This window comes from Intestinirhabdus alba, from assembly GCF_009711095.1.
Classification (GTDB): Bacteria; Pseudomonadota; Gammaproteobacteria; order Enterobacterales; family Enterobacteriaceae; genus Intestinirhabdus; species Intestinirhabdus alba.
The window spans coordinates 1-56,803 of sequence record NZ_WMJZ01000027.1 but is presented as its reverse complement, the minus strand read 5'-3'; the positions used below and the strand labels follow the sequence as shown (position 1 = coordinate 56,803).

Below are 56,803 nucleotides of genomic sequence, written 5' to 3'. Positions count from 1 at the left end.
CTGGTCCTGCGAGTTCCGGCGGGGGCAGGATGCCCCTCATCTCTTTTCGCCAATACGGCCAGGATAGTGAACAATTTCGACCTGGCTGCAATTCAGGCTGGCATAATCAGTACCATTTGCATGGCCTCCAGCGCAACCCTTTCAGAACAAGGCCGTTGGCTGAATTCAGGCATAATAACCCGTTTTTATTGCGATCATCGCTAATAAATAACTGTTATAAAAGAAAAATTACAATAATGAAATTGAATAATGGCAGCGATAAATTATTTTCTCCCTGACGTCCGCCTGCACGTTTTTTGACCAGAAAAATCACCGTAAAACATAAAAAAATATAAATTTATTCCCGCCGATTCTGCAGCAGCTTTGCCATATTGATGGCCTCAATCAGCTGAGGGCGATTAACCCGCGCCACGTTCAAATCGAGCACCCTCTGCCACAGCGCGATGGCCCTGGCGTACTCCGCCTGCATAAACGCCCCGGAGGCCAGCAGCATCAGCGCGGTGACCTCGTTCGGGTCCAGCGCCAGCGCCTTATCGACGGTCTCACGCACCGCTGGCGTCATGTGCTGCCCGGCCTGGTAATAGAGCACCGTCGCCAGCGCCGAGTAGAGTTCGGCATTTTCGCCGCGTAAACGCAGCGCCTGACGATAGGCCAGCAGCGCGTTGTCATAGGCATTACGCCACAGGTAATATTCGCCCAGCAGCGCCCACTGCTCGCTCTCCTGGGGCCTGGCGCGGATTTTCTCCTGCAGCGCCAGCAGCTGCGCCTCCGGCGTCGTCTGCGCGGCAAAATCATGCAGCGGGTCCGCCAGACGCTGCTGCTCAAGGCGCGCGGCCTGCCACCCCGGCGTCAGCAGATAGCCCCCCACGCAGACGAGGACAACCGCCGCCACCGCCGCCGCCAGCCCTTTTACCGGCAGCGGACGCTGTGGCCCCGGAGAGGCCGCCAGCGGTGCCATATCACGCTCCAGCTCCCCCAGCAGGGGCGCGGGATCGGCCAGCGCCCGCCCGGCCTGACGCTGGCTGTGACGCAGCAGCTGTACGCTCATCTGATGCAGGCTCATTACTCTTCTTCTCCTCTGCGCTGGCGCGCTACGACGCGCCACAGGACGATGGTCACCAGCAGCAGCAGCACGCACGGCAGCGCCCAGAGCAGCAGCGTCTGCCCATTCAGCGGCGGATTGTAGCGGACAAAATCCCCGTAGCGCTCGCTCATCCAGCCGACGATCTCCGCTTCATCTTTCCCCTCCGCCACCATGGTATAAACCTGATGACGCATACTGACCGCAACCGGCGCGTTCGATTCCAGCAGGTTCTGATTCTGGCACTGGGGGCAGCGCAGCTGGCTGGCGATAAGCAGGGCTTTTTCCTGCTGCTGCGGGCTGTCGAAGCGCCAGGTATCAACGACCTGGGCATCAGCGACGCCAGCGATAAAAAACAGCAGCAGCGCAAGCCCCATCGCCATACCGGCTCGCCTCGCGCCCTCCGGCTCATAAAATAATATCTTACGCATGGCGTCTCCTTCCTCGCCAGCCGCTGAGCAGCGCGCCGATAACCATCAGCAGCCCGCCGCCCCAGATCCAGCGTACGCCGGTCTGCACGTACAGGCGCACGGCATAGCGCTCCGGCCCGGTTTTTTCCCCCATTACCGCATACCAGTCGTGGAGTAAGTTCCAGCGGATGCCCGGCTCCATCATCTGCTGGCGGCGCGCGGCGTAAAAGCGCCGTTCGGGCCGCAGGGTACCGATGCGCTTCTCGCCGTCAAAAAGGGCGATCTGCGCCGTCTCGGTGGTGTAGTTCTCCCTGGCGGCCAGATCGAGGCGCTCAAAGCGGAAGCTATAACCCGCCAGGGCGACCTGCTGCCCCGGACGCATATTCAGGCTGATCTCCTGACGGCTGCCGCCGGAGAAGATAATGCCGAACGCCACGATCAGCACGCCGGTATGCGCCAGCAGCGCCGGGAGCTGGCGACGCAGAGCGGCGGGCGGCTGGAGCCACAGGCGCAGCAGCACCGCCGCCGTCAGCCCACAGGCCAGCGCCTCCATCGCGCCGAGCCGCCAGCCCGCCGCCGTCGTCAGCAGCCCGGCGATAAGCGCACCTCCTCCCTGACGCAGGGAAAGGCGCGGCGAGCGTTTCCAGAATCCGCCCGCCGCCAGCCCCATCGTCACCAGCATCAGCAGGGCGAAGGGCAGCGTGGCACGGTTAAACCAGGGCGCGCCAACGGAAATCCGTCCCCAACCCAGCAGGCCGTAGAGCATCGGATAGAGGGTGCCGACCAGCACGATCAGCAGCACCGCGCAGAACAGCAGCAGCGCCGCCAGAATCAGCGTTTCACGCGACCAGCCGTCGAAGCGCGCCGCCTGGCGTTCCATCTTCGCCCGCCAGCCGTACAGGCCCAGCGACCCCAGGCTTAACAGAGAAAACAGGATAAACAGCGGCACGGCGCGGACGTTATCCAGCGCAAAGGCGTGCACCGATACCAGAATGCCGGAGCGCACAATCAGCGTGCCGAGCAGGGAAAGAATCAGGGTGACGATCGCCAGCAGCTGGGACCAGTGGCGGAAGATCCCGCGCTGGCGGGAGACGTACAGGCTGTGCAGCAGCGCGCTGGCGGACAGCCAGGGCAGCAGCGAGGCGTTCTCCACCGGGTCCCAGAACCACCAGCCGCCCCAGCCCAGCTCGCAGTATGCCCACCAGGAGCCGAGGATAATGCCGAGCGTCAGGGCACACCAGCCGGGCAGCGCCCAGCGCCAGCAGACCCAGGCGGTCGCCGCGCAAAATCCGCCGCGCAGCAGCGAGGCCAGCGCCACGCAGGCGGCCACCGTCAGGCCGCCGTACCCCAGGTAGAGCAACGGCGGATGGAGGATCAACCCAAGGTGCTGCAGCATCGGATTCAGATCGCGCCCTTCGACGGCGGGCGGGAAGAGGCGAACAAACGGATCGGACCACGCGGTTACAAACAGCAGCAGCAGCGCGACGATCAGAGCCAGCGCGGCAAGGGTCAGCGGAAACAGGTCGTCGGATTCCCGGCGATATCGCCAGGCAAACAGCGCGCTCCAGCCGGAGAGCAGCAGCACCCACAGCAGCAGCGATCCCTCGTGACCGCCCCATACCGCCGCCAGCTTCAGCCCCCACGGCAGCAGGCTGTAGCTGTGCTGGGCCACGTAGATCACCGAAAAGTCGCTGACGAGGAAACATCGTACCAGAATGGCGAAGGCCAGCAGCAGCAGGATAAACTGCGCCTGCGCGCCGAAGTGCGCCAGCCGCATCACCCTCTGCCAGCGCAGGCGGATGCCGACCAGCACGGCAAACGGGGTCAACAGGTTGACCCCGATACTTAACAACAGCGCCAGAAATCCGGCTTCAGGAAGGAAAACGTCCAGAACTCACCCTGCTCTGCAAGCCTGGCCCACCAGGCGATTACTTGCCGCGTTGAAACCGGCGGTGCCGGGGCAAGCGCAGCGCTCGCCCTCAGATATGACATCTCTGGCTCAGGCTACCGTCAGCTGCCCGGCATAAAGGATAAAGAAACGCAGCAGCAGCACGCCGATCAGGCTGGCACCACAGGCCGCCAGTACGCCGTAAGCGGAGGCGCTGCGGTTGACCAGCGGCTTCAGCAGCATCGGCACAACCAGCCCCAGCCCTACAACGCCAAGCCAGAACCATAAGGTCCAGAAGCCGCCGCCCAGCGCCGCCGCCAGGGCGCGCATTTTACCATCGTCCCCCAGCGCCAGCCCGACGAAGAACGCCGCCAGCAGGAAGATCTCCAGCCATACCACCGGGGTTTCCATCCGGTGAATAAAGTGCGCCTCAACGCCGTGCGGGTTGCCGCGCGACCGCAGCGCCATAGCGATCAGCGCCACCGCCGCCCCTGACGAAACGCCGGAGAAGAGGAACAGCGCCGGCAGGATCGGGTTATTCAGGAACGGGTAGGACTTCAGCGCCGACAGCAGGAAGCCGGTATAGGCCCCAAGCAGCACCGCCAGCACCAGCATCAGCGTTTCCAGCCCGCGATGGACTGGCGTCAGCCAGCCCAGCGCCTTCGGCACAATCCCCAACCCCGGCAGCCAGCGCCGCTGCAGGACGACGATCTCTTTTTCAAAGATCTTCGCCAGCCACAGCACCAGCACCACCATATAGAGCTGGAACAGCATAACCCCCATCGACATCACCGAGGTAAAGCTGTAGTGGAACATCAGCTTCCAGAAGGTCCACGGTCGGGTCAGGTGGAAGACCAGGATCAGCAGCCCGAGGATCACTGCCCCCGGTCCGACCACCAGGGTGGTGCGCAGCAGGGTACTCTCCGCGCCGCCCGCCTCCGGATGGAAGCGCCGCAGCAGAACGGCCAGCGCCACCAGCCCGGCGGAAATGCCGATCAGGAACAGATAGATGGCGATGGGCCAGTCCCACACCAGCGAGTCAAAATGGAAAGCAGAAGCGTGCGTCATTGGCTCACCTCGCCATATTTAAAGGGAACGCGCCACATCTTCGGCCGGGTGCCGAGCGCCAGCTTGTAGCGATAGGTGGTTTTCTGCAGCAGCAAACGCGAAATATCGCTGTTGGGATCGTCCAGGTTACCAAAGGTCAGCGCCTTCGTCGGGCAGGAGGCAACGCAGGCGGGCTGTTTGCCCTCTTTGAGGTTCGTTTTCCGGCAGAAGTCGCACTTATCCGCCGTCTTCGTGACCGGGTGGATAAAGCGTACGCGGTACGGACAGGCGGCGATGCAGTACTGACAGCCGACGCAGAGGTCCGGATTAACGTCCACAATGCCGCTGGCGGCGTCGCGGAACGAGGCACCGGTCGGGCAGACGTCCACGCACGGCGCGCGATCGCAGTGCTGGCACGAATGGCGGAAAAAACGATACTTCACATCGGGAAATTCACCCTGCGGTTCGCCGCGGATAATGGTCAGACGCGCGACCCCTTCCGGCACCTTATTGACTTCCCGGCAGGCGTCCATACAGGCGGTACAGCCGATGCATAACGACTCGTCATGCACCATGCCATAACGGACTCCGTTGATATTCAACGTTTTCGCCACCACACGTCCTGCCGTGCCGCTGACCGCTGCCAGCGCGCCGATGCGGGTGATAAACTGGCGACGAGAGAAGCTCATGGATGCTCCTTAAGCAAGGGAACGGCCGCCGGGTTAAAGTTCGGATTAGTGCGGCGATCGCTGTGGCAATCCACGCAAATCTTGATCCGTCCTTTTTCGCTTAGCGTTTCCATGGTGTCCTGCTTCGGATGCAGCGAGTGGCAGCTGGCGCAGGCCACTTTGGTCACGTGGACATCGTGCGGCCAGAAGGCTTTCTGCAGCTTTTCAGGCAGGTGGCACGACATACAGACGCTGTTCTGCTGCTCCACGCCGTACATCGGCTCATTGAAGCGCATCACATCCTTCACCCCTTCGCGGTGCAGAGGCGACGGCTGGCCGTGACAGTTGGTGCAGGTCACCGGCAGCTTGTTGTTGGGGTTTACGGCGGATGCATGCTTGCCGTGCATACCTTCGGTGTCGGGCTTATGACAGTCCTGACAGGCGGCATCCGGGTTACGCTGCTGGGTTACCGTCCAGCGTTCAGACTCCTGCGGCGTTGGCATGGCGGCGATCCCGCTCAGGCTCCACAACAGACCTGACGCCAGCACCCCAGCGGTTAATAACGAACGTAGTACGCTCATATTCACTCCGTTGAGTTATCCGCCCCCGAAGGGGCGGAAGGGGTTATTGGCTTAACAGACCGTTTTTACGCGCCTGATCTTCCCACTGCGGAACGACCTTCTTGAGGAAATCCTGCTTCTCAGCGTTGATCTGCTGCATATTCAGACCAATCGCCTGCTGGGCTTTTTCTTTGGTGGAGATATCCGGCAGCGGGATCTCATGGGTAATACCTTTGGTGGCCAGCAGACGCGCCAGCTTAGTGCGGGCGTCGGCGGCTTTATCCATCGCACCGCCCAGCATCCGCAGCCCTTCTTCCGGGGCGTGCATATGAATGCCGTGGGAGGCGATCGACAGATCCCAGCGCCACTGGGCGTGGCGGATATCCTGCAGAATCGGCTTCATTTCCGCTTCGGTCGCGCCTGCGTCCCAGGCGGCCTTCGCTTCAAAGTGGGCGTGAACCAGCTGGTCCTCTACCTTGATCTTCAGATCCTGAATCGCCTGCTTGCGCTCGGCAACAACCTTCTGCAGCGACGCTTTGTCCTGGGTATGGCAGCTGGCGCAGGCCTGGGCGAAGTTATCGAACGGGTTGCCGATTTTGTGATCGGTGTAAAGCTTGCCTTCGGCGTTCTGAACTTTCGGCATGTGGCAGTCGATACAGGTCACGTTGTTTTTACCGTGAATGCCCGCGCTCCAGGTTTCATATTCCGGATGCTGCGCCTTCAGCATAGGCGCTTTCGACAGGGAGTTGGTCCAATCGGAGAAACCGATCTTGTCGTAATACTCCTCCATGTTCTCGACCTTCGTACCGCCGTCCCACGGGAACTTAACGGCTTTGTCCTTACCTTCGAAGTAGTACTCCACGTGGCACTGGCCGCAGACCATCGACTGCTGGCCTAAACGACCGGCTTTCTCAAACGGCTTGCCGATGGTTTCCATCGCACGCGCCGCGTACGGGCGAGTCATCGTCAGCTCCGGCTTGCCTTTGGCAAACTCCGGCGAGGCGGTGTTGTGGCAGTCTGCGCAGCCGAGGACGTTAACCACCTCCGGGCCGCCGCGCGCCCATTTACCGTGGAAGTAGCCGTCTTCGCCCTCTTTCTGAATCAGGCGCGCCACGTCCGGGCTTTTGCAGCTCCAGCAGGCCATCGGCATCGGGCCATCTTCGGCGTTTTTCGGCGCGCCGGTGCGCAGGGTTTCACGCATATCGGTAATGGCGTACGCATGGCCGCGCGGCTTGTTGTAATCGCGGGAGAAGGCATAGCCTGCCCACAGGATCACCAGACGCGGATCCTCCTCCAGCGCATCTTCGCGGGCGGACTGCTCTGAGGTTGCTTTCCAGGAGAGGTATTGATCGGGGTGCTGAGGCGCGAAAACTTCATTTTTCGCCTCAATGGTAACAGCTTTTGCGGGGGCGGTCGTTTGATCAGCGTAAACAGAAGAAATGAAAAACAGAGGTAATACGAGGCTGATAAAACGGCGCGCGCGTATTGTAATCCTTGCCATAGAGGTCTCATCCAGATTGCGCCATTGCTCTCAATGACGGTTCTTTTTATTTTTTCCAGGACGGTAGCCGCACGGCTAACGTCATGACATTACTCCCGTTAATGTGTAACAAAAAACCACAAATAAAATATTGTCTTTAATCAATTGTAAGTGCATGTAAAATACCACTTTCGAGCTAAACGCCCCCTTCATCCCTTCATTTTTAGATCCCGATCGCTTTTTGCCACCCATTTATAACCGCCTGTTGCACAACGCATTACGAAAGTTTCTCCGCTGTTCTGCAAAAAATACGTTGCCTGTTATTTGTACCGCCCCGCTATTGCGTGATCTGCCGCGCAAATACTAAACAATTCTGCCGCCATCGCTGTATTTAACTTTTTATCGACATATTCTTAACATTCTGCGAGGAGAACAATAACCATGAGCCAATTACACAAACACACTATTCCCGCTGACATTGCGGACCGCTGCCTGATAAATCCGAAGCAGTATTCAGAGATGTACCAACAATCTATTAACGATCCGGATACCTTCTGGGCGGAGCAGGGGAAAATCCTCGAGTGGATAAAACCGTATCACCGGGTAAAAAATACCTCCTTTGCGCCGGGCAATATCTCTATTAAGTGGTACGAAGACGGCACTCTGAACCTGGCGGCCAACTGTCTGGACCGCCACCTGGCGGAGCACGGCGATCGCACCGCCATCATCTGGGAAGGCGATGACGCCGCGCAGAGTAAACATATCAGCTATCGCGAGCTGCATCGCGACGTCTGCCGCTTTGCCAACGTCCTGCTGGAGCTGGGGGTGCAAAAGGGCGATGTGGTGGCGATCTACATACCGATGGTGCCGGAAGCGGCGGTGGCGATGCTGGCCTGCGCGCGCATCGGCGCGGTGCACTCGGTCATCTTCGGCGGCTTCTCACCGGAGGCCGTCGCCGGACGCATTATCGACTCCAGCGCCCGGCTGGCGATCACCGCCGACGAAGGGGTGCGCGCCGGGCGCAGCATCCCGCTGAAGAAAAACGTCGATGATGCGTTAAAAAACCCGAACGTAAAGAGCATTGAGCACGTGGTGGTGCTGAAGCGGACCGGCGGCGAAATTGACTGGCAGGAGGGGCGCGACCTGTGGTGGGACGCGCTGATGGACAAGGCCGACGATCGCCACCAGCCCGCGGAAATGAACGCCGAAGATCCGCTTTTCATCCTCTATACCTCCGGCTCAACCGGTAAACCGAAGGGCGTACTGCACACCACCGGTGGCTACCTGGTCTATGCCGCGATCACTTTTAAGTATGTCTTCGACTACCATCCGGGCGACATCTACTGGTGCACCGCCGACGTCGGCTGGGTCACCGGGCATAGCTACCTGCTGTACGGCCCGCTGGCCTGCGGTGCCACGACGCTGATGTTCGAAGGCGTGCCCAACTGGCCGACGCCTGCACGGATGGCGCAGGTGGTGGACAAGCATCAGGTCAACATTCTGTATACCGCACCGACCGCGATCCGCGCCCTGATGGCCGAAGGCGATAAAGCGATTGCCGGCACCGACCGCTCCTCGCTGCGCATCCTCGGATCGGTGGGCGAACCGATTAACCCGGAGGCGTGGGAGTGGTACTGGAAGAAGATCGGCAACGGAAAGTGCCCGGTGATGGACACATGGTGGCAGACCGAAACCGGCGGCTTTATGATTGCGCCGCTGCCGGGGGCCACCGAGCTGAAGGCCGGCTCGGCGACGCTGCCGTTCTTTGGCGTGCGTCCGGCGCTGGTGGATAACGAAGGCACGCCGCTGGAGGGGGCCACCGAGGGCAACCTGGCGATTATTGACTCCTGGCCGGGCCAGGCGCGCACGCTGTTCGGCGACCACGCGCGCTTTGAGCAGACCTACTTTTCCACCTTTAAAAACATGTACTTCAGCGGCGACGGCGCGCGTCGTGACGAAGACGGCTACTACTGGATCACCGGCCGCGTGGACGACGTGCTGAACGTCTCCGGCCACCGGCTGGGCACGGCGGAGATCGAGTCGGCGCTGGTGGCGCATCCGAAGGTCGCCGAAGCCGCGGTGGTCGGCATTCCGCATAGCATCAAGGGCCAGGCGATTTACGCCTACGTCACGCTGAACCACGGCGAAGAGCCGTCGCCGGAGCTGTACGCCGAGGTGCGCAACTGGGTGCGCAAAGAGATTGGCCCTCTGGCAACGCCGGACGTGCTGCACTGGACCGACTCGCTGCCCAAAACCCGCTCCGGCAAGATTATGCGCCGCATTCTGCGCAAGATCGCGGCGGGCGACACCAGCAATCTGGGCGATACCTCAACCCTTGCCGATCCCGGCGTGGTGGAGAAACTGCTCGAAGAGAAGCAGGCCATCGTCATGCCGTCCTGAATCCTGTCCGCCCTCTCCCGGACCGGGTGAGGGCAATGATAATAAACCTTCCCGTAGCATTTTGCGCCGCAGATCAACAGGAGCTGCGCCGGTGTACAGCGCGAAAAACGACGGGGTTACCTCTGGAGAGCTTCTGTGATGAATGACCCAATTTATCGCCGGATAGATGAGAGCGCGCATTTCAGGGAACTGGTCAAAAAACGGCAACGGTTCGCTTTTACGCTTTCCCTGATCGTGCTGATCGTTTACGTCGGCTTTATTTTACTGATCGCCTTCGCGCCGCAGTGGCTGGGGACGCCGCTGCACGCGGGCACCAGCGTCACGCGCGGCATTCCAATTGGCATCGGCGTGATTGTGATCTCATTTATTCTGACCGGCGTCTACGTCTGGCGGGCGAACGGCGAGTTCGATCGCCTTAACAATGCGGTTCTGCATGAGGTAAAAGCATGATGAAGCGAGTTCTGACGGCGCTGGTCGCCGCACTCCCCTTCGCCGCCGGCGCGGCGGAGGCTATCAGCGGAGCGGTTGAACGTCAGCCGACCAACTGGCAGGCGATTATTATGTTCCTGATCTTCGTCGGCTTTACGCTCTATATCACCTGGTGGGCCTCCCGGCGCGTGCGCTCGCGCAGCGACTATTATACCGCGGGCGGCAACATTACCGGCTTTCAGAACGGGCTGGCGATCTCCGGTGACTTTATGTCGGCGGCCTCGTTCCTGGGCATTTCCGCACTGGTCTACACCTCCGGCTACGACGGGCTGATCTACTCGCTGGGCTTCCTCGTCGGCTGGCCGATCATTCTGTTCCTGATCGCGGAGCGCCTGCGCAATCTCGGCCGCTATACCTTTGCCGACGTAGCCTCCTACCGCCTGAAGCAAGGCCCGATCCGCATTCTCTCCGCCTGCGGCTCGCTGGTGGTGGTGGCGCTCTATCTCATCGCGCAGATGGTCGGTGCCGGTAAACTTATTGAGCTGCTGTTCGGCCTGAACTACCACGTGGCGGTGGTGCTGGTCGGCGCGCTGATGGTGCTGTACGTCCTGTTCGGCGGAATGCTGGCCACCACCTGGGTGCAGATCATCAAGGCGGTGCTGCTGCTGTTTGGTGCCAGCTTTATGGCCTTTATGGTAATGAAGCACGTCGGCTTCAGCTTCGACAGACTATTTACGCAAGCGATGGCGGTTCACCCGAAGGGAGCGGCCATTATGAGCCCCGGCGGGCTGGTGAAAGACCCGATCTCCGCGCTCTCACTCGGCCTCGGCCTGATGTTCGGCACCGCCGGACTACCGCATATTCTGATGCGCTTCTTTACGGTCAGCGACGCCCGCGAGGCGCGCAAGAGCGTCTTCTACGCCACCGGCTTTATGGGCTATTTCTATATCCTGACCTTTATTATTGGCTTCGGCGCGATCGTGCTGGTCGGTGCCAATCCGGCGTTTAAAGATGCGGCGGGCGCGCTGATTGGCGGCAATAATATGGCGGCAGTCCATCTGGCAGACGCGGTGGGCGGTAACCTGTTCCTCGGCTTTATTTCGGCGGTCGCCTTTGCCACCATCCTCGCGGTGGTGGCCGGGCTGACGCTGGCGGGTGCCTCGGCGGTTTCCCATGACCTGTACGCCAACGTTTTCCGCAAAGGCGCGACGGAACGCCAGGAGCTGAGGGTCTCAAAAATCACCGTGCTGGTGCTGGGGCTGGTGGCGATCCTGCTGGGCATCCTGTTTGAGAATCAGAACATCGCCTTTATGGTCGGGCTGGCCTTCTCCATTGCCGCCAGCTGTAACTTCCCGATTATTTTGCTCTCTATGTACTGGTCAAAGCTGACCACCCGTGGCGCGATGATTGGCGGCTGGCTGGGGCTGCTGACCGCGGTGGTGCTGATGATTCTGGGGCCTACCGTCTGGGTGCAGGTGCTCGGCCACCCTACCGCGATCTTCCCGTATGAATATCCGGCGCTGTTCTCTATTGCGGTGGCCTTTATTGGCATCTGGCTCTTCTCCGCCACCGATAATTCGGCGGAAGGTAACCGCGAGCGCGAACAGTTCCGCGCCCAGTTTATCCGATCGCAAACCGGTATCGGCATCGAACAGGGCCGCGCTCACTAGCCTCCCTGCTACTCCCCGGCCGCAGCGGCCGGGAATTTCTTCATCCCCCGTCCTTTTGCGTCGCGCCCCGCTCCCTCCGCGATCGCACTGCATGATGCGGCTGCCGGGCACGTCGAAAATTCTCTTTCCCACCCGGAATGGGATATAGTAAAAAACCCTCTTTTTATAACAGGCAGCATCGGCAATGGCTCTGATCCCCAAAAACTACCGGCAGCTGGAAAGCGGCTATCGTGAAAAAGCGCTAAAAATCTATCCCTGGGTTTGCGGGCGTTGCTCGCGGGAGTTTGTTTACTCAAACCTTCGCGAATTAACGGTCCATCATATCGATCACGATCATACCAACAACCCGGAAGACGGCAGCAACTGGGAGCTGCTGTGCCTGTACTGTCACGATCATGAACACTCAAAGTACACCGAGGCCGACCAGTACGGCACCACCGTTGTGGCAGGAGAGGATGCGCAAAAAGATGTCGGGGCGGCAACCTATAATCCCTTTGCCGACTTAAAGTCGCTGATGGGTAAGAAAAAATAAGCGTATAAACGCCCCCTTCCGGCACCTGATGGCATCCGCCTGTCGGCGTACCCTTCAGGTGCAGCCACGGCCCGCCCGCAGAAGCCCGGACGGGAAGCCTTTGGCGCAGGAGCTAGCTTCCGCTCCTTTTAGAAAGTGAGACGGGAACCCGGCGCACCTCCCCGACGATAATCTCTGCCCCACCGAAAGCGCATGGCCGCTGAAACGGCGGTGTCATGACCGCCCCCACAAAAGGCCACTCCCAAAGCGCCATCATAAGATGCTCCCCCTGACGCCGGGACCGCGCGGCCAAACGGCACGCTGAATTGGCCCTTTTTACCTGAGCCTGCCGCAGCCTGAAAATTTATAGAAATTACCCGCACGGCTTTCCCCTTCCGCAACTGAAATGAATTAAAATCATCGAAGTTATAGATTCGAGGAATAATTATGGACATCAGAACGCTGCGTTATTTCGTTGAGGTGGTACGCCAGCAGAGCTTCACCCGCGCAGCGGAGAAGCTGTTTGTCACCCAGCCGACCATCAGCAAAATGCTGAAAAATCTTGAGGATGAGCTTAACTGTACGCTGCTGATCCGCGACGGACGGCGGCTTCTGTTGACCGATACCGGACAGGTGGTATTTGAGCGCGGCCTGGCGATCCTCGCGGAATTTCGCCAGCTGGAGGCGGAGCTGGGTGATATAAACCATCTCAACAAGGGCCTGCTGCGCCTGGGCATTCCGCCGATGGTCGGTATGCTGATGGCCGGCCCGATCGGCCTGTTTCGCCAGCGCTATCCCGGCGTGGAGCTGAAAATCGCCGAATTTGGCGGCCTGACCGTACAGCAGGCGGTAATGAACGGCGAGCTGGACGTGGCGATGACCGCGCTGCCGGTAGAAGAAGAGAGCAGGCTGGCGACGCTGCCGCTGTTCAGCCACCCGCTGTGCGTGCTGGTACCGCGTTCAGGTAAGTGGGCAACGTGCAAATCCGTCTCGCCGGAAGCGCTAACGGAACATCCGCTGCTGATCTATAACGAAGACTTCGCGCTGAGCCGCCAGCTGATGCGGCTGTTCAACGAGCATAACGTCAAGCCGCGCATCGCGGTGCGCAGCGGCCAGTGGGACTTTCTCGCGGCGATGGTACAGGCGGGCGTTGGCATCGCCATTCTGCCGGAGCCTATCTGCCAGCGGCTGGACAAAAACACGCTGCGCTGGATCCCGCTGGAGAGCGAGCTGCGCTGGCAGCTGGGTATGATCTGGCGCGATGGCGTCTATTTGTCGCACAGCGCCAGGGCGTGGTTGAAATGCTGCGAAGGGTTCTGGCTAACGCAGGAGCAGTAAAACGGCGTGACCCGCCGCGCGCCGGACAGGCCTCGAACAGCCTGCCCGTTGCACCACGCCGATGCCCGGTAAGCGCGACGCTTCCGGACTACGGGTCTACTTATTTTCGATCAGCAGCGCTTCCATCAGATCCAGATCGTGGAGCAGCTTCTGCAGCGTCTCGTTACTGATTTCGCGCGTGGCGCGCAGGTGGTACAGCTCGGCACGCTCCGAACGCAGCGCCGCCAGGCGGAATCGCCGCTCCAGGTTCTCCTCCTGGATGGTGCTCTCCACGTCGTTCCGGCCATCGGCGCGGCGGCGCAAATTGCCGATAACGCGCGAACTCACCTCGGTCAGCAGCTGATTATCAATGTTTTCTTCAGTATCCGCCGCCAGCCGTTCTTCCATTTTCTGGATAGCGACAATCGCCACCTCCGCCGTCGCCGCACGGGCAACGCGCTCCTCTTTCATCTGCTGAGAGTGGTCGGCTACCACCACGCTCTGCAACAGGAGCGGCAGCATCACCACGCCGACGATCAGCGAGAACAGAATCACGCCGGTGGCGAGGAAAACCAGCTCATAGCGCGCCGGGAAGGCGTTGCCGTCCGGCAACAGCAGCGGAATTGAGAGCACGCCGGCAAGCGTAATAGCGCCGCGCACCCCCGCAAAGGAGGCGATCAGAATTTCGCGCGTGGACCAGGAGCCAAACTCCATTGGCTTCCTCTTCAGGAAGCGGACGCTGAAATTTTTCATCGTCCACAGCCAGCCGAAGCGTACCAGCATCAGCGCCCCGTAGATCAGCGCAATGTCGGTGAACAGCATCCAGATCTCCACGTTCGGATCGGCCTCCGCCGACATCAGCGAGGACTCAAGGATTCCCGGCAGTTGCAGGCCCAGCAGCAGGAATACCATGCCGTTAAAGACAAACTCCAGCATCGCCCAGGTGCTGTTGGCGCGCAGGCGCATCGCCAGCGGTGCCCGACGCATCACGCCGGAGCGGGTGATGGTCATCCCGGCGGCCACCGCGGCCAGAATGCCGGAGAAACCGATATGTTCGGCAATCAGGTAGGAGGCGAACGGCAGCAGGAACAGCAGCACGATTTGCGTCGCCGGCTCATCCCCACCCCAGCGGCTGAGAAAGCGCAGGGAGCGACCATAGAGCCAGCTGACCACAAACCCGGCGAGGATACCGCCAATCGCCACCTTGAAGAACTCAACGGTGGCCCCGCCGACGGTAAACACCATCGTGCCCATCGCCACGGCGACGGCAAACTTCAGCGACACCAGGCCGGAGGCGTCGTTCATTAGCGCCTCGCCCTGCAGGATGCCCATAATTTTCTTCGGAATGCGCCCTTCACCGACGATGCCGGAGAGCGCTACCGCATCGGTTGGCGACAGCACCGCCGCCAGCGCGAAGGCCGGAATCAGCGGAATGCCCGGCACCGTCCAGTAAATAAGGAAGCCGATCCCGACCACGGTGACCACCACCAGCGCCAGCGCAAGGCCAAAAATCTCTCGCCCGTGTTCAATAAATTCCCGGGTCGGCGTTTTCCAGCCGTCGGCAAACAGCAGCGGCGGGATAAACAAAAGCAGGAACAGCTCAGGATCGAATTCGACGTGCAGGCCAAACGTCGGCCAGGCCAGCGCAGCGCCAATAAGGATCTGCATAAGGGGTAAAGGAACCTGAAAAGGTAATACGCGGGTAACAACCCCCGACAGCGAGACCAGAAGGGTCATAATCAGTATTGTAAAAAATATTTCCATGCGTTCCCTGTTTGCAATGTTTTTGATCGACAACAAGAGGCGTCGTGCCTCAATACTCTCTCCCCCAGAGTATCGCAAAAGTCGGTGAAATGGGTCTTTAAAATACAAACGAACGGCAAAAGCCGTCCGTTTTCAGACTCAGCCCCCAGATCAGATAGCCCAACCGCCCGCGTAGAAGGCAACCAGCGCGATAGCGATAACCACCGTACCGATATTCAGCTTACGCCACTCGCCGGAAATCACCCGGCCAACCACCAGGGTGGCAAAGCCGATCATAATGCCGGTCACAATGTTGCAGGTCAGCACGATAAATACCGCCGTCACCAGCCCCGCCATTGCGTCCACAAAATCCGCAAAGTCAATTCTCGCCACGTTGCTCAGCATCAGCAGGCCCACGTACATCAGCGCCGGGGCCGTGGCATAGGCGGGCACCAGATAAGAGAGCGGAGAGAGAAACAGGATCAGCAGGAACAGCACGCCGACGACAATTGCCGTCAGGCCGGTTTTACCGCCCGCCGCGGTTCCCGCCGCCGACTCGATGTACACCGCCGCCGGCGCTGCGCCGACCAGGCCGGAAAAGACGCTGCTCAGGGAGTCAGTGGTCAGGGCCTTCCCGCCGTCGATAATCTGGCCGTCTTTATCCAGCAGATTCGCCTGCCCGGCCACCGCGCGAATGGTGCCGGTGGCGTCAAACACGGCGGTCATCACCAGCGCCAGCACGCTCGGCAGCACGACCGGCTGCAGCGCGCCCATAATATCCAGGCTGCCGATCAGCGAATTACCGTTGTCATCGCTCAGGGAAGGCATGGCGAAGATGCCAGAGAAGCGCACGGCGGGATCGAAAATCAGGCCGATAATTGAGATCCCGATAATGGTCAGCAGAATGCCGCCCGGCACCTTTCGCTTTTCCAGGCCGATAATGGTCGCCAGGCCAAGCAGCGACATAATGACCGGAAAGGTATCGAAGCTCCCCAGGGCGACCGGCAGGCCGTCCAGCGGGTTTTTAATCACCAGCCCCACGCCGTTCGCCGCAATCAGCAGCAGAAACAACCCGATACCGATACCAGTACCCTGCGCCACGCCCTGAGGCAGGTTGCGCAAAATCCAGCTGCGGATGCCGGTGGCAGAGATAATGGTAAACAGAATCCCCATCAGGAACACCGCGCCAAGGGCGACCGGCACGCTGATGTGCTGGCCCAGCACCAGGCTGAAGGCGGTAAAGGCGGTCAGCGAAATGGCGCAGCCGATGGCCAGCGGCAGGTTCGCCCACAGCCCCATCGCAATGGAGCCAACGCCCGCCACCAGGCAGGTCGACACAAATACCGCTGCGGGCGGGAAACCGGCCTTGCCCAGCATCCCTGGCACGACGATAACGGAGTAGACCATGGCGAGAAAAGTCGTTAAACCGGCAACCATCTCCTGACGAACGGTGCTTCCCCGCTGTGAAATTTTAAACCAGGCGTCGAGTGAACCGCCGGTACGCGCTGAAGGCGTAGACATAGAAAACATCCCCTGAGAGTTTATTTTGCGTCCGCTATGCGTGGTGGACACTCCACTGCCAGCGAAACGTCATCTTCCTGAGCCAGGTCTGCAGCAAAAGGGGCACCGCAAAAAAGCAAACGTTTAGCTCCGCGCATAGCAAACGGGTGTAAAAAAAAGCAAACGATTATCCGGCGATTCTCAGGGGATTTTCAACATAACTTTGCCGCTTTTTACGCTTTTTCTGCCTTAACGGCGAGAAAATCACCGGCAGAAGCGCAAACGTTACCGCATGGAGCCGCTTCGGCAGCGCCGCCTGTCGTTCGTGACGCAAAAAACAGTAGCCGCCGGGGATCTCAAACGGGCCGCCCTGCTGCACGGTGCGCTGTCAGGCCGGGCGAATCTCCACCCGCTTTTTCCATGCGCGAATGTGGCTGACGTCGTCAATGCCTCCCTGCGAAAGCAGGGCAAACGGCGGAAAGCTCATCTGAATATCGGCCATGCCAGGCTGTGTTCCTTAACCGGGCGTGGCGTCGACGCAGTGCCAGAAGCACGTAATCAAGACGCAGGACGTAGTTGAACGACGTTCAAGCCCGACAACCCAGGCTACATTAACAGCAGCGACACCGGCGACTCCTCGGCGTAGCGCAGCCAGAATCGATACTCGCGCCGTCCCGCCGCGCTGGCAGGCCTGAGCCACCCGTCGGCATCGTAGGTTTCCTGCAGATACTCAAGGATGGCACCAGATTCCGCAAAAATGGCACCGTCATCCTCCACCACCGACGATTTACCCGGCAGATGCACCTTTTTCAGCGCGGGCGGTGCCAGCATGTTTTCTTCTCGCTGACAGGGAACGATCCGGTAAGGCAGCGACAGCGCCTCCAGCGCCAGGAGGATGCGCTGAGAGCGGGACTGATTCAGGTAATGCCCCGTCAGCATGGGGTTCTCCCGTTGTTTTCCTCCGTTAACGCCAGGAAATAGCGCCCGGAGAGGAAGGGATTTCACCATCAGAGACCGATCTGCACCACCGGCGTATGGCTGATGCAGGAACGCCGGCCTCTGTAACTGTCGCTATTATGCCTCCCGTTTAGTCATCCTCCAGCAGCCGCGCCCCCGTTCCCTGTGCGCCGAGCCGATCGCCAGGGTTGCGCAAAGGGCAGTCGCTGCGCGACAGGCAGCCGCAGCCGATACAGGTATCCAGCTCATCGCGCAGCACGACGAGGGTATTAATCCGCCGGTCCAGCTCTTCGCGCCAGCGGGAGGAGAGCATCGCCCACTCCTTCGCGCTGAGGGTATGCCCTTCCGGCAGCACGCTGAACGCTTCGCCGATGGTCGCCAGCGGGATGCCAATGCGCTGGGCAATTTTGATAATCGCCACATAGCGCAGCACATCTCGCTTATATCGCCGCTGATTGCCGCCGTTACGGATGCTGGTGATCAGCCCCTTACTTTCATAGAAATGCAGTGCCGATACCGCCACGCCGCTGCGTCGGGCCACTTCTCCCGGCGTCAGCAGGGGCTTGATACGGGGTAATTTATTTTCCATAAACCTCTTTACCTCAAGTTAACTTGAGGAATTATACTCGCTCTCAGACAAAACGACGAATCGAACACACAGAAAGAGGCAGCAGTATGTCCCATCAGCAAATTATTCAGACCCTTATTGAATGGATTGATGAACATATCGATCAACCGCTGAACATTGATGTGGTCGCTAAGAAATCCGGTTATTCCAAGTGGTATTTACAGCGGATGTTCCGCACGGTGATGCACCAGACGCTGGGCGATTACATTCGCCAGCGGCGGCTGCTGCTGGCCGCCGTGGAACTACGCACCACCGAGCGCCCCATCTTCGACATCGCCATGGATTTAGGCTACGTCTCGCAGCAGACTTTTTCGCGCGTCTTCCGCCGCGAATTTGACCGCACGCCCAGCGATTATCGTCATCGCCTGTAGCTCCTCCGCCCGCCCGGCATCCCCGGCGCGGGCAGCCTTTTCAGGCGACAGACGCCCTGAGATTGAATTTATCGACGCCGCTCTCCTCCCTTATTCCCGCTCTGCCGGAAAAACTGACGGTTCACTTCGCACCGCCCACGGCTTATCCGCATTGCTCTCGCAGCGCTTCGCTATGCCTCTCGCTTAAAAAACGTTAAAAAAGTGCCTAAAAAAGAGGCGACAGACTGGTGAACAATCGGTCAAATGTGATATAGTTCACAAAATTTTTTGAAACAAAACGATGTTTCATTTAAATGTTGCTGTCAATGTCCACCGATAGCCAGAGTATCAATGCCGCGCTGTCCAGGGCGTCTGCAACCTTCAGAGGAAATGTTTCATGGCTACCTTAACCACCGGCGTGGTTCTTCTGCGCTGGCAACTGCTGAGTGCTGTACTTATGTTTTTAGCCAGCACGCTGAATATCCGTTTTCGCAAATCAGACTACATCGGGCTGGCGGTAATCAGCAGCGGCCTGGGGCTGGCGGCGGCCTGCTGGTTCGCCACCGGCCTGCTCGGTATCACCCTGGTGGATATGTCCGCCATCTGGAACAATATTGAAGCGGTGATGGTGGACGTCATGAGCCAGACTCCCCCCGAGTGGCCGATAGTTCTGACCTGAGGCTGTCCTGAAGGCCGTCGCTTTTGCAGATCTTCCTTTCCCTGTATCTCAAAAGCGACGGGTAATATAAGTAGCTCAACGGCCCGGAGTCTTAGCCGCTCACGGCCAGACGAGCCATAGACGATCGGTTCCGCCGCAACGCGCCAGAAAGAGTGTATCCGGAGATCCTCGTCGGGCTGCCGGAGGCGCTGGCATCTTCCGCCGGCCAATAAAACGCTGCGGCGTATGGACCAGAGGCCCGACGGACTGAGCGCCAGGATCGAATAAAACCAACGCACATGCAACTTGAAGTATGACGGGTATAGAGATTCAGATGGTGTGCTGTTCAAAACGCGCTGCGTTTTGTCCTGCAACTCGAATTATTTAGGGATAAATATTGATAAGGCTCCTGAATAACCGTGAGTCAACGGCATCCCGCAACCCACTATGAACTATGATTCAACCAATCAGGCTTAACCCTGTGGGAATTGCAATGGCTGGCGCAAAGTAGGTTATTCCCCGCAACCAGCCTTTTCCTGACATGCTACGCCCCCTCTTTCGAGGTTCAACCCCATTACTGGGTAAGGATAAGCCAGGCTTGCAACAGGCGCTTTAACCGCCCGCGGCTAACGCAATAAATCAGGCTAACCGCCTGATTTACCAATAGCGCACTTAGAACGGAATATCGTCGTCGAAGTCCATCGGCGGTTCGTTAGAGGGCGCTGCCGGGGCGGACTGCTGCGGACGAGGCTGCGCGCCGCCGCTGAACTGGCTGCCACCCTGCGGCTGCTGCGGTTGCTGAGGCTGGCCCCAGCCGCCCTGCTGCTGACCACCCGCCGGCGCGTTACCACCCTGCTGACGACCACCCAGCATCTGCATCACGCCGCCAATTTGCGGAACGTTGATCTCGGTCGTATAGCGATCCTGGCCGCTCTGATCGGTCCATTTGCGGGTACGCAGCTGGCCTTCAATATAAACCTGAGAGCCTTTACGCAGATATTCACCGGCCACTTCCGCCAGCTTGCCGAACATCACCACGCGGTGCCATTCGGTCTGCTCTTTCATTTCGCCGGTTTGCTTGTCACGCCAGGACTCTGAAGTTGCCAGCGTTAAGTTAGCGACCGCGCCGCCACTCGGCATATAGCGTACTTCCGGGTCCTGACCCAGATTACCTACGAGAATAACCTTGTTTACGCCTCTGCTGGCCATAATCGAGTCTCCTGAAAAACGTTTCTGTATAAGAGCAACCCATTAGGCGCACGGTTTGAACGCGGACAACGCGCAGCAACCGGAGCGTACACAGAAGTACGCGAGGGCTGCGGATACTGCCCGGATTCAAAATGGCAAGTAAAATGGCCTAATGGGCCAGGCTCTAAGTGTAAACGCGCGATTGTAGCATTACCAGCGGCGCTTTTACCACGATGTGACGCGGTTTGCGCGAAACCGCTTCAACCGCGCATTGTTGCACAACGGCCTGCGGTTTGCATTCCAATACTGTATATTCATTCAGGATTTATTGTGTCATAATTAACCGTTTACTCGCCTGCAGCACCCTGCGGCCAGGCAAAGCGTTTCAATCGGGAAAGGTGAATGGATAAGATCGAAGTTCGGGGCGCCCGCACCCATAATCTCAAAAACATCAACCTCGTTATCCCACGCGACAAACTGATTGTCGTGACCGGGCTTTCGGGTTCTGGCAAATCCTCGCTCGCTTTTGACACCCTGTATGCCGAAGGTCAGCGTCGCTACGTTGAATCCCTTTCCGCCTACGCGCGCCAGTTTCTGTCGCTGATGGAAAAACCGGACGTCGACCACATTGAGGGGCTGTCGCCCGCCATCTCGATTGAGCAGAAGTCGACCTCCCACAACCCGCGTTCGACGGTCGGCACCATCACTGAAATTCATGACTACCTGCGCCTGCTGTTCGCCCGCGTCGGCGAGCCGCGCTGCCCCGATCACGACGTCCCGCTGGCGGCGCAGACCGTCAGCCAGATGGTAGATAACGTGCTGTCACAGCCGGAGGGCAATCGCCTGATGCTGCTGGCACCGGTGATTAAAGAGCGCAAAGGCGAACACACTAAAACGCTGGAGAACCTGGCAGGCCAGGGCTATATCCGCGCCCGCATTGACGGCGAGGTCTGCGATCTGTCCGATCCGCCGAAGCTTGAGCTGCAAAAGAAACACACCATCGAGGTGGTGATCGATCGCTTTAAGGTGCGCGAGGATCTCAGCACGCGGCTGGCGGAATCTTTCGAAACCGCGCTGGAGCTTTCCGGCGGCTCGGCGATCGTTGCCGATATGGACGATCCGCAGGCGGAAGAGCTGCTCTTCTCCGCCAACTTCGCCTGCCCGATCTGCGGCTACAGTATGCGCGAGCTGGAGCCTCGGCTGTTTTCATTCAACAACCCGGCGGGTGCCTGCCCGACCTGCGACGGCCTCGGCGTTCAGCAGTATTTCGATCCCGATCGGGTGATTCAGAATCCGGAGCTGTCGCTGGCCGGCGGCGCGATCCGCGGCTGGGATCGGCGTAACTTTTACTATTTTCAGATGCTGAAGTCGCTGGCGGAGCACTATAAGTTCGACGTGGAAGCCCCCTGGTCAAGCCTGAGCGCGAACGTGCATAAGGTGGTGCTGTACGGCTCCGGCAAAGAGAACATTGAGTTCAAATACATGAACGATCGCGGCGACACCTCGGTGCGTCGTCATCCGTTTGAGGGCGTGCTGCACAACATGGAGCGCCGCTATAAAGAGACGGAGTCCAGCGCCGTACGCGAGGATCTGGCGAAGTTTATCAGCAACCGCCCCTGCGCCACCTGTGATGGCACTCGCCTTAAGCGCGAGGCGCGCCATGTGTTCGTCGAAAATACGGCACTGCCGACCATTTCCGACATGAGCATCGGCCATGCGATGGATTTCTTCAACAACCTGAAGCTCGCCGGCCAGCGGGCGAAGATCGCGGAAAAAATTCTGCTTGAGATTGGCGATCGCCTGAAGTTCCTCGTCAACGTCGGCCTGAACTACCTGACGCTCTCCCGCTCGGCAGAGACGCTCTCCGGCGGCGAAGCCCAGCGCATCCGCCTCGCCAGCCAGATCGGTGCCGGGCTGGTGGGCGTGATGTACGTGCTTGACGAACCCTCCATTGGCCTGCACCAGCGCGATAACGAGCGCCTGCTGGGCACGCTTATTCACCTGCGCGATCTGGGGAACACGGTCATCGTGGTGGAGCACGACGAAGACGCTATTCGCGCCGCCGACCACGTTATCGACATCGGTCCGGGGGCGGGCGTACACGGCGGCGAGGTGGTAGCCGAAGGGCCGCTGGAGGCGATTATGGCGGTGCCGGAGTCGCTGACCGGCCAGTACATGAGCGGCAAGCGCCGGATCGAAGTACCGAAACAGCGCGTCCCCGCTAACCCTGAAAAGGTACTGAAGCTGACCGGGGCGCGCGGCAACAATCTGAAGGACGTCACCCTGACGCTGCCGGTTGGTCTGTTTACCTGCATCACCGGCGTCTCTGGTTCGGGCAAATCAACGCTAATTAACGATACCCTGTTCCCCATCGCCCAGCGCCAGCTCAACGGCGCGACCATCGCCGAACCGGCACCCTATCGCGACGTGCAGGGGCTGGAACATTTCGACAAGGTTATCGACATCGATCAAAGCCCCATTGGCCGCACGCCGCGCTCTAACCCCGCCACTTATACCGGCGTCTTTACGCCGGTGCGCGAGCTGTTTGCCGGGGTGCCGGAGGCGCGCTCGCGCGGCTACACGCCGGGCCGCTTCAGCTTTAACGTGCGCGGCGGGCGCTGCGAAGCCTGCCAGGGCGACGGCGTAATCAAAGTCGAGATGCACTTCCTGCCGGATATCTATGTTCCCTGCGATCAGTGTAAAGGCAAGCGCTATAACCGCGAGACGCTGGAAATTAAGTACAAAGGCAAGACCATCCACGAAGTGCTGGATATGACCATTGAGGAGGCGCGCGAGTTTTTTGACGCCGTGCCGGCGCTGGCGCGCAAGCTGCAGACCCTGATGGACGTCGGACTGACCTATATCCGTCTCGGCCAGTCGGCGACGACCCTCTCCGGCGGCGAGGCCCAGCGCGTGAAGCTGGCGCGCGAGCTGTCGAAACGCGGCACCGGACAAACGCTGTATATTCTCGACGAACCGACCACCGGTCTGCACTTCGCCGATATCCAGCTGCTGCTGAAGGTGCTGCACCAGTTGCGCGATCAGGGCAATACTATCGTAGTGATTGAACACAACCTCGACGTCATTAAAACGGCGGACTGGATTGTCGATCTCGGCCCGGAAGGCGGCAGCGGCGGTGGGGAAATTCTTGTTTCCGGCACGCCGGAAACCGTCGCAGAGTGTAAAGCGTCGCATACCGCCCGCTTCCTGAAGCCGATGCTGTAAAGGCCCGGCTCTGTAAGAGCTACCCGCGGTCGTGCTGCAATTAGCCCTTCCGCACCGGATGCCTCCAGAGCGCGCCAGAAATGCGCGCTCTGGGGATAGCGTCTACTCCAGCCGCCTGCGTTTCTCTTCCGGCAGGGTGTTCACCGCCAGCTGCCATGAGGCGTCCACCAGGTAGTAGATTTGCGAATCCGGCAGCGATCCGTCCAGATAAACCGTGCTCCAGTAGGCTTTATTCAGATAGCGGCTGGGGCGCACGTCGCTGTGCTGCTGGCGCAGCAGCTCCGCCAGCTCCGGGCTGGTTTTCAGGGCAACCGCCGGGCGTTCGTCCAGCTCCTTCACCATGGCAAAGAGCACATCTTCCACCTTAATCTGCGTCGCTTTCCAGTCGCCGTGCACGCTCTGCTCGGCACCGGCTTTCGCCATGCAGTATTGTAGCAACTCCGAATTCGTCATCTCTGTTCCCCCTGTAGCGTGGCGATAATCTGCCGCGAGCCGCCGTGGTTACGATGCTCTCCGAGCCAGATACCCTGCCAGGTTCCCAGACATAATCGCCCTTTGCCGATCGGCAGCAGCAGCGAGACGCCCAGCAAGGAGGACTTAATATGCGAAGGCATGTCGTCTGCCCCCTCATAATCATGTTCATAGGACCCACTATCGGGTACGGCCTGCAGGAAAAAGCGCGCCATATCGCGGCGTACCGACGGATCGCAGTTCTCATTCAGCGTCAGAGAGGCGGAAGTATGCTGCAGCAGCAGATGAAGCAGCCCCGCTTCGACGCGAGGCATAGCGGAAAGCTGCCCGAGTATTTCGTCAGTGACCAGATGAAAGCCGCGCGGCTTTGCGCTCAGCGTAAGGATCTGCTGATACCACATCTGCTGCTCCTGGTTGAATGCGTGTTTCGTTAAGTTTGCAGCAAGTCCGTAAAAGGTAAAAGGCGGCAGCCTGATTTTGTGCTGCTTTTCAACAAAAGCCGCAGGCGGCGTCTTTAGGCTGGGCTGAATTTGCGCAACCGAAACCCAGTGAACGGACGCCGGTTCAGCGAGCGTCGCGGGGTGGGTGCCCGGCCAGCGCGCCCCTTACGGAGCGGGCTGGCCGCCGCTTACATTACCGCAGCAAACGCCTGCGCCACGCGCTGGACGTTGCCCAGGTTTAGCCCGGCCACGCACATACGCCCGCTGGCGAGCAGATAAATGCCAAACTCATCGCGCAGCCGGTCGACCTGAGCGGCGCTCAGGCCGGTATAGCTGAACATACCGCGCTGAAGCAGCAGGTAGTCAAAGTTACGCGCCGGGATTTCGGCATTCAGTACCTCAACCAGCGCCTGACGCATCGTCTGAATCCGGATACGCATCGCCTCAACTTCCGCCAGCCAGGTGGCCTTCAGCGCCGGGTCACCGAGCACTGCCGCCACCAGCTGCGCGCCGTAGTTTGGCGGGCTGGAATAGATACGACGCACCGCGGCTTTCATCTGACCCAGCACGCGCCCGGCGGTTGCGGCATCTTCGCACACCACCGACAGCCCGCCGACCCGCTCGCCGTACAGAGAGAAGATTTTCGAAAACGAGTTGCTGATGAGCGCGGGCAGCCCGGCGCTGGCAATCGCGCGGATGGCATAAGCGTCATCCTCCATACCCGCCCCGAAGCCCTGGTAGGCGATATCGAGGAACGGGATCAGCTCACGCGCCTTCAGGATCTCAATCACCGCGTCCCACTGCGCGTGGGTCAGATCCGCGCCGGTCGGATTATGGCAGCAGGGATGAAGCAGCACGATACTGCGCGGCGGCAGAGTGCTGAGGGTGGCCAGTAGATCGTTTACCCGCACGCCGTTGGTCGCGGCGTCGTACCAGGGGTAAGTGCTTACTTCAAAACCGGCCCCCTGGAAAATCGCCACGTGGTTTTCCCAGGTGGGATCGCTGACCCACACCCCGGAATCCGGAAAATAGCGCTTCAGAAAGTCAGCCCCGATCTTCAGCGCGCCAGAGCCGCCCAGCGTCTGAATTGTGGCAACCCGCTGCTGGCGAAGAAGCGGATGATCGTCACCAAACAGCAGCGGCGCAATGGCCTGACGGTAAGTATTCAGCCCCTCCATCGGCAGATACAGCGACGCGCCGCGCGCGGCGGCGTTAAGCCGGGATTGCGCTTCCGCAACGGCCTTAAGCTGCGGAACAATGCCCTCTTCGTTGTAATAGAGACCGATACTGAGATTTACTTTGTCGCTGCGCGGATCGTCTTTGAATCGCTCCATTAGCGAAAGAATGGGGTCGCCAGCGTAGGCGTCAACTTTTTGAAACACGCGGTGGTTCTCCAGATTTACAGACAGGAACAGAAAACACAATAAACCGGAAGCGGATGAAAATCGAGCGCTTGTTTGCGCCGGGCTGACGCCCCGATGGTGGAGAATTTACATAACGCTTACGGATAGCGGAAGGTGAATGCGCAGAAAGGAAGCGCCGCCGGACGTCATAGCGCGCCCGACCTCCGGGGAGGTACACAGGGGGAACAGCGCATCGTGGTGGCCCTTCAGCCAGCGCAGGCCAGACGGCGGCATATTCCTTCTGCGAAACGGGGCGTTACTCCACGTATTGCATCGCCACTCTTGACGTCAGGCGGGTGATGAGTTCGTAAGCGCTTACTTTTGTTATTTCAGCGATGCGCTCTACCGGCAGTCCGTCACCCCATAGAATGACCGGATCGCCGGTGTTATCCTGCGCGCCGGGGCCTAAATCGACGCAAATCATATCCATCGCCACCCGGCCAACGATCGGCACCTCGCGGCCATTCACCAGCACCGGCGTGCCGGAGGGTGCCGCGCGCGGGTAGCCGTCACCGTAGCCCATCGCCACCACGCCAAGGCGGGTATCACGGTCGCTGATCCACGTCCCGCCGTAGCCCACCGGCTCGCCGGCCTTGTGTTCACGCACGGCGATCAGGCTGGAGGTCAGCGACATTACCGGACGGCAGCCAAAGTCGGCCCCCGTGGAGCCGCCATCCAGCGGCGAGACGCCATAAAGAATAATCCCCGGCCGCGCCCAGTCGAAATGCGACTGCGGCCACAGCAGAATGCCGCCGGAGGCGGCGATAGAGCGCAGCCCCGGCTTGCCTTCACAAAAAGCGTTGAACACGGCAAGCTGCTTTCCGGTTGCGTCGCACTCCGGCTCGTCGGCGCGGGCAAAGTGGCTGATGATATTGACCGGCTGACGCACGTTCTTACAGCGGGTCAGACGCTGATAAAATTCCCCGGCCTCTTCAGGACGCACGCCCAGCCGATGCATACCGGTATCCAGCTTCATCCATACGGTAACCGGCTCCTCCAGGCTGGCCGCTTCCAGCGCCGCCAGCTGCTCCTGATTATGCACGGCGGTGTGCAGACGCTGGGCGGCGATAATCGCCAGATCGGCGGCTTCAAAAAAGCCCTCCAGCAGCAGAACGGGCTGCAAGATGCCGCCCGCCCGCAGGCGCAGGGCCTCTTCAAGACGCGCGACGCCAAAAGCGTCCGCATCGGAGAGCGTTCGCGCGCTCTCCAGGAGGCCGTGTCCATATGCGTTCGCTTTCACCACCGCAATCAGCCTGCTGGCAGGTGCCAGTTCTCGCAGACGTTGCAGATTGTGTCGCAGAGCGCGGCGATTAATCACGACTGTTGCCGCTTGCATTTGAATTCCTTGAATTATTTTTCTCAAATTTGGCGTTATTGTTGCAGCGAGTTTGGGTGCGGCCAGCGCGCAGCCACCGGAGCGTACTGAAGTACGTGAGGATGGCGAGCACTGCCCAATCCCAAAATCGCAAATAAAATAGCCAAATTATTTATTCGTCGTCGTACTGCGGGCCGGCATAGTTATCAAAGCGCGACCATTGTCCGTTAAAGGTCAGCCTAACCGTGCCGATAGGGCCGTTACGCTGCTTACCAATGATGATTTCCGCAATGCCCTTCAGATCGCTGTTTTCGTGATACACCTCATCACGATAGATAAACATAATCAAGTCGGCGTCCTGCTCGATAGAGCCGGACTCACGCAGGTCGGAGTTTACCGGGCGCTTATCGGCGCGCTGCTCCAGCGAGCGGTTAAGCTGCGACAGCGCCACCACCGGCACGCTAAGCTCTTTGGCCAGCGCCTTTAGCGAGCGGGATATTTCAGCGATCTCCAGCGTACGGTTATCGGTCAGAGAGGGCACGCGCATCAGCTGCAGGTAGTCGATCATGATCAGACCGATGCCGCCGTGCTCGCGGGCGATGCGGCGGGCGCGGGAGCGCACCTCCGTCGGCGTCAGACCGGAGGAGTCATCGATATAGATGTTACGTTTTTCCAGCAGAATTCCCATGGTGCCGGAGATGCGCGCCCAGTCCTCATCGTCCAACTGGCCGGTACGAATGCGCGTCTGATCCACCCGCGACAGCGACGCCAGAGAACGCATCATAATCTGCTCGGAGGGCATCTCAAGGCTGAAAACCAGCACCGGCTTATCCTGTAGCATCGCCGCGTTCTCGACAAGGTTCATCGCAAAGGTGGTTTTCCCCATCGAGGGGCGCGCCGCAACAATAATCAGATCCGAAGGCTGCAGGCCAGCGGTTTTTTTGTTCAGATCGTCATAGCCCGTGTTAACGCCGGTGACGCCGTCGTGGGGCTGCTGGAAAAGCTGCTCAATACGCGCCACGGTGGCGTCGAGCACCTCGGCGATATTTTTCGGCCCCTCGTCCTTATTGGCCCGGCTTTCGGCAATTTTGAACACCCGCGATTCGGCGAGGTCGAGCAGATCTTCGCTGGTGCGCCCCTGCGGATCGAAGCCGGCTTCGGCAATCTCGTTGGCAACGGAGATCATCTCGCGCACCACGGCGCGTTCCCGCACGATGTCGGCATAGGCGCTAATGTTCGCCGCGCTGGGGGTGTTTTTCGACAGCTCCGCCAGATAGGCGAACCCGCCGACGCTGTCCAGCTGCCCCTGGCGCTCCAGCGACTCCGCCAGCGTAATCAGGTCAATCGGGCTACCGCCCTCCTGCAGCCGCCCCATCTCCGTAAAGATGTGCCGGTGCGGACGGGTATAAAAATCATCCGCCACCACCCGCTCGGCGACGTCGTCCCAGCGTTCGTTATCCAGCATTAAACCGCCCAACACCGACTGTTCCGCTTCAATCGAGTGCGGCGGCACTTTCAGCCCGGCAACCTGCGGATCGCGGTCACGGACGTCAGTCTGTTGTTTGTTGAAGGGTTTATTTCCTGCCATAGTGAATGGGGTTACCGAGATAATGATTGGGTCGAAAGATTACCACATTTCTTTCTGGAGGAAGCATGGCTACACGAATTGAATTTCATCGGCACGGCGGCCCTGAAGTGCTGCAGGCGATAGACTTCACGCCGGCCGATCCGGCAGAGAATGAGATCCAGGTTGAGAACAAAGCGATCGGCCTTAACTATATCGACACCTATATCCGCAATGGACTTTACCCGCCTCCCGCGCTGCCCAGCGGACTGGGAACAGAGGCGGCGGGCGTCGTAAGCCGGGTTGGCCGCGGCGTTACCCATATCAAAGCCGGGGACCGGGTGGTCTATGCCCAGTCCGCTCTGGGGGCCTATAGCTCAGTGCATAACGTCCCGGCCGATAAGGCGGCGATTTTACCTGCCGCCATCTCTTTTGAGCAGGCCGCCGCCTCCTTTCTGAAAGGGCTGACGGTCTTTTATCTGCTGCGCAAAACTTATGAAATTCAGCCCGACGAGCCGTTCCTGTTTCATGCGGCCGCGGGCGGCGTCGGGCTGATCGCCTGCCAGTGGGCGAAGGCGCTGGGAGCGAAGCTGATCGGCACCGTCGGCAGCGCGCAAAAGGCGCAGCGGGCGCTGGATGCCGGGGCCTGGCAGGTGATTAACTACCGCGAGGAGAGCATCGCTGAGCGCGTAAAGGCGATAACCGGCGGGAAAAAGGTGCGGGTGGTTTATGACTCCGTAGGCAAAGACACCTGGGAGGCCTCGCTGGACTGCCTGCAGCGGCGTGGCCTGATGGTCAGCTTCGGCAATGCTTCTGGGCCGGTGACCGGGGTGAATTTAGGCATTCTGAACCAGAAAGGTTCGCTGTACGTCACGCGCCCTTCCCTGCAGGGCTACGTCACCAACCGGGACGAGCTGACCGAAGCCAGCAACGAGCTGTTTTCGCTAATTGCCAGCGGCGTAATTAAGGTAGAGGTGCCCGAAAGCCAGAAGTTTGCGCTGCAGGACGCCCGCCGCGCGCATGAGACGCTGGAGAGCCGGCAGACTCAGGGATCGAGCCTGTTAATTCCCTCCTGAGCCTGAAGCGCTTTATTCGACGGCCGGGGTAGGCGCTACGCCTTTCTGCCCGCCACGCCTCAGCGGCGTGCGCAGGGCTATACGTTGATGTGAGCGCCTGAAAAACACACGGCGACGCGCTAAAACGCCCCGCGCTTTGTCATCTGTTCAGGAGAGCGCCGCGGCTTTTTATGATTCACCGGCAGGCAGAGTAAGTGCCTGAGCGTTCGACAGTGGCCCTAATAACGCCAGCGGCTATCCCGCTGATATTTTACTATTTTTGGCTTTTTCAGCGCCTTAATCACCCACGCGACAACGACCGCCAGCAGCAGCCAGGGCAGCAGCTTGAACATCAGGGCCACCATACCGCCCAGAAACATCACTGCGGTTGCCACAACCAGCGCCAACAAAATTCTCAACAGCGACACGCCGGTCACGGTGAGCATGACAAAAAAACCCAGTACGAAAAGAAGCTCCAGCATTGTATTCTCCCGGAAAAGGACGCCTTGCCGGGAGTCTTACAAAAAACGTGCCAGAATTAATATATTAATTTTAAAACAAAAACATGACGAATCGGCGCGGCGTGTGGCGTAATTGACCAGGTTTTAGCGAAACGTTAACGCTTATCCGCCACCCGCTTCAGCGCCTCTTCCAGCACCTTGATATCGGCCCCGGCCTTGTGCGCATTTTCACTCAGATAGCGACGCCACTGGCGCGCGCCCGGAATCCCCTGGAACAGGCCGAGCATATGTCGGGTAATGTGCCCAAGATATGTTCCCCGGCTAAGTTCGCCTTCTATATAGGGGTACATCGCCCGCACCACGGCAACCGGATCGGCACCGGCGCTCGCCGTACCGAAGATTTCGCGGTCAACGGCGGCCAGCATTCCCGGATTCTGATAGGCCTCGCGCCCCACCATCACCCCGTCCATATGCTGCAGATGCGCTTTCGCTTCCTCCAGCGATCTGATGCCGCCGTTGATCGACATCGTCAGATGCGAAAAATCGCGCTTCAGCTGGTATACGCGCGGATAGTCCAGCGGCGGTATTTCCCGGTTTTCCTTTGGACTTAGCCCTGAAAGCCAGGCCTTGCGCGCGTGGATAATAAACGCCTCACAGCCGCCGCTGACGGAAACGGTCTCGATAAAATCGCAGAGAAAGGCGTAGCTGTCCCGATCGTCAATGCCAATACGGGTTTTGACGGTGACCGGAATCGACACCGCATCACGCATGGCCTTCACGCACTCCGCCACCAGCGGGGCGTTGCCCATCAGACAGGCACCAAACATGCCGTTCTGGACGCGGTCCGACGGGCAGCCGACGTTAAGGTTGATCTCGTCATAGCCGCGCTCTTCCGCCAGCTTCGCGCACTGCGCAAGCTGAGACGGATCGCTGCCGCCAAGCTGCAGGGCCACCGGATGCTCTTCCTCGCTATAGGCCAGATAATCGCCTTTGCCGTGAACGATCGCCCCGGTCGTGACCATTTCGGTGTAGAGCAGGGTCTGGCGGGACAGCAGGCGCAAAAAATAGCGGCAATGTCTGTCGGTCCAGTCGAGCATCGGGGCGACGGAGAAACGGTGGGCGGGGTATAGGGCTGATTTCTCAGGTATCACGCTGGTCTGTGATGCGTTTTGCGGTTCTTTATTTTGCTGCATGTTTAAACTTTTAGCGAATTTTGGCAGTCCCGACCCCCTGACGGCCCCGGGTGAATGGGTGTCAACGGAAGCGAATGAAATGGAATAGGGCCTACTATAGCATAGAGAAACGCCCGTGCTGGTGGCTCATTGAGGTCTCGTCGGCATCAGGGAAAAAGGTAAGTATATCTACCGGGAAAACCAGACGTTTGGAAAACTGGCGTTAGCCAAGACATGAGGAGCCAGGCGTGTTGCCGAACCGGAAGAAAATGGCCCTCCCAAGAGACGATGATGCCAGTAAAATCACCGTAGGTGAGTTAATAAAGCGCTACATTAGCGATCCTAACCTCGGCGGCAAAGCTGGTCGTACTAAACGTTACGTACTGGATATGCTGGTCAACTGCCACATCGCCGGTATCATCCTGTCTGAACTCTCCACTGCACATGTTATTGAACATTGCTGCCACCGGAACGGTGCTGGCGCAGGCCCTGCTACTGTCAGCCACGATGTCAGCTACCTTTCCTCCGTTCTGGCTACCGCCAGGCCCGTTTATGATATCAACTACAGTGGAAATCCAGCTTATGAAGCGCACCCACGACTCATTGAAATGGGGCTTATCGGCAAATCCCAACGCCGCAGCCGCAGACCCATTAACGATGAACTGGACAGAATGCTCGCCGGATTGCGTAAACGTAGTGAACACCGCGAGGCTAAAATCCCTTATGGTGACATTCTGAACTTCTCTATTTTGAGCTGTATGCGGATCGGGAAGGTTTGCAAACTGCGTTGGGAAGATATCGACGAACAACAGCACGCTGTTCTCGCCCGCGACCGTAAAGATCCGCGCAAAAAAACGGGCAACCATATGCTGGTTCCTCTGCTGGGAGAAGCGTGGGAAATAGTACAGCGTCAGCCAAAAACCGATGAACTCATATTCCCCTATAATTCCCGCTCGGTTACCGCAGGCTTCCAGCGTGTGCGTAATGCGCTGGGTATTCAGGATTTACGTTACCACGATATGCGACGAGAAGGGGCCAGTCGGCTATTTGAGGCCAGCTTCAGCATTGAGGAAGTCGCACAGGTTACCGGCCAGTGCTCAGGCAGGTATACACCGAACTTTTCCCCAAAACCCTGCATAACAAATTCACTACGCTGCACAAAAAAACGAAAAAGTAGATCGCTACGCTGGCCAGCAACAGCGCAAATAGCATTACACCATGACCATTCAGACCACCAGATCCCGCCCAATGACAGACTCCGTACGACTCATCAGGGACGCAATGACTAAAGCCAGCCTCCGCAGTACATGGCCGCTGCGCGATCTGGCCGACTACGCTGACGTGGAGATGGTTAACGCGGAATTTATTGTGACGCAGATGGAACTGGCCGGTTACATGAAGAAAACCCACTGGGGCCACTATATGTTGACCCCTACCGGCATGAAGGCGGCATAATGAACAACATCAACGCCAGACTGGAAACACTGCGGACCACACAAGCTGCTCTGCGCGAAGCCTTTTACGACTTCCAGGACGCCCTGTTGGATCGGGCCGATGGCACGGAGTACCATCACGATGTAAAAGACCTGCTGGAAGAAGCGGAAAAGCATATGGACAGGCTGGAACGTAGCACTGAATGGACCGCCATCTACATGAATTTATTCAATATATTCCCCATCCCGCTTGACTATACATTGACCATTAGCCATGTTAAATCATACCCATATAGGTATAATTTAACGCATGGATAACGCGGATGAAGCCACTATATTGGGTTGGTAGCAGCAAGAAAGACCTCCAGTCATTGCCCGAAGATGTACAGGATATTTTCGGCTATGCCCTGCATTTGGCACAGGCAGGCGGTAAGCATCCTCAGACCAAGCCACTGAAGGGGTTTGGTGGAGCTGGCGTACTTGAGGTGGTAGAAGACTTTCTCGGTGATACTTATCGCGCAGTGTATACCGTTAAGTTCGGTGATGCCGTTTATGTTTTGCACGTATTCCAGAAAAAGTCTTCATCGGGAATTGCCACGCCGAAGCCCGATATGGACAAAATACGCGAACGGCTGAAAGCCGCAGAAAGCCATGCCAAAGGAGCATAATATGAGCCATGATATTGAAGTCAGCAGCGGCAACGTTTATGCCGACATTGGCAGAGACGATGCCGAAGAAATGCTGGTAAAAGCCCAGCTTGCCACCATTATTGGCAACATCATTAAAAGCCGTCGCCTGACGCAGGAACAAGCAGCAAAACTGCTGGGGATGACGCAACCCAAACTGTCCAATATGCTACGTGGACAGTTCCGGGGCATCAGCGAAGCCAAAATGCTGGAATGTCTGACCCGCTTAGGGCGCGATGTGCAGATCGTGGTAGGAAAACCGCGCCGGACACCGGGCAGCCTGAAAGTGGTGTTTGCCTGATAACCGGGGCTGTTATCGTCAGGAGAACTATTACGACGCGCGGCGCGATATCGGCTCAACCACGGTGCGTTTTCAGTTAGCTGACAGCGTATGGTGGGAACGGATCATCGACCGCCCGCAGCGCTTCGGCGATCGCAAAGCCAATTTCCACGGTGCTTATAGCTGGCTATGGTGGTAACTGCCGGCGCTAAAGCTGGAAGAACAGCAGGAAATATGGCTTGGTTGAAGGCATTTTTGACGCCATCGCACTACACCACCACAGCATCGCCGCCGTTTCCCTGATGACCTGCAACAACTACCCGGCACAGGCGTTAAGCCAACTGGCCGCACAGTTCACAGATAAAAAGCGTCCCCTGCCGATCTGGGCGCTGGATAACGATAAAGCGGGGATGAGCACAAGAGTTTCCCGTTTCTGGAAATCGTTGGCGAACCGGGCAGCGGTAAAACCACGCTAATAGAATTCCTCTGGAAGCTGTTGGGTCGCCGCGACGATGAAGGCTTTGACCCGTCTAAATCGACGCTGGCCGCCCGCGCGCAACTTCGCACAGGTGGCGAACATGCCGGTGGTGCTGATTGAAGGCGATCGCAATCAGGAAGGGGCGAAACAGCGTGGATTCGACTGGGAAGATCTGAAAACCGCCTATAACGGGCGATCAGTGCGGACGCAATCTCTCAGGGCGCTGGCCGGTTGGTGTTTATCAAGATCACGTCGCCCTTTCTGACGTCGCCGGATATGCGCAGAAAAACCGCCTGCAGCAGGCCCTTCTTCCGCGATCTCGGCGTTTTTGGCAGAACATGGTAAAGTGGCCTCTTTCCTATTCCACGCAATCCGGGGACCAGATGGCAAAAACCACCACGTCAGAGCTTTTAGCGCAAGCTGAAAAACTCTGCGCGCAACGCAATGTGCGGTTAACCCCACAGCGCCTTGAAGTGCTGCGCCTGATGAGCCTGCAGGAAGGCGCGATCAGCGCCTACGATCTGCTCGACCTGCTGCGGGAGGCCGAGCCGCAGGCCAAGCCGCCCACGGTTTACCGCGCCCTCGACTTTCTGCTGGAGCAGGGGTTTGTGCATAAGGTGGAATCGACCAACAGCTATGTGTTGTGCCATCTTTTCGATCAGCCAACCCATACCTCGGCAATGTTTATCTGCGATCGCTGCGGGTCGGTAAAGGAAGAGAGCGCCGGCGGCGTGGAGGATATTCTGCACGGGCTGGCGGCCAGAATGGGGTTTGCTCTGCGGCATAACGTGATAGAAGCGCACGGGCTTTGCCCCAGGTGCGTGGAAGTAGAAACGTGTCGCCATCCAGGAAGATGCCAGCACGACCACAGCATTCAGATAAAGAAAAAGCCGCGCTAGACGAGCGCGGCGGCGGGCGGCAGTACATCCCTGTATCCGCAGCGGAAGAGAGGCTTACCAGCGGTAGTCGTTACGGGTTTCCCAGTCGCCGACCTCTTTCTCCGCCCGATCTTTCTGATAACCGTAGCGCTCCTGGATTTTACCCACCAGCTGATCGCGTTTGCCTTCGATGACCGTCATATCATCGTCGGTCAGTTTGCCCCACTGCTCTTTCACTTTACCTTTGAATTGTTTCCAGTTACCACCGGCTTCGTCTTTATTCATCATAAAGTCCTCTTCGTTAGGCTGTGAACAGCGATAAGATCTCGTCCGGTTTCGCTATCTTTTCTGCCGGACGTAGGGTTAAGTGTAGACAGTGATTCCGCATTCACGCTGTTATTCAGAATATTTAACCGTTTCGTTCAGGAAAACCAGCTGCCGTTGCGCCAGTGGCGACGCCAGATCCACGCCAGGGAAAGCCCGCGCAGCGCCATGAAAACGACCAGCGCCAGCCAGAGTCCATGGTTGCCCAGCAGCGGCAGGGTGAGAGCGGTCAGCGCAAACCCGGCGGCAGCGACCGCCATACCGTTACGCATTTCCGCCGCGCGGGTGGCACCAATAAACATACCGTCCAGCAGATAGCACCAGACCCCCACCAGCGGCAGAATCACCTGCCAGATAAGATAACGCTCCGCCAACCGCTGGATCTCCGGCAGCGAGGTGAGTAGCGCCACAATTTGTCCTCCCGCCAGCGCATAGGTCAGGGAAAAGAGCAGCGCCACCAGCCCCGCCTGACGGCAGGCCGCCCGCCAGGCGTCCAGCAGCTGGCCCTCGTCCCGCGCACCGTAGGCCTGGCCGGAGTGCGCCTCCACGGCGTAAGCGAAACCGTCCAGCGCATAGGCGGTAAAGGTCAGCAGCGTCATCAGCACGGCGTTTACCGCGATGATATCGCCTCCCAGCCGGGCACCGAGCACGGTTAAAGCGCCAAAGCAGAGCTGTAGCAGCAGCGAACGCAGCATAATATCGCGGTTAAGCGCCAGCAGGCGGCGAAATTGCCCCCGCCAGGCCTGCCTGAGCATTCCGGAAGACACGCCGCGCAGGCGCAGAACCTTGCGCACCATCAGCAGCCCAATAAAAAAGGTAACCAATTCGGCCACCACCGTCGCCAGCGCGGCCCCCTGCACATTCATCTGCAGCCCGATGACCAGCCACAGGTCGAGCAGGATATTAAGAAGGTTGCCAACCACCAGCAGAATCACCGGCGCGCGGGCGTACTGTACGCCCAGCAGCCAGCCGAGCAGCACCAGATTAGCCAGCGACGCGGGGGCGCTTAGCCAGCGTATTTCAAGAAAGCGCCTGGCCTGCTCCAGCACCGCCTCACCGCCACCGACGATATGCAGAGCGAGGTCGATAAGCGGCGTGCGCAGCAGCACAATGAGAATACCCGCCCCCAGCGCCAGCATCAGCGGCTGAACCAGCGCCCGCGCCAGCGCCTGGGGGTCCTGCGCGCCAAACGCCTGCGCCGTCAGGCCGGTGGTGCTCATGCGTAAAAACAGCAGCAGCATAAAAAGAAAGCTGGTCGCCGTAGCGCCAACCGCCACGCCGCCCAGATAGACGGGGCTGTCGAGGTGGCCGATCGCCGCCGTATCCACCAGCCCCAGCAGGGGAACGCTGATGTTAGAGAAGATCATCGGCAGGGCGAGACGCCAGAGCGCTCTGTCGGAATGGGTAAAAAACGGCATGTGGTAAAGCCCGAGCGGGAATAAAAAACAAACGGTAGCGCAGGGCGTGCTACCGTACAAGCGGCAAGAGCATAAAGGAACGGAAAGGGGCGATGCGCCCTCCCTAAGCGGGTGATGCCGCGAGACAGCCTGGCTTACTTTGCTGATTTCTCAGCCGAAAGGATCTCTACGCGCCGTGTCGCGCGGCCACGTGCCGCGTTTTCAGCTGCCGGACCGCAGCCCGGCACCATGCAGGCCCGGTAGACTTACCCGGCCAGGGGAGAACCACAGCCGGGAATTACAGCCACTCGCCGTTACGAATAACGCCAACCGCCAGCCCTTCAACGGAGAAGCTCTGCGCTCGCAGATCCACCACAATAGGTTTGAACTCGCTGTTTTCCGGCAGCAGTTCAACCTTGTTGCCCTGCTTTTTCAGGCGCTTGACCGTAACTTCATCATCAATGCGCGCCACCACCACCTGGCCGTTGCGCACGTCCTGGGTTTTGTGAACCGCCAGCAGATCGCCGTCCATGATGCCGATATCCTTCATCGACATTCCGCTGACGCGCAGCAGGAAGTCGGCGCTCGGTTTGAACAACGACGGATCGACCTGGTAATGGCCTTCAATATGCTGCTGCGCCAGCAGCGGCTCGCCGGCGGCCACGCGCCCTACCAGCGGCAGCCCTTCCTCTTCTTCATGCAGCAGCCGAATGCCGCGCGAAGCGCCGGAGACAATCTCGATCACGCCTTTGCGCGCCAGCGCCTTCAGATGCTCTTCGGCCGCGTTCGGAGAACGGAACCCCAAACGCTGCGCTATCTCCGCGCGGGTCGGTGGCATACCTGTCTGGCTGATGTGATCCCGGATAAGATCAAACACCTCTTGTTGCCTGGCCGTTAACGCTTTCATTCCGCCCCCTGGGTGTATATACAGTTATGCTGTGAGTATATACAGCTAAAGGTGATTTTGAAACCATAAACTACGTCCGGAGCGGAAGTTTTACCAGGTTATGGAATCCCTAGCGAAAATGGGCCGTCAGCAGGAGGCCCCAGGTAATCAGCGCGACGATAATAGAGAGCAGCACCGCCGCCGACCCCATGTCCTTCGCGCGGCCGGACAGCTCGTGGTAGTCCGATCCGATCCTGTCGACCACCGCCTCAATGGCGCTGTTAAGAATTTCCACGATCATCACCAGCATAACTGAACCAATCAGCAACACGCGGGTGATGGCGTCCACGTCCAGCCAACAGGCGATGGCCACGCCGATCAGCACGGCGATACTCTCCTGACGAAACGCCGCCTCGTTGATCCACGCGGCGCGGAAACCTTTCCAGGAGTAGCCTGCCGCCTTAACGATCCGGGTGAATCCGGTGGTATTATTGGCCATCAAAAGAACCTTTTTGCATTATTAACGTCAATGACATTATCACGGTAACCCGCAGGAAGCGGGTCACCGCCACGCGGCGCAGGTTGACGGGGACACCAGAAATTCAGCACACTTTCTGATACCCTTGCTGCGCATTCGCATTATTAACCAGAGGCTTTACATCGTTTATGTCCGGCTGGCCACGAATTTACTATAAATTACTGAATTTACCATTAAACATATTGGTAAAAAGCAAGTCCATTCCGGCAGATCCCGCACCAGAACTGGGGCTGGATACCTCCCGTCCCATTATGTACGTTTTACCGTACAACTCAAAAGCGGATCTGCTGACCCTGCGCGCCCAGTGCCTGGCGCACGATCTGCCCGATCCGCTGGATCCGCTGGAGATCGACGGCGCGCTGCTGCCGCGCTACGTGTTCATTCACGGCGGACCGCGCGTGTTCACCTACTACACGCCGAAGGAAGAGTCCGTCAAGCTGTTCCACAACTATCTCGATCTGCACCGAAGCAATCCCGATCTCGACGTGCAGATGGTGCCGGTATCGGTGATGTTTGGCCGTGCGCCGGGCCGGGAAAAAGGCGAGGTTAACCCGCCGCTGCGTATGCTGAACGGCATTCAAAAATTCTTCGCCGTCTCCTGGCTCGGCCGCGACAGCTTTGTCCGCTTCTCGCCGTCCGTCTCTCTGCGCCGGATGGCCGATGAGCACGGCACGGACAAAATCATCGCGCAAAAGCTGACGCGCGTGGCGCGAATGCACTTTGCCCGCCAGCGTCTGGCGGCGGTAGGCCCGCGCCTGCCCGCCCGCCAGGATCTGTTCAACAAGCTGCTGGCGTCGAAGGCCATCGCCAGGGCGGTAGAGGAAGAGGCGCGCAGCAAAAAGATTTCCCATGAGAAGGCGCAGCAGAACGCCGTCGCCCTGATGGAGGAGATTGCCGCCAACTTCTCATACGAGATGATCCGCCTGACCGACCGCATCCTCGGCTTCACCTGGAACCGGCTCTACCAGGGGATTAACGTTCATAACGCCGAGCCGGTGCGCCAGCTGGCCCACGACGGACATGAAATTGTCTACGTGCCCTGCCACCGCAGCCATATGGACTATCTCCTGCTCTCCTATGTGCTTTACCATCAGGGGCTGGTGCCGCCGCACATCGCCGCGGGCATTAACCTGAACTTCTGGCCCGCCGGGCCGATTTTCCGCCGCCTGGGCGCATTTTTTATTCGCCGCACCTTTAAGGGCAATAAACTTTACTCCACCGTATTTCGCGAATACCTGGGCGAGCTGTTCAGCCGGGGCTATTCGATTGAGTACTTCGTGGAGGGGGGGCGTTCGCGCACCGGCCGCCTGCTCGATCCGAAAACCGGCACCCTGTCGATGACCATCCAGGCCATGCTGCGCGGCGGGTCGCGCCCGATTACGCTGGTGCCGATCTACATCGGCTACGAGCACGTTATGGAAGTCGGCACCTACGCCAAAGAGCTGCGCGGGGCGCGCAAAGAGAACGAAAGCCTGCCGCAGATGCTGCGCGGCCTGAGCAAACTGCGCAATCTGGGCCAGGGCTACGTTAACTTCGGCGAACCGATGCCGCTGATGACTTACCTGAACCAGCACGTGCCGGAGTGGCGCGAGTCCATCGACCCGATTGAGGCGGTGCGCCCGGCCTGGCTGACGCCGACGGTAAACAGCATCGCCGCCGAGCTGATGGTGCGTATCAACAACGCCGGTGCCGCCAACGCCATGAACCTGTGCTGCACGGCGCTGCTGGCTTCCCGCCAGCGTTCCCTGACCCGCGAACAGCTTACCGAGCAGCTTGACTGCTATCTGGATCTGATGCGCAACGTGCCCTACTCCCCGGACTCAACGGTGCCTTCGGTCAGCGCCAGCGCGCTTATCGACCACGCGCTGCAGATGAACAAGTTCGAGGTGGAGAAGGACACCATTGGCGACATCATTATCCTGCCGCGCGAGCAGGCGGTGCTGATGACCTATTATCGTAACAACATCGCCCATCTGCTGCTGCTGCCATCGCTGATGGCGGCGATCGTCACCCAGCACCGCAGCATCGCCCGGGCGGCGCTGCTGCAGCATGTGGAAACGCTCTGGCCGATGCTGAAGGCGGAGCTGTTCCTGCGCTGGGAGCGCGACGAGCTGGCGGCAGTACTGGACGCGCTGGCCGCCGAGATGCAGCGCCAGGGGCTGATTACCGTTCAGGACGACGAGCTGCACATCAACCCGGCGCGCTCGCGCACCCTGCAGCTGCTGGCGGCCGGCGCGCGCGAAATCCTGCAGCGCTACGCCATTACCTTCTGGCTGCTGAGCGCCAACCCGTCGATCAACCGCGGCACCCTGGAAAAAGAGAGCCGCACCGTAGCCCAGCGCCTGTCAGTCCTGCACGGCATCAACGCGCCGGAGTTCTTTGATAAAGCGGTGTTCAGCTCCCTGGTGCTGACCCTGCGCGACGAGGGCTACATCAGCGATACGGGCGACGCAGAGTCGGACGAAACCATGCGGGTCTACAAGATGCTGGCCGAGCTGATCACCCCGGACGTGCGCTTAACCATTGAGAGCGCGACCCAGGGCGGCTAAAGGCGGTGTCTTATCCGTAAGCCCGACGGGCCGGCGGGGTGCAGATCGGTCCCGACCCGTTTGCACGCCGCAGACAAGGAGATCCTTCGTCAGAGGCAGCCTGGAACGGTGTAAATTCGTTCCCGATAGATGTGTCGCTCCCCTGCCCGCCCGCGCCCTTCAAAGCGCCCTGCGTTCCGTCAGATGGCGTAAAAAAAACCGCCCTCTTACTCTCGTTGGGAGGGCGGTTTTTTCATTCACGAGCGGCGTCAGAGCTGCCAGTAGCTTATTGCCAGCCCGATAAACAGCGCCAGGCCAACGTAGTTATTATTCATAAACGCCTTAAAACAGGCTTCGCGTTCGCGCCCGGCGATCAGCTTCTGCTGATAAATAAACAGCGCGCCCGCCGCCAGCACCGAGGCATAGTAGCTCCACCCCAGCCCGTTGAGCCAGCCAATCAGCGCCATCAGCGCCAGCACGACGATTTGTAAAATGCCAACAATTAGCCGATCGTTTTCGCCAAACAGAATCGCCGTCGATTTAATGCCGATTCGCAGATCGTCATCGCGATCCACCATCGCGTACTGCGTATCGTAGGCCACCGCCCAGAGAACGTTGGCAAGAAACATTAGCCAGCAGCTCAGCGGCACCGATTCGCTGACGGCGGCAAAGGCCATCGGGATCGACCAGCCAAACGCCGCCCCCAGCACCACCTGCGGCAGGTGGGTATAGCGCTTCATAAACGGATAGATCCACGCCAGCACCAGCGCGGCAATCGACAGCAGAATGGTCATCGCGTTAAGGGTCAGCACCAGCAGGAAGGCGAGCAGCACCAGCACGCCGAACAGGGTGCGGGCCTCGTTCTCAGTCACCGCCCCGCTCGGCAGCGGCCGGTTGGCGGTGCGCTTCACGTGGCCGTCAAACTTCCGGTCGGCGTAGTCGTTCACCACGCATCCGGCGGCGCGCATCAGCCAGACGCCGGCCACAAACACCGCGAGGATCCACGGCTGCGGTACGCCGGGCGAAGCCACCCACAGCGCCCACAGCGTCGGCCAGAGCAGCAGCAGGGCACCGATTGGCTTATCCGTACGCATCAGGCGGTGAAATGCCAGCAGCTTATTTTGCGTCAGACTCCACTCCATTTTATCTTCCTCTTAGTACAACGGTGAGGCGGGCAGAAACAGCTCGGTCAGCACCAGGGGCTTTCCGCTCAGCCGCAGTCGGGAACGACGCCCCCACAGCCCGGCATCACAACCGATCTCAATAAAATCTCGTGACAACGACGATGATGTAAAAAGATAGCGCCCCAGCGGGATTTTTCCCAATTTTTGTAGGGCTATTTCCGGGCCGCACAGGGTGGATTCAGGCACCACCGTGCGCCCGGCAAGCCACGGAACCTCATCGGCACAGAGTAAAATTTCACGCAGCCAGTAGCGGGACGCCTCCGGCAGCAGGGCCAGCTCGTCGGCCACCTCGTCCCGGCCGACGAACGCCTCGCGCAGAAGCGTCACCGTCACCCGTTTCCCCTGCTGCTCAAAGCGGCGGGTCATGGAATCTTCCAGCAGCAGCCAGTCGCTCAGGCGCGCGTCCAACGTGGGGAGGGTGTTAAAATAGCGCAGCGCGCGCAGCCGCGTTAACGCGGGGTGGGACATGGCCGATTCTCCGTAACACAGGGTTTCGCCATTGTATCGCAGAAACGCCGCTACGGGAGTTGGAAAGCGAATGAATTGAACGCTTGCGCAACAGCAGTGTAACAATCCGCATTGAATGCTAAAAAAAGGTGCGCCCGAAGACGCACCAGCTGTTGCAAAATCAGCAATGCGGGGAAGTCATTACCCTTTGCCTTTTACACTGCTGATAAAGGTGGAACGCGCGGAGGTCGATCCCAGACGTTCGGCCTCATCAAGCAGCCGCAGCGCTTTATCCACGTCGCCCTCCGCTACCGCCCGTTTAATCGCCCTGGTGAAGTAGCTTTCGGTATCGTTAAGCACCGGCGCGCTGCGCTTCACGCTCGCAGGCGCGGGGGAAGGCGTCGGCGCGGCGGTATTGCCGATGGTGACCGGCCCCGGTCCGGAGGAGCCAAACAGCGGCCCGACCAGCACGCTGGAGGTGCTGCTGGTTTTTACCTTCAGCTTCAGCAGGCCGTCGGTCGTATGGCGGGCGATGGGGTCCGGAATATCGGGAATCGCATTGCCGACGCCCTTCGCGTAGGCCTTTGCCGGGGCGAGTAATTTGGTGGTCTGCTGGAGATCTTTTTCGGTGGTAAAGACCAGCACATAGAGCTTCTGCTGGCCCAGGGCGGGGGTCAGGCGCATCACGCCCTCCAGCCGATCCGCGCTCATTACGCCCGGCTCCTGCCAGGTAAAGTAGCTGGCGGGGAAGTAGGCGGAGGGGGTCATATTCTGATCCAGGATCAGCACGTTCGGCGCAAAAACGCTGGTTTGTTTATTCACTTCGCTGGAGAGGGTCAGGGTCAGCTCGCCAATGTTGGCCGGCACGCTCCAGGCGGCAACCGGCCCGCTGATACCCGCCGCGTCAAGTCGCTGCCCGCCGGTAGCCAGCTGCATGGTCTGCGCTTTTGACGGATCGACGGGCGTCCAGGTCAGCTGCTGCAGCGCGGCGGTGGGAATTGACGGCGCGGCGCGGGTATTTTGTGGCACATAGTTGACCTCTGCCAGGCTCGCGCCCGGCACGGCCGCCAGCACTCCTGTGCATAAGCAGAGCGCGACGAGACTTTTCTTCATTTTCATTGTTATCACCTCAGATAGCGTGGGTTCAGCGGTGGCCAGGCAATAGCGCGCTAAACCGCAGGAAACGGCGCTCTGGGAGCGGAGCCTCTTCCGGTCTCAGAAGCGGATGACGCAGCGCCGACAGGCCTGCGTCATCGGGTATTTAGCTCTTTATTCTCTGCCGGCGAAGGGGCATCAGCGTCCCTCTTTGCGCCAGGCTACCGCACGATTACCACCAGATTTCCATCTGGGCACCAAAGGACCACTCATCGCTGTCGCCGCGGCTGGTGGTAGTGAAGTCGGGGTTATTCGCGGCGGCGGCATAGCGAGAGACGTTATCACCGTTCCTGATGTAGCCCCACTTCTCATCCCACTTCGCATAGGTGGCGAACAGGCGGATCGCCGGGCGCGACCAGATGCTGTCGCCCGCCTGCCACTGCTGGGCGAGGGTGATCTTGTACTGGTTGTTGCGATCCCCGGTCTGCTGAGATTTAACGTTGTCGTAGCCGACCTCCAGCAGGGTGCTCATGATCGGCGTCCATTTGAACATCGGCCGCACGCCGACGGTCCACCAGTCGGTGCCCAGATCGTTGTCCAGATCCTGCTTCTGGAACATGCCGACGTACATCAGATCCCAGCGATCGCCGAGGGAGATCGCGCCGTGATCGAGGATGCGCCACATCTTGCCGTCGTTGTTGACGCGGCTGTCGACATAATGAATCTGGTCATCGCCTTCACCGACGGTATAGGTAGAGCCCCAGGAGCCCTGGGCAACTCCTTTGCCCTGCGTGGTCATGGCGTCGGTGGCGTACTGCAGCACCAGCTTGTTGTAGCCCTTCAACATGCTCTGGGTGTGTTCGGCGGTGAACATCCAGCCGTCTTTGGAAGCGCCATCGGCCAGCCGGTAGTCGTCGGTGGTGTTTGCCCGGCCGTAGTCAACGCCCAGTTCCAGCACGCCGTCCGGGTTAGTTTCCAGGCCAGCCAGCCGCACATCAAACACGTCGTTGGCGGTATCTTTTGAGCGATCGTAAATATTCTGGCTGCTGAAGGTATAGGAGCCGCCCGCCTCCTGAGAGCGGGTCGCCGCCAGGGAGAGTTTGCCGAAGCCGAGATCGATATTTTCAATACCGGCACCGGGACCGGAAATATCCCAGTAGTAGAAGTCGATCATATGCACATCATGACGCTGATAGAAGCGCTTACCGGCCCAGAGGGTGGAGCCGGGCAGCCAGTCGATCAGGTTTTTACCCTGCACGTTAGCCTCGCGGAAGGCCGGATCGGTCGCCTCCCAGTCGTTCTGCTGGGCGACGGAGTAGGCGACGTTAGTATCGAAATAGAAGCTCTTATCGCCCTCTTTCCAGACCTCCTGACCCAGCTTCAGCTCCGCATAGGTCTCACATTCGTTACCGAGACGATATTTGCTTTGCGCGCCGGTGGCCTGGAAACACTGCTGTTCACCGCCGCTTCCCGTCCAGCCGATGCCGGAACGGGCGTAACCGTGAAAATCCACGGCCATTGCCTGAACAGACATTACGCCTGCTGCGACGGCAATCGCCAGAGGAAGTTTGCGCAGAGTTATCATTATGCTATCTCCTGAGATCGTTGCTTTTCTTTAAACGTGTCGCCCTTCGGGCGGCCTCTTTGTTAGCCGCGTTCTTTCTCCCCGGTCACGCACTGTTTGTACGCTCCCGGAGGACATTCACCTGCCGCCGCAAAGGGTTTTACGTTTTGTTTTTTTAATGGGGAGCCTTAAACGCCCGGCTCCTGATGTAGCCGTCGGCAGGCGGAACCATCCTCACGGAACAGATGGCAGCGCTCCGGCGGCAGACCGATAGCGAATGTGGCACCCTCTTCTACCAGCACCACGTCATTCTGACGCCAGACCAGGTTCTGACGAATGGCGGGGATCTGGATATGAATTTGCGTTTCATGGCCCAGCTGTTCGACGACCTGCACGCTCCCTTCCAGGGTAACGTCGGCGATATCACTGGACAGCAGATGCTCCGGCCGGATACCTAAAGACATGTTGGCCCCGGGCTGCACGCCGCGGCTCTCCACCGGCAGCCAGACGTGCTGGCGGTTCGGCAGCTCCACCTGCACCTGGTCGATAGCGGTGGCGGTGACTTTTACCGGCAGGAAATTCATCCTCGGCGAGCCAATAAAGCCCGCGACAAAACGATCCGCCGGATAGTGATACAGCTCCAGCGGCCTGCCGACCTGCGCCACGCGGCCGGCGTCCAGCACCACGATCTTGTCGGCGAGGGTCATCGCTTCCACCTGATCGTGGGTGACGTAAATCATGGTGCGGCCCAGCCGCTTATGCAGACGGGCGATCTCAATGCGCATCTGTACGCGCAGCGCGGCGTCGAGGTTAGAAAGCGGCTCATCGAGCAGGAACACGCGCGGCTCCGCCACCAGCGTGCGGCCAATCGCCACGCGCTGGCGCTGGCCGCCGGAGAGCGCCTTTGGCTTACGATCCAGCAGGTGCGCCAGCTGCAGCACCTCCGCCACCTGGTTGACGCGCTGGTTCATCACCGCTTTTTTGGCACCCGCCAGCCGGAGGCCAAACGACATATTTTCCGCCACAGAGAGATGGGGATAGAGCGCATAGGACTGGAACACCATACCGACGCCACGCTCGGCGGGAGGCACGTCGTTCATGCGGGTTTCACCGATAAACAGGTCGCCGCAGGTGATGGTTTCCAGCCCGGCAATCATCCGCAGCAGGGTCGATTTACCGCAGCCTGACGGCCCCACAAACACCACGAACTCCCCGTCATGAATATCGAGGTTGATATCTTTTGATACCACCACGTCACCCCAGGCTTTCGTTACATTTTGCAGCCGCACGTTCGCCATGCCCTTCTCCCTATCAACAGCAGCTTTACATGGGCTGACTATGCGTTATCCCCGGCAGGCGCAAATCCTCCGCCCCCGGCTTTTTTATGGGGGAGGAGGCGGGAGGATGAGGGGCCGACGTCTGCGGACCGGGCCGGAGGCCGTTGAAGAATTTCGTGACGGCGCTTGCAAAATTCACCGCCTTTTTATGTGCGCCAGCACGCATTATTCACATTTATGCAACACAGATCACATAACGCGGCGGCGGGGCGTAGGGTTAAGGAGGATGGAAAGAGGAGGTCATAGAAAGAAACTGGAGAGCGTTAAACCCCCACTGTGTCTCTGTGTTCTGAACGATCCGCGGCGCGTCAGAACGCCCCGGAGAGCGACGGGCATATCCACACCTCAGCCAACAGGATGGGAAATATGAAAATCAACACCGGCACGCGCGCTTTCGCCTTGTCCGCCCTGGCAGCAATGATGATTTCCGCGCCGGCGCTCGCCAAAATTGAAGAAGGTAAGCTGGTCATCTGGATTAACGGCGATAAAGGCTATAACGGCCTCGCCGAAGTGGGTAAAAAATTTGAAAAGGACACCGGCATTAAGGTCACCGTGGAGCATCCGGACAAACTGGAGGAGAAATATCCGCAGGTTGCCGCGACCGGCGATGGCCCGGACATTATCTTCTGGGCGCACGACCGCTTTGGCGGCTACGCGCAGTCCGGCCTGCTGGCGGAGATTGCCCCGGACCAGGCCTTCCAGGACAAGCTTTATCCGTTCACCTGGGACGCGGTGCGCTACAACGGCAAGCTCATCGCCTACCCCGTCGCCGTTGAGGCTCTTTCGCTGATTTACAACAAGGACCTTGTTCCCAACCCGCCGAAAACCTGGGAAGAGATCCCGCCGCTGGATAAAGCGCTGAGGGCGAAGGGCAAGAGCGCCCTGATGTTCAACCTGCAGGAGCCGTACTTCACCTGGCCGCTGATCGCCGCCGACGGCGGCTATGCGTTTAAGTTCGCCGACGGCAAGTATGACGTGAAGGACGTGGGCGTGGACAGCCCCGGCGCGAAGGCGGGCCTGGGCTTTCTGGTGGAGATGATCAAGAACAAACAGATGAACGCCGACACCGATTACTCCATCGCCGAGGCGGCCTTTAACAAGGGCGAAACCGCCATGACCATCAACGGCCCGTGGGCGTGGGCCAACATCGACAAGGGCAAGGTCAACTACGGCGTCACGCTGCTGCCGACCTTTAAGGGCAAACCCTCTAAGCCGTTCGTCGGGGTACTAAGCGCCGGCATCAACGCCGCCAGCCCGAATAAAGAGCTGGCGAAAGAGTTCCTCGAAAACTATCTGCTGACCGACCAGGGGCTGGCGGCGATCAACAAAGATAAGCCGCTGGGTGCCGTGGCGTTGAAATCGTTCCAGGCGCAGCTGGAGAAAGATCCGCGTATCGCCGCCACGATGGAGAATGCGAAATCCGGCGAGATTATGCCGAACGTCCCGCAGATGTCCGCCTTCTGGTACGCGGTGCGCACGGCGGTGATTAACGCCGTCAGCGGCCGCCAGACGGTTGACGCCGCGCTGAAGGACGCCCAGGGCCGTATTACCAAATAGTACTTTTACCCTTTCTCCTTCAGGGAGAGGGTCAGGGGGAAGGTTGTATTGATTCATCGCTCCTCACCCCGGCTCTCTCCCCAGGGAGAGAGAAAAGCTCAAAACGCTGTGAAGGAATGTCCCCATGGATGTCGTTAAAAAGAAACACCGCTGGCAAAGCCCGTGGCTGACGGGTGCCGTAACGGGGTTGCTGGGCCTGCTGGTGGGTTACCTTGTCGTTTTAATGTACGTGCAGGGGGAGTACCTGTTTGCCATCACCACGCTGATTTTAAGCTCGGCGGGACTCTATATCTTCACCAACCGGAAGACCTACGCCTGGCGCTACGTCTATCCGGGGCTGGCCGGGATGGGGCTGTTCGTCCTGTTCCCGCTGGTCTGCACCATCGCCATCGCCTTTACCAACTACAGCAGCACCAACCAGCTCACCTTTGAGCGCGCCCGGCAGGTGCTGATGGATCGTTCTTATCAGGCGGGTCAATCCTACGGTTTCAGCCTGTATCCGGCGGGCGACGCATGGCGGCTGGCCCTGAGCGACGGAGAAACGGGCAAATACTACCTCTCCGATACTTTTACCTTTGGCGGCGAGCAGACGCTGCCCCTGCGGGAGGCCGCCGCCCTGCCCGCCGGCGAGCGCGCCGGCCTGCGCGTCATTACGCAGAATCGACAGGCGCTGAGTCAGCTGACCGCCGTGCTGCCGGATAAGAGCAACCTCGTGATGAGCTCGCTGCGTCAGTTCTCCGCCACCCGGCCGCTCTACCGGCTGACCGATGACGGCACGCTAATCAACGGTCAGAGCGGGGTCCGCTATCGCGCCAATAACGACATCGGCTACTTCCAGTCGGTTACCGCCGACGGCGGCTGGGGCGATGAAAAGCTGAGTCCGGGCTATACCGTCACCATCGGCTGGGACAACTTTACCCGCGTGTTCGCCGATCGGGGCATCCAGAAGCCCTTTTTCGCCATTTTTATCTGGACGGTGGTCTTCTCGGTGCTTACCGTGCTGCTGACCGTCGCCGTGGGGATGGTGCTGGCCTGTCTCGTCCAGTGGGAGGCCCTGAAGGGCAAGGCGGTCTACCGCGTCCTGCTGATTTTGCCCTACGCCGTGCCATCGTTTATCTCTATTCTGATTTTCAAGGGGTTGTTTAACCAGAGCTTCGGGGAGATCAATATGATGTTGAGTGGCCTGTTCGGCATAAAGCCGGCCTGGTTCAGCGATCCCAACACCGCCCGCGCGATGGTCATCATCGTCAACACCTGGCTCGGCTATCCCTATATGATGATCCTCTGCATGGGGCTGCTGAAGGCGATTCCGGACGATCTGTACGAAGCGTCGGCGATGGACGGGGCCGGGCCGTGGCAAAACTTTTTTAAAATTACGCTGCCGCTGCTGATTAAGCCGCTGACGCCGCTGATGATCGCCAGCTTCGCCTTTAACTTTAACAACTTCGTGCTGATTCAGCTGCTGACCAACGGCGGCCCGGATCGTCTCGGCACCACCACGCCCGCGGGCTATACCGACCTGCTGGTGAGCTATACCTGGCGCATCGCCTTTGAGGGCGGCGGCGGGCAGAACTTTGGCCTGGCGGCGGCCATCGCCACCCTGATCTTCCTGCTGGTAGGGGCGCTTGCGGTGGTGAACCTGAAGGCCACGAGGATGAAGTTTGATTAGCCCGGCGCAATGTTAAGGTTAAGGAGCTGAGTAATATGGCTATGGTTCAACCCAAATCTCAAAAGCTGCGCCTGTTGGCAACCCACTTAGGGCTGCTGATTTTTATCGCGGCGATTATGTTCCCGCTGCTGATGGTGATCGCCATTTCGCTGCGCGAAGGTAACTTCGCCACCGGCAGCCTGATCCCGGAGACGATCTCCTGGGAGCACTGGCGACTGGCGCTGGGCTTCAGCGTGGAGCACGCCGACGGCCGGGTGACGCCGCCCCCCTTCCCGGTCCTGCTGTGGCTGTGGAACTCGGTAAAGATCGCCGGCATCACGGCCATCGGCATCGTGGCGCTCTCCACCACCTGCGCCTACGCCTTTGCCCGGATGCGCTTTCCGGGGAAAGCCCCCCTGCTGAAGGGTATGCTGATTTTCCAGATGTTTCCGGCGGTGCTGTCGCTGGTGGCGCTGTATGCCCTGTTCGATCGCCTCGGACAGTACCTGCCGTTTATTGGGCTCAACACCCACGGCGGCGTGATTTTCGCCTATCTCGGCGGCATCGCGCTGCACGTCTGGACCATCAAAGGCTATTTTGAAACCATCGACGGCTCGCTGGAAGAGGCGGCGGCGCTGGATGGTGCCACCCCGTGGCAGGCGTTCCGCCTGGTGCTGCTGCCGCTCTCGGTGCCGATCCTGGCGGTGGTGTTTATTTTGTCGTTTATCGCGGCCATTACCGAAGTACCGGTCGCCTCGCTGCTGCTGCGCGACGTTGACAGCTACACCCTGGCGGTCGGGATGCAGCAATACCTCAACCCGCAGAACTACCTGTGGGGTGATTTTGCCGCCGCCGCCGTGCTCTCCGCGATTCCCATCACCCTGGTGTTCCTGCTGGCCCAGCGCTGGCTGGTCAACGGCCTGACGGCCGGAGGGGTGAAAGGCTAAGCGGCGCGAACCGCCCCTGTTTCCTGACGTACCCGCCCGGCGACGGGCGCTGCCACTGCAACCCTTGCTGATGTTATTCCCTGACGATCGTTGGTCGGCGCTCCCCGGAGCGCTTTTTTTTGCGCCCGTCTCCCGGGCCTGTTTTTACGTTATTTAATAATGTCGTTATGATTATTTTCTTTTGTGCTGTTAATCACAGTAGAAATAGCACCAGGTCCTGACTCAAAATATTCAACCGCAATTAAGATCACAGAAAAGACAAAACATAATCGCATTATAAAAAATGATAATTGTCTTAGCCGGACGGCGATCCCACCATTATTAGCGCGGATAACAAGAGCCAGCTTTGATGGTAAAGATGGCGTAACAGTCACTTGGTGTATACCCTAAATAATTCGAGTTGCAGGACAAAACGCAGCGCGTTTTGAACAGCCCCGGGGCTGGCCCCGAAGGGGTGAGGCCTCAGGGCCGAATAAAGCCAACGCACAGGCAACTTGAAGTATGACGGGTGTATAAGGCAGGTCTGAATGAATACCCACTATAATACCCGTTATATTTTTACGATTACGCTGGTTGCCACGTTAGGCGGTTTATTATTTGGCTATGATACCGCCGTCATCTCCGGCACCGTTGAGTCTCTGAACAAGGTCTTCGTCGCGCCGCAGCATCTGAGCGAATCCACGGCCAACTCCCTGCTCGGTTTCTGCGTTGCCAGCGCGCTGATCGGCTGTATTATCGGCGGTGCCATCGGCGGCTACTGCAGCAACCGCTTTGGCCGTCGCGATTCGCTGAAAATTGCCGCACTGCTGTTTTTTATTTCCGGTATCGGTTCAGCATGGCCGGAATTAGGTTTTACCACCATTAATCCCGATAATAACCTGCCCATATATTTAGCCGGATATATCCCTGAGTTTGTCATTTATCGCATCATTGGTGGTATTGGTGTTGGCCTGGCATCCATGCTCTCGCCAATGTATATTGCCGAAATGGCCCCGGCGCAGATTCGCGGCCGGCTGGTCTCTTTTAACCAGTTCGCCATTATATTTGGCCAGCTTTTGGTCTACTGCGTAAACTATTTTATCGCCCGTTCCGGCGACGCCACCTGGCTGCATACCAACGGCTGGCGCTATATGTTTGCCTCAGAGTGTATTCCGGCGCTGCTCTTCCTGGCGCTGCTCTATACCGTTCCGGAAAGCCCACGCTGGCTGATGGCCCGGGGCAGGCAGGAGCAGGCTGAGGGCATTCTGCGTAAAGTCATGGGCACGTCGCTCGCCGCCCAGGCCGTGGCGGAGATCCAGCGCTCGCTGGAGCATGGCCGGAAAACCGGCGGCCGCCTGCTGATGTTCGGCGTGGGTATCATTGTCATTGGCGTGATGCTGTCGGTATTCCAGCAGTTTGTCGGCATCAACGTGGTGCTCTACTACGCGCCGGAGGTCTTTAAAACGCTGGGGGCCAGCACCGACGTGGCGCTGCTGCAGACCATTATCGTCGGGGTGATTAACCTCAGCTTTACCGTGCTGGCCATCATGACGGTGGATAAATTTGGCCGCAAGCCGCTGCAGATCGCCGGCGCGCTGGGTATGGCGCTCGGCATGTTCTGCCTCGGCACCGCGTTTTATAGCCGGGCACCGGGCATCCTGGCGCTGCTGTCGATGCTGTTTTACGTCGCCGCCTTCGCCATGTCCTGGGGGCCGGTGTGCTGGGTGCTGCTGGCGGAGATCTTCCCTAACGCCATCCGCGGCAAGGCGCTGGCCATTGCCGTCGCCGCCCAGTGGCTGGCGAACTACTTCGTCTCCTGGACCTTCCCGATGATGGATAAAAATTCGTGGCTGGTGGCCCACTTCCACAACGGCTTCTCTTACTGGATTTACGGCTGTATGGGCCTGCTGGCCGCGCTGTTTATGTGGAAGTTCGTACCGGAAACCAAGGGCCGGACGCTGGAGGAGCTGGAGAGCCTGTGGTCCCCCGCTGAAGCGAAAGCGCGCCGGGCTACGGCGCAGTAGATTCGGACAACAGAGCGCCGCAGCCCGCCTGTGGCGCTGGCTCTACTCCCGCTTCAGACGCCTGGAGTTACACAGCCAGAGGGTGATCACCAGCAGCAGGATCGCCGCAGAATAGATCAGCACCGCCATCGGCGACTCATGATCGATAATGATCAGACGCACGATAGCGGTGATGCCGATATAGACGAAATAGCGCAGCGGGAAGTGGAAGCCGGACTCAAAATACTTCACGATCAGCGCAATAAACTCAAAGTAGAGAAAATAGACCACCAGCCCCTCCACCAGCTTATATTTACTGGCCGGTTCCGGCGTGAACAGCACGTGCGCCAGGTGCAGGGTCTTTTTCCCCAGAAAAATAACCAAAATAATCCCCAGGCAAAGCAGCCCCAGGTTAAGCACCGTTTGCAGCGTAATGGCGATAAAATTCACCAGCGGACGATAAACCGGCGGCATAGACCCTCCTTATCACAATGATTTATGGCGATCTGTATATACCCGTCATACTTCAAGTTGCCTGTGCGTTGGCTTTATTCGGCCCGGGGGCCTCACCCTGAAGGGCCGCCGCCAGCGGCGTTCAAATCAGCTAAGCTGATTTGTCCTCGTTCACCCCGGTCACTTACTGCAGTAAGCTCCCGGGGATTAATGAGAGACATCCCTGTCTCTCACCAGAGGCAGCCTGTGGCTGTTCAAATTCGTTCCTGACGAATTTGTCTCTGTGTCGCCGCGTGATTCGGCCTGAGGGCCTCACCCCTTCGGGGCCAGCCCAGGGGCTGTTCAAAACGCGCTGCGTTTTGTCCTGCAACTCGAATTATTTAGGGTATAGCGCAAAAATGTGATCGATATCGACTTTTTTCGTTAACTTTTTGCTATGCCCGCAGCAAATGTAACAATTGCTTTCCACCCTGACAGAATAAAAAGGCGGCAATTATGCTAAATATCCGCCCCGCACGGCCGGAAGATGTCGCGCTTATCGGGCGAATAGGCAATACCAGCTACCGTCACCATTTTGCCCACCTCTGGCAGAGTGCCGGGGAACTGGAGCAATATCTGCAGCAAGAGTATGCCGTGGCTGCGCTGGAACGCAGCCTGGCTGATGCGCAGTGCAGCTGGCTGATTGCGGAGTCAGAGCATCCCGTCGGCTTCGTGAAATACGCCTGCCACCAGGCTATCAGCCCCGGCGGCCCATCCGGCGCGCTGCTGCATAAGCTCTATCTGCTACCCGACGCAACGGGACGCCGCTATGGCGAACAGCTTTTTTACGCCGTCGAAACGCGAGCAAAAGAGGCCGGTGAAGGCTGGCTATGGCTGGAAGTGCTTGCAGCCAATACCAGCGCCCGCCGTTTTTATGAACGTCTGGGAATGGAGCACGTTAAAGATGCCCTTTTCAGCACCGCCACTCAACAGAGCAGATTACATATTCTTGCCAAACCCCTCTGAAGACGGGGCGCTGCCGGCCGCGTCACAGCAAGGGCGGGGCCGGTGTAACGCGCATAAAAAAGCCGGCCACCGGGGCCGGCCTTCAGGCTCAGGGCCAACTAGCCGCGCCAGGCCTTATAGCGGTTGATCAGACCATTGGTGGAGCTGTCGTGGCTGGCGATCGCAGTATCATCACCCAGCTCCGGCAGGATGCGGTTCGCCAGCTGTTTGCCCAGCTCGACGCCCCACTGGTCGAAGGTGAAGATATTGAGGATTGCGCCCTGGGTGAAGATCTTATGCTCATACAGCGCGATCAGCGCGCCCAGGCTGAACGGCGTGATTTCGCGCAGCAGAATCGAGTTGGTCGGGCGGTTGCCTTCAAACACTTTGAACGGCACGACGTGCTCAAGGGTGGCCGGATCTTTCCCCTGATCGCGGTACTCCTGCTCCACCACCGCGCGGGATTTCCCGAACGCCAGGGCTTCGGTCTGGGCGAAGAAGTTAGACAGCAGCTTCTGGTGGTGGTCCGACAGCGGATTATGACCGATCGCCGGGGCGATAAAGTCGCAGGGAACCAGTTTGGTGCCCTGGTGAATCAGCTGATAAAACGCATGCTGGCCGTTGGTGCCCGGCTCCCCCCAGATGATTGGGCCGGTCTGGTAGTCCACCACCTGGCCGTTACGATCAACGTATTTGCCGTTAGACTCCATGTTGCCCTGCTGGAAGTAGGCGGCAAAGCGGTGCATATACTGGTCGTACGGCAGAATCGCTTCGGTTTCGGTGCCGAAGAAATTGTTATACCAGATGCCGATCAGCGCCAGCAGCACCGGCAGGTTTTCCTCCGGTGCCGCGGTGGAGAAGTGTTTATCCATCGCGTGGGCACCAGAGAGCAGCTCAACAAAGTTATCAAAGCCCACGGAAAGAACGATAGACAGGCCGATGGCCGACCACAGGGAGTAGCGGCCGCCGACCCAGTCCCAGAACTCAAACATATTGGCGGTATCGATGCCGAACTCACCCACCGCCTTCGCGTTGGTGGAGAGCGCAGCAAAGTGTTTTGCCACATGTTTGTCATCGCCTGCACTTTTCAGGAACCAGTCGCGCGCGCTGTGGGCGTTGGTCATGGTCTCCTGGGTGGTAAAGGTTTTAGACGCCACCAGGAACAGGGTGGTTTCCGGATCCACCTTTTTCAGCACTTCGGCAATATGGGTGCCGTCGACATTGGAAACAAAGTGCATAGTGAGGTGGTTTTTATAGGGGCGCAGCGCTTCGGTCACCATATATGGGCCGAGGTCAGAGCCGCCGATGCCAATATTCACCACGTCGGTTATCGCCTTGCCGGTGTAGCCTTTCCACTGACCGGAGATAATCGCTTCCGAGAAGATTTTCATCTTCTCCAGCACCGCGTTCACCTCCGGCATCACGTCCTTGCCATCAACGATAATCGGGGTATTGCTCCGGTTGCGCAGCGCCACGTGCAGCACCGCCCGATCCTCGGTACGGTTAATCTTCTCACCGGAGAACATCGACTTAATGGCACCCGCCAGATCGGTCTCTTTCGCCAGATCCTGCAGCAGCGCCAGCGTCCGTTCGCTGATGCGGTTTTTGGAGTAATCCACCAGCATCAGATGGGCAAACGTCGCGGAAAATTTCGCGAAGCGGTCGTCGTCATTGGCAAACAGATCGGCGATCGTAACGTCCTTCATCTCATCGTAATGTTTTTGTAGCGCCTGCCAGGCAGAAGTCTGCGTCGGATTGATATTTTTCATAAGCGATACTCTTCCGGTTTAAGAAATGTGAGCTGAATCGATTGTAACGCCGGACAAAGAAATGTGTGATTGATTTAGTGCCGTCTCCGGGAAGACCGCCGGACGTTGGCAAAGTATAGCGGGTATATACGCTAAATAATTCAAGGTAGAAATTAATACCCCCGCCAGCTCTATCTAGTCGGCTGGGTAAAGTGCCCGTTCTTCGGATCGTAGTAGCGGAATGTAGTGTAGTGCAGCCCGTTTCATGGCCAAAGTACTGGCCGGCAAAGCGCAGATTCTGCCGCAGGCTTTCCCCTTCTCCGGTACGCCTCTCCTGTTTCAGCGCGCCCCACTCGTCGCTGTGGCCCCGCCGCGCGCCTGCCAGCGGCGCTGCACCAGGTTGCCCACCACGTCCCAACCGAAGCGCGTTTCCGCCAGGACCGGGGTGGGAAATCTTGTCAATGGACACTAATGTGACATATAGCAATCACATTAGTGTTGTATTACAACAGGCGGATAAAAAAGAGGGCAGACAATGGCGACTATTGATTTCCTGATGACAGGTCTTGATATGTCTGCTTTTTCCGGTCGCCTGAAGGCGCAGAGGGAAGCCAGAGGGCTGACCCAGACACGCCCTGCCGAGATGATCGACGTCCAACCGAGAGCCTATAACCGCTGAGAGCGGGGGCATATTTCACCGCAGCTGGAGACGCAGCTTAAGCTGGCCGATGTGTTACAGGTTTCGCTTGATGAACTGGTTGGCCGGGCCAGGGAAAGATTACGAAACCCCGCAGCCTGCAAGGACTGACGCGAGGTACTTCCTGTCCATTGCCGCCCG

At 59.0% G+C, this 56,803-nt stretch carries 52 protein-coding genes and 3 pseudogenes; 25 read left to right on the top strand and 30 right to left on the bottom strand.

The genetic code is table 11. The features are described from left to right. Positions 1 to 337: 337 nt before the first annotated feature. The 6 genes and pseudogenes from nrfG to nrfA all read right to left on the bottom strand — a co-directional run bounded on the left by nrfG (position 338) and on the right by nrfA (position 7,155). Positions 338 to 958 carry a heme lyase NrfEFG subunit NrfG gene (gene nrfG, locus GJV78_RS17365; protein ID WP_155109532.1) on the bottom strand — a complete coding sequence of 207 codons (621 nt, stop codon included), beginning with the start codon at positions 956 to 958 and terminating at the stop codon, positions 338 to 340. Positions 959 to 1,062: 104 nt separating this feature from the next. Beyond that, positions 1,063 to 3,382: pseudogene (gene nrfF / locus GJV78_RS17355) on the bottom strand (heme lyase NrfEFG subunit NrfF). Between the two features lie 108 nt (positions 3,383 to 3,490). Then, positions 3,491 to 4,447: a cytochrome c nitrite reductase subunit NrfD gene (gene nrfD / locus GJV78_RS17350; protein WP_155109523.1), complete on the bottom strand. Its 957-nt coding sequence runs from the start codon at positions 4,445 to 4,447 to the stop codon at positions 3,491 to 3,493. Continuing rightward, on the bottom strand, positions 4,444 to 5,115 hold the full coding sequence (nrfC, locus tag GJV78_RS17345; RefSeq protein WP_155109522.1) for a cytochrome c nitrite reductase Fe-S protein: 672 nt from the start codon (positions 5,113 to 5,115) through the stop codon (positions 4,444 to 4,446). Before nrfC ends, nrfD begins: the two co-directional genes overlap by 4 nt. Further along, a complete protein-coding gene (gene nrfB / locus GJV78_RS17340; RefSeq protein WP_155109521.1) occupies positions 5,112 to 5,675 on the bottom strand; it encodes a cytochrome c nitrite reductase pentaheme subunit in 564 nt (187 codons plus the stop codon). The genes nrfC and nrfB overlap by 4 nt, the downstream gene beginning before the upstream one ends. Before the next feature lie 43 nt (positions 5,676 to 5,718). After that, positions 5,719 to 7,155 carry an ammonia-forming nitrite reductase cytochrome c552 subunit gene (gene nrfA / locus GJV78_RS17335; protein WP_155109520.1) on the bottom strand — a complete coding sequence of 479 codons (1,437 nt, stop codon included), beginning with the start codon at positions 7,153 to 7,155 and terminating at the stop codon, positions 5,719 to 5,721. A 420-nt stretch (positions 7,156 to 7,575) separates the two neighbouring features. On the opposite strand from nrfA, the gene acs reads away from it, so the two are divergent. The 5 genes from acs to GJV78_RS17310 all read left to right on the top strand — a co-directional run bounded on the left by acs (position 7,576) and on the right by GJV78_RS17310 (position 13,482). Then, positions 7,576 to 9,534, top strand: a complete 1,959-nt coding sequence (gene acs / locus GJV78_RS17330; protein WP_155109519.1) for an acetate--CoA ligase — start codon at positions 7,576 to 7,578, stop codon at positions 9,532 to 9,534. Between the two features lie 138 nt (positions 9,535 to 9,672). Further along, positions 9,673 to 9,984: a DUF485 domain-containing protein gene (locus GJV78_RS17325; protein WP_155109518.1), complete on the top strand. Its 312-nt coding sequence runs from the start codon at positions 9,673 to 9,675 to the stop codon at positions 9,982 to 9,984. Next, a complete protein-coding gene (gene actP / locus GJV78_RS17320) occupies positions 9,984 to 11,633 on the top strand; it encodes a cation/acetate symporter ActP (protein ID WP_155109531.1) in 1,650 nt (549 codons plus the stop codon). Before GJV78_RS17325 ends, actP begins: the two co-directional genes overlap by 1 nt. Before the next feature lie 184 nt (positions 11,634 to 11,817). Beyond that, on the top strand, positions 11,818 to 12,165 hold the full coding sequence (yajD, locus tag GJV78_RS17315; protein WP_155109517.1) for an HNH nuclease YajD: 348 nt from the start codon (positions 11,818 to 11,820) through the stop codon (positions 12,163 to 12,165). Positions 12,166 to 12,591: 426 nt separating this feature from the next. After that, positions 12,592 to 13,482, top strand: coding sequence for a LysR family transcriptional regulator (locus tag GJV78_RS17310; protein ID WP_155109516.1), 891 nt, complete (start codon positions 12,592 to 12,594; stop codon positions 13,480 to 13,482). Between the two features lie 96 nt (positions 13,483 to 13,578). Here GJV78_RS17310 and GJV78_RS17305 read toward each other — a convergent pair whose 3' ends face one another. The 4 genes and pseudogenes from GJV78_RS17305 to soxR form a co-directional block, all read right to left on the bottom strand. Beyond that, positions 13,579 to 15,225, bottom strand: coding sequence for a Na+/H+ antiporter (locus tag GJV78_RS17305; RefSeq protein ID WP_155109515.1), 1,647 nt, complete (start codon positions 15,223 to 15,225; stop codon positions 13,579 to 13,581). 150 nt (positions 15,226 to 15,375) lie between these two features. Further along, on the bottom strand, positions 15,376 to 16,725 hold the full coding sequence (locus tag GJV78_RS17300; RefSeq protein ID WP_155109514.1) for an NCS2 family permease: 1,350 nt from the start codon (positions 16,723 to 16,725) through the stop codon (positions 15,376 to 15,378). Between the two features lie 367 nt (positions 16,726 to 17,092). Further along, positions 17,093 to 17,643: pseudogene (locus tag GJV78_RS17295) on the bottom strand (glutathione S-transferase). A gap of 148 nt (positions 17,644 to 17,791) precedes the next feature. After that, positions 17,792 to 18,250, bottom strand: a complete 459-nt coding sequence (soxR, locus tag GJV78_RS17290; protein ID WP_155109513.1) for a redox-sensitive transcriptional activator SoxR — start codon at positions 18,248 to 18,250, stop codon at positions 17,792 to 17,794. Positions 18,251 to 18,336: 86 nt separating this feature from the next. Between soxR and soxS the strand changes: the two genes are divergently transcribed. Together soxS and GJV78_RS17280 are read left to right on the top strand one after the other, a co-directional pair. Further along, on the top strand, positions 18,337 to 18,660 hold the full coding sequence (soxS, locus tag GJV78_RS17285) for a superoxide response transcriptional regulator SoxS (protein ID WP_012134599.1): 324 nt from the start codon (positions 18,337 to 18,339) through the stop codon (positions 18,658 to 18,660). Positions 18,661 to 19,036: 376 nt separating this feature from the next. Further along, entirely contained in the window at positions 19,037 to 19,318 is a 282-nt protein-coding gene (locus tag GJV78_RS17280) for a YjcB family protein (RefSeq protein WP_155109512.1), read from the top strand. Between the two features lie 651 nt (positions 19,319 to 19,969). On the opposite strand, the gene ssb1 is transcribed toward GJV78_RS17280, so the two are convergent. Further along, complete coding sequence (gene ssb1 / locus GJV78_RS17275; RefSeq protein WP_155109511.1) at positions 19,970 to 20,506, bottom strand: single-stranded DNA-binding protein SSB1; 537 nt, start codon at positions 20,504 to 20,506, stop codon at positions 19,970 to 19,972. 381 nt (positions 20,507 to 20,887) lie between these two features. On the opposite strand from ssb1, the gene uvrA reads away from it, so the two are divergent. Further along, positions 20,888 to 23,710, top strand: coding sequence for an excinuclease ABC subunit UvrA (gene uvrA, locus GJV78_RS17270; protein ID WP_155109510.1), 2,823 nt, complete (start codon positions 20,888 to 20,890; stop codon positions 23,708 to 23,710). A gap of 102 nt (positions 23,711 to 23,812) precedes the next feature. On the opposite strand, the gene GJV78_RS17265 is transcribed toward uvrA, so the two are convergent. From GJV78_RS17265 to dnaB, 6 genes are all read right to left on the bottom strand, one after another. After that, complete coding sequence (locus GJV78_RS17265; RefSeq protein WP_155109509.1) at positions 23,813 to 24,163, bottom strand: MmcQ/YjbR family DNA-binding protein; 351 nt, start codon at positions 24,161 to 24,163, stop codon at positions 23,813 to 23,815. Further along, on the bottom strand, positions 24,160 to 24,582 hold the full coding sequence (locus GJV78_RS17260) for a secondary thiamine-phosphate synthase enzyme YjbQ (protein WP_155109508.1): 423 nt from the start codon (positions 24,580 to 24,582) through the stop codon (positions 24,160 to 24,162). Before GJV78_RS17260 ends, GJV78_RS17265 begins: the two co-directional genes overlap by 4 nt. Positions 24,583 to 24,809: 227 nt before the next feature. Next, entirely contained in the window at positions 24,810 to 26,003 is a 1,194-nt protein-coding gene (gene tyrB, locus GJV78_RS17255; RefSeq protein ID WP_167519623.1) for an aromatic amino acid transaminase, read from the bottom strand. A 108-nt stretch (positions 26,004 to 26,111) separates the two neighbouring features. Continuing rightward, positions 26,112 to 26,258: a hypothetical protein gene (locus tag GJV78_RS23340; RefSeq protein WP_155109507.1), complete on the bottom strand. Its 147-nt coding sequence runs from the start codon at positions 26,256 to 26,258 to the stop codon at positions 26,112 to 26,114. A 22-nt stretch (positions 26,259 to 26,280) separates the two neighbouring features. Continuing rightward, a complete protein-coding gene (alr, locus tag GJV78_RS17245) occupies positions 26,281 to 27,360 on the bottom strand; it encodes an alanine racemase (protein ID WP_155109506.1) in 1,080 nt (359 codons plus the stop codon). A gap of 151 nt (positions 27,361 to 27,511) precedes the next feature. Further along, the gene (gene dnaB, locus GJV78_RS17240) at positions 27,512 to 28,927 is read right to left on the bottom strand and encodes a replicative DNA helicase (RefSeq protein ID WP_155109505.1); all 1,416 of its coding nucleotides are present in this window, start codon (positions 28,925 to 28,927) and stop codon (positions 27,512 to 27,514) included. A gap of 65 nt (positions 28,928 to 28,992) precedes the next feature. Here dnaB and GJV78_RS17235 point away from each other — a divergent pair, with 65 nt between their 5' ends. Then, the gene (locus tag GJV78_RS17235; protein ID WP_155109504.1) at positions 28,993 to 29,979 is read left to right on the top strand and encodes a quinone oxidoreductase; all 987 of its coding nucleotides are present in this window, start codon (positions 28,993 to 28,995) and stop codon (positions 29,977 to 29,979) included. Between the two features lie 218 nt (positions 29,980 to 30,197). Here the strand turns inward: GJV78_RS17235 and pspG are convergent, their stop codons facing one another. Together pspG and dusA are read right to left on the bottom strand one after the other, a co-directional pair. Next, a complete protein-coding gene (gene pspG, locus GJV78_RS17230) occupies positions 30,198 to 30,440 on the bottom strand; it encodes an envelope stress response protein PspG (protein WP_155109503.1) in 243 nt (80 codons plus the stop codon). Between the two features lie 134 nt (positions 30,441 to 30,574). Then, a complete protein-coding gene (gene dusA, locus GJV78_RS17225) occupies positions 30,575 to 31,612 on the bottom strand; it encodes a tRNA dihydrouridine(20/20a) synthase DusA (protein ID WP_155109502.1) in 1,038 nt (345 codons plus the stop codon). 145 nt (positions 31,613 to 31,757) lie between these two features. On the opposite strand from dusA, the pseudogene GJV78_RS17220 reads away from it, so the two are divergent. The 9 genes and pseudogenes from GJV78_RS17220 (at position 31,758) to zur (ending at position 35,367) form a co-directional block, all read left to right on the top strand. Continuing rightward, positions 31,758 to 32,768 (top strand): annotated as a pseudogene (locus GJV78_RS17220) (tyrosine-type recombinase/integrase). Between the two features lie 104 nt (positions 32,769 to 32,872). Then, on the top strand, positions 32,873 to 33,046 hold the full coding sequence (locus GJV78_RS17215; protein ID WP_230979173.1) for a hypothetical protein: 174 nt from the start codon (positions 32,873 to 32,875) through the stop codon (positions 33,044 to 33,046). After that, positions 33,046 to 33,342 carry a hypothetical protein gene (locus GJV78_RS17210; RefSeq protein WP_155109500.1) on the top strand — a complete coding sequence of 99 codons (297 nt, stop codon included), beginning with the start codon at positions 33,046 to 33,048 and terminating at the stop codon, positions 33,340 to 33,342. The genes GJV78_RS17215 and GJV78_RS17210 overlap by 1 nt, the downstream gene beginning before the upstream one ends. Before the next feature lie 5 nt (positions 33,343 to 33,347). Then, entirely contained in the window at positions 33,348 to 33,692 is a 345-nt protein-coding gene (locus tag GJV78_RS17205; RefSeq protein WP_155109499.1) for a type II toxin-antitoxin system RelE/ParE family toxin, read from the top strand. 1 nt (position 33,693) lies between these two features. Then, complete coding sequence (locus GJV78_RS17200; RefSeq protein WP_155109498.1) at positions 33,694 to 34,011, top strand: helix-turn-helix domain-containing protein; 318 nt, start codon at positions 33,694 to 33,696, stop codon at positions 34,009 to 34,011. After that, on the top strand, positions 34,004 to 34,189 hold the full coding sequence (locus tag GJV78_RS24160; protein WP_209439265.1) for a hypothetical protein: 186 nt from the start codon (positions 34,004 to 34,006) through the stop codon (positions 34,187 to 34,189). Before GJV78_RS17200 ends, GJV78_RS24160 begins: the two co-directional genes overlap by 8 nt. A 40-nt stretch (positions 34,190 to 34,229) precedes the next feature. Next, a complete protein-coding gene (locus GJV78_RS24155) occupies positions 34,230 to 34,466 on the top strand; it encodes a toprim domain-containing protein (protein WP_209439264.1) in 237 nt (78 codons plus the stop codon). A gap of 102 nt (positions 34,467 to 34,568) precedes the next feature. Further along, on the top strand, positions 34,569 to 34,733 hold the full coding sequence (locus GJV78_RS24150) for a hypothetical protein (protein WP_407929063.1): 165 nt from the start codon (positions 34,569 to 34,571) through the stop codon (positions 34,731 to 34,733). A gap of 118 nt (positions 34,734 to 34,851) precedes the next feature. Next, positions 34,852 to 35,367: a zinc uptake transcriptional repressor Zur gene (zur, locus tag GJV78_RS17185; RefSeq protein WP_155109497.1), complete on the top strand. Its 516-nt coding sequence runs from the start codon at positions 34,852 to 34,854 to the stop codon at positions 35,365 to 35,367. A gap of 54 nt (positions 35,368 to 35,421) precedes the next feature. Here the strand turns inward: zur and GJV78_RS17180 are convergent, their stop codons facing one another. The 4 genes from GJV78_RS17180 to GJV78_RS17165 all read right to left on the bottom strand — a co-directional run bounded on the left by GJV78_RS17180 (position 35,422) and on the right by GJV78_RS17165 (position 38,452). Then, positions 35,422 to 35,631 (bottom strand): CsbD family protein, encoded by a 210-nt coding sequence (locus tag GJV78_RS17180; RefSeq protein ID WP_155109529.1) that lies wholly within the window; start codon positions 35,629 to 35,631, stop codon positions 35,422 to 35,424. A 137-nt stretch (positions 35,632 to 35,768) separates the two neighbouring features. Continuing rightward, entirely contained in the window at positions 35,769 to 37,088 is a 1,320-nt protein-coding gene (gene dinF, locus GJV78_RS17175; protein ID WP_155109496.1) for an MATE family efflux transporter DinF, read from the bottom strand. Between the two features lie 277 nt (positions 37,089 to 37,365). Next, complete coding sequence (lexA, locus tag GJV78_RS17170) at positions 37,366 to 37,974, bottom strand: transcriptional repressor LexA (RefSeq protein ID WP_155109495.1); 609 nt, start codon at positions 37,972 to 37,974, stop codon at positions 37,366 to 37,368. A gap of 109 nt (positions 37,975 to 38,083) precedes the next feature. Continuing rightward, complete coding sequence (locus GJV78_RS17165; protein WP_155109494.1) at positions 38,084 to 38,452, bottom strand: diacylglycerol kinase; 369 nt, start codon at positions 38,450 to 38,452, stop codon at positions 38,084 to 38,086. Between the two features lie 167 nt (positions 38,453 to 38,619). Between GJV78_RS17165 and plsB the strand changes: the two genes are divergently transcribed. Beyond that, entirely contained in the window at positions 38,620 to 41,040 is a 2,421-nt protein-coding gene (gene plsB / locus GJV78_RS17160) for a glycerol-3-phosphate 1-O-acyltransferase PlsB (protein ID WP_155109493.1), read from the top strand. A 248-nt stretch (positions 41,041 to 41,288) separates the two neighbouring features. Here the strand turns inward: plsB and ubiA are convergent, their stop codons facing one another. The 5 genes from ubiA to malK all read right to left on the bottom strand — a co-directional run bounded on the left by ubiA (position 41,289) and on the right by malK (position 46,607). After that, complete coding sequence (gene ubiA / locus GJV78_RS17155; RefSeq protein ID WP_155109492.1) at positions 41,289 to 42,161, bottom strand: 4-hydroxybenzoate octaprenyltransferase; 873 nt, start codon at positions 42,159 to 42,161, stop codon at positions 41,289 to 41,291. Between the two features lie 12 nt (positions 42,162 to 42,173). Then, positions 42,174 to 42,671 (bottom strand): chorismate lyase, encoded by a 498-nt coding sequence (gene ubiC / locus GJV78_RS17150; RefSeq protein ID WP_155109491.1) that lies wholly within the window; start codon positions 42,669 to 42,671, stop codon positions 42,174 to 42,176. A gap of 180 nt (positions 42,672 to 42,851) precedes the next feature. Next, on the bottom strand, positions 42,852 to 43,769 hold the full coding sequence (gene malM / locus GJV78_RS17145; protein ID WP_155109490.1) for a maltose operon protein MalM: 918 nt from the start codon (positions 43,767 to 43,769) through the stop codon (positions 42,852 to 42,854). Positions 43,770 to 43,977: 208 nt separating this feature from the next. Further along, positions 43,978 to 45,333, bottom strand: coding sequence for a maltoporin (locus GJV78_RS17140; protein ID WP_167519625.1), 1,356 nt, complete (start codon positions 45,331 to 45,333; stop codon positions 43,978 to 43,980). A gap of 164 nt (positions 45,334 to 45,497) precedes the next feature. After that, positions 45,498 to 46,607: a maltose/maltodextrin ABC transporter ATP-binding protein MalK gene (gene malK, locus GJV78_RS17135; RefSeq protein WP_155109488.1), complete on the bottom strand. Its 1,110-nt coding sequence runs from the start codon at positions 46,605 to 46,607 to the stop codon at positions 45,498 to 45,500. 405 nt (positions 46,608 to 47,012) lie between these two features. Here malK and malE point away from each other — a divergent pair, with 405 nt between their 5' ends. The 4 genes from malE (at position 47,013) to xylE (ending at position 52,801) form a co-directional block, all read left to right on the top strand. Next, positions 47,013 to 48,203, top strand: coding sequence for a maltose/maltodextrin ABC transporter substrate-binding protein MalE (gene malE, locus GJV78_RS17130; RefSeq protein ID WP_155109487.1), 1,191 nt, complete (start codon positions 47,013 to 47,015; stop codon positions 48,201 to 48,203). 124 nt (positions 48,204 to 48,327) lie between these two features. Next, positions 48,328 to 49,872, top strand: coding sequence for a maltose ABC transporter permease MalF (gene malF, locus GJV78_RS17125; RefSeq protein WP_155109486.1), 1,545 nt, complete (start codon positions 48,328 to 48,330; stop codon positions 49,870 to 49,872). Positions 49,873 to 49,907: 35 nt separating this feature from the next. Next, positions 49,908 to 50,798 (top strand): maltose ABC transporter permease MalG, encoded by an 891-nt coding sequence (gene malG / locus GJV78_RS17120; RefSeq protein WP_155109485.1) that lies wholly within the window; start codon positions 49,908 to 49,910, stop codon positions 50,796 to 50,798. Between the two features lie 527 nt (positions 50,799 to 51,325). Further along, positions 51,326 to 52,801: a D-xylose transporter XylE gene (xylE, locus tag GJV78_RS17115; RefSeq protein ID WP_155109484.1), complete on the top strand. Its 1,476-nt coding sequence runs from the start codon at positions 51,326 to 51,328 to the stop codon at positions 52,799 to 52,801. A gap of 42 nt (positions 52,802 to 52,843) precedes the next feature. Here xylE and psiE read toward each other — a convergent pair whose 3' ends face one another. Continuing rightward, the gene (gene psiE / locus GJV78_RS17110; protein WP_155109483.1) at positions 52,844 to 53,254 is read right to left on the bottom strand and encodes a phosphate-starvation-inducible protein PsiE; all 411 of its coding nucleotides are present in this window, start codon (positions 53,252 to 53,254) and stop codon (positions 52,844 to 52,846) included. Positions 53,255 to 53,728: 474 nt separating this feature from the next. Between psiE and GJV78_RS17105 the strand changes: the two genes are divergently transcribed. Then, the gene (locus GJV78_RS17105; protein ID WP_155109482.1) at positions 53,729 to 54,238 is read left to right on the top strand and encodes a GNAT family N-acetyltransferase; all 510 of its coding nucleotides are present in this window, start codon (positions 53,729 to 53,731) and stop codon (positions 54,236 to 54,238) included. Between the two features lie 98 nt (positions 54,239 to 54,336). On the opposite strand, the gene pgi is transcribed toward GJV78_RS17105, so the two are convergent. Next, positions 54,337 to 55,986, bottom strand: a complete 1,650-nt coding sequence (pgi, locus tag GJV78_RS17100; RefSeq protein ID WP_155109481.1) for a glucose-6-phosphate isomerase — start codon at positions 55,984 to 55,986, stop codon at positions 54,337 to 54,339. Positions 55,987 to 56,500: 514 nt separating this feature from the next. Here pgi and GJV78_RS17095 point away from each other — a divergent pair. Then, positions 56,501 to 56,644, top strand: a complete 144-nt coding sequence (locus GJV78_RS17095) for a helix-turn-helix domain-containing protein (protein WP_155109480.1) — start codon at positions 56,501 to 56,503, stop codon at positions 56,642 to 56,644. Positions 56,645 to 56,803 lie beyond the last annotated feature (159 nt).

Excerpts from the sequence above, each read along its gene's own strand:
- plsB (WP_155109493.1), top strand. The coding sequence starts at position 38,620 with ATGTCCGGCTGGCCACGAATTTACTATAAATTACTGAATTTACCATTA.
- GJV78_RS17200 (WP_155109498.1), top strand. The coding sequence starts at position 33,694 with ATGAGCCATGATATTGAAGTCAGCAGCGGCAACGTTTATGCCGACATT.
- acs (WP_155109519.1), top strand. The coding sequence starts at position 7,576 with ATGAGCCAATTACACAAACACACTATTCCCGCTGACATTGCGGACCGC.
- malG (WP_155109485.1), top strand. The coding sequence starts at position 49,908 with ATGGCTATGGTTCAACCCAAATCTCAAAAGCTGCGCCTGTTGGCAACC.
- GJV78_RS23340 (WP_155109507.1), bottom strand. The coding sequence starts at position 26,258 with ATGCCGCCGTCTGGCCTGCGCTGGCTGAAGGGCCACCACGATGCGCTG.
- nrfD (WP_155109523.1), bottom strand. The coding sequence starts at position 4,447 with ATGACGCACGCTTCTGCTTTCCATTTTGACTCGCTGGTGTGGGACTGG.
- pgi (WP_155109481.1), bottom strand. The coding sequence starts at position 55,986 with ATGAAAAATATCAATCCGACGCAGACTTCTGCCTGGCAGGCGCTACAA.
- GJV78_RS17265 (WP_155109509.1), bottom strand. The coding sequence starts at position 24,163 with ATGACGAATTCGGAGTTGCTACAATACTGCATGGCGAAAGCCGGTGCC.
- GJV78_RS17095 (WP_155109480.1), top strand. The coding sequence starts at position 56,501 with ATGGCGACTATTGATTTCCTGATGACAGGTCTTGATATGTCTGCTTTT.
- GJV78_RS17165 (WP_155109494.1), bottom strand. The coding sequence starts at position 38,452 with ATGGCCAATAATACCACCGGATTCACCCGGATCGTTAAGGCGGCAGGC.
- nrfA (WP_155109520.1), bottom strand. The coding sequence starts at position 7,155 with ATGGCAAGGATTACAATACGCGCGCGCCGTTTTATCAGCCTCGTATTA.
- nrfB (WP_155109521.1), bottom strand. The coding sequence starts at position 5,675 with ATGAGCGTACTACGTTCGTTATTAACCGCTGGGGTGCTGGCGTCAGGT.
- pspG (WP_155109503.1), bottom strand. The coding sequence starts at position 30,440 with ATGCTGGAGCTTCTTTTCGTACTGGGTTTTTTTGTCATGCTCACCGTG.
- psiE (WP_155109483.1), bottom strand. The coding sequence starts at position 53,254 with ATGCCGCCGGTTTATCGTCCGCTGGTGAATTTTATCGCCATTACGCTG.
- yajD (WP_155109517.1), top strand. The coding sequence starts at position 11,818 with ATGGCTCTGATCCCCAAAAACTACCGGCAGCTGGAAAGCGGCTATCGT.
- dusA (WP_155109502.1), bottom strand. The coding sequence starts at position 31,612 with ATGCAGCAAAATAAAGAACCGCAAAACGCATCACAGACCAGCGTGATA.
- GJV78_RS17215 (WP_230979173.1), top strand. The coding sequence starts at position 32,873 with ATGACTAAAGCCAGCCTCCGCAGTACATGGCCGCTGCGCGATCTGGCC.
- GJV78_RS17300 (WP_155109514.1), bottom strand. The coding sequence starts at position 16,725 with ATGTCTACGCCTTCAGCGCGTACCGGCGGTTCACTCGACGCCTGGTTT.
- nrfG (WP_155109532.1), bottom strand. The coding sequence starts at position 958 with ATGGCACCGCTGGCGGCCTCTCCGGGGCCACAGCGTCCGCTGCCGGTA.
- nrfC (WP_155109522.1), bottom strand. The coding sequence starts at position 5,115 with ATGAGCTTCTCTCGTCGCCAGTTTATCACCCGCATCGGCGCGCTGGCA.
- GJV78_RS17180 (WP_155109529.1), bottom strand. The coding sequence starts at position 35,631 with ATGAATAAAGACGAAGCCGGTGGTAACTGGAAACAATTCAAAGGTAAA.
- dinF (WP_155109496.1), bottom strand. The coding sequence starts at position 37,088 with ATGCCGTTTTTTACCCATTCCGACAGAGCGCTCTGGCGTCTCGCCCTG.
- GJV78_RS17235 (WP_155109504.1), top strand. The coding sequence starts at position 28,993 with ATGGCTACACGAATTGAATTTCATCGGCACGGCGGCCCTGAAGTGCTG.
- alr (WP_155109506.1), bottom strand. The coding sequence starts at position 27,360 with ATGCAAGCGGCAACAGTCGTGATTAATCGCCGCGCTCTGCGACACAAT.
- zur (WP_155109497.1), top strand. The coding sequence starts at position 34,852 with ATGGCAAAAACCACCACGTCAGAGCTTTTAGCGCAAGCTGAAAAACTC.
- GJV78_RS17205 (WP_155109499.1), top strand. The coding sequence starts at position 33,348 with ATGAAGCCACTATATTGGGTTGGTAGCAGCAAGAAAGACCTCCAGTCA.
- GJV78_RS17260 (WP_155109508.1), bottom strand. The coding sequence starts at position 24,582 with ATGTGGTATCAGCAGATCCTTACGCTGAGCGCAAAGCCGCGCGGCTTT.
- soxS (WP_012134599.1), top strand. The coding sequence starts at position 18,337 with ATGTCCCATCAGCAAATTATTCAGACCCTTATTGAATGGATTGATGAA.
- GJV78_RS17325 (WP_155109518.1), top strand. The coding sequence starts at position 9,673 with ATGAATGACCCAATTTATCGCCGGATAGATGAGAGCGCGCATTTCAGG.
- malK (WP_155109488.1), bottom strand. The coding sequence starts at position 46,607 with ATGGCGAACGTGCGGCTGCAAAATGTAACGAAAGCCTGGGGTGACGTG.
- malF (WP_155109486.1), top strand. The coding sequence starts at position 48,328 with ATGGATGTCGTTAAAAAGAAACACCGCTGGCAAAGCCCGTGGCTGACG.
- GJV78_RS17210 (WP_155109500.1), top strand. The coding sequence starts at position 33,046 with ATGAACAACATCAACGCCAGACTGGAAACACTGCGGACCACACAAGCT.
- GJV78_RS17280 (WP_155109512.1), top strand. The coding sequence starts at position 19,037 with ATGGCTACCTTAACCACCGGCGTGGTTCTTCTGCGCTGGCAACTGCTG.
- GJV78_RS17310 (WP_155109516.1), top strand. The coding sequence starts at position 12,592 with ATGGACATCAGAACGCTGCGTTATTTCGTTGAGGTGGTACGCCAGCAG.
- ubiA (WP_155109492.1), bottom strand. The coding sequence starts at position 42,161 with ATGGAGTGGAGTCTGACGCAAAATAAGCTGCTGGCATTTCACCGCCTG.
- malE (WP_155109487.1), top strand. The coding sequence starts at position 47,013 with ATGAAAATCAACACCGGCACGCGCGCTTTCGCCTTGTCCGCCCTGGCA.
- uvrA (WP_155109510.1), top strand. The coding sequence starts at position 20,888 with ATGGATAAGATCGAAGTTCGGGGCGCCCGCACCCATAATCTCAAAAAC.
- malM (WP_155109490.1), bottom strand. The coding sequence starts at position 43,769 with ATGAAAATGAAGAAAAGTCTCGTCGCGCTCTGCTTATGCACAGGAGTG.
- actP (WP_155109531.1), top strand. The coding sequence starts at position 9,984 with ATGAAGCGAGTTCTGACGGCGCTGGTCGCCGCACTCCCCTTCGCCGCC.
- ssb1 (WP_155109511.1), bottom strand. The coding sequence starts at position 20,506 with ATGGCCAGCAGAGGCGTAAACAAGGTTATTCTCGTAGGTAATCTGGGT.
- GJV78_RS17105 (WP_155109482.1), top strand. The coding sequence starts at position 53,729 with ATGCTAAATATCCGCCCCGCACGGCCGGAAGATGTCGCGCTTATCGGG.
- GJV78_RS24150 (WP_407929063.1), top strand. The coding sequence starts at position 34,569 with ATGCCGGTGGTGCTGATTGAAGGCGATCGCAATCAGGAAGGGGCGAAA.
- soxR (WP_155109513.1), bottom strand. The coding sequence starts at position 18,250 with ATGGAAAATAAATTACCCCGTATCAAGCCCCTGCTGACGCCGGGAGAA.
- GJV78_RS17305 (WP_155109515.1), bottom strand. The coding sequence starts at position 15,225 with ATGGAAATATTTTTTACAATACTGATTATGACCCTTCTGGTCTCGCTG.
- xylE (WP_155109484.1), top strand. The coding sequence starts at position 51,326 with ATGAATACCCACTATAATACCCGTTATATTTTTACGATTACGCTGGTT.
- lexA (WP_155109495.1), bottom strand. The coding sequence starts at position 37,974 with ATGAAAGCGTTAACGGCCAGGCAACAAGAGGTGTTTGATCTTATCCGG.
- dnaB (WP_155109505.1), bottom strand. The coding sequence starts at position 28,927 with ATGGCAGGAAATAAACCCTTCAACAAACAACAGACTGACGTCCGTGAC.
- ubiC (WP_155109491.1), bottom strand. The coding sequence starts at position 42,671 with ATGTCCCACCCCGCGTTAACGCGGCTGCGCGCGCTGCGCTATTTTAAC.